We start from the raw sequence: 57,091 nt of genomic DNA, 5'->3' as shown, positions 1-57,091 counted from the left end.
CGGCGGTGGATTATTTCCTGATCGTTGGCGTGGGCCTGCTGGCTGGCGTTTGCGGCCCGCTGCTGATGTGGCTGATGGCGGCCAGCCACAGGCTGTTTCTGCGTCTCAAACTCTCACCGCCGTGGCAGCTGGCGCTGGGTGGTCTGATCGTCGGGCTGCTGTCGCTGCTGACGCCAAAAGTATGGGGGAATGGCTATAGCGTGGTTCAGGCGTTTTTGCAGTCGCCGCCGCTGCTGTCGGTGATTGCTGGCGTCTTTATTTGCAAGCTGCTGGCGGTACTGGCAAGCAGCGGGTCCGGCGCGCCGGGAGGCGTGTTCACGCCAACCTTGTTCGTTGGTATGGCAACGGGAATGCTGTTTGCGCAGATCTTTGCGCTGTGGTTTCCTGGCTCTGAGACGGCGATCCTGCTTGGGCTGGCGGGAATGGCGACGCTGCTCGCCGCCACAACGCATGCGCCAATCATGTCGGCCTTGATGGTCTGTGAGATGACCGGGCAGTATTTTTTACTTCCCGGTTTGCTGGTTGCCTGTGTTGTGGCATCGGTATTGTCGAGAACGCTACGCCACGACTCGATCTATGGCCAGCATACCGCCGAAAGCCGAGAGATCGATATAGTGCGCTAATTCGCGCTGCTCTGCGCGGGGCAGATAAGGCAGTTCGCCTACCAGCGGGCCAGGCAGCTTTTTGCTCAGCACGTCGATGATTTCAGCGTAGTGCGCAAGGCCCGGGTTAATACGATTCGCCACCCAACCAATCAGCGGCAGGCCGTCATTAGCGATAGCCTGCGCCGTCAGCAAGGCATGGTTGATGCACCCTTCCTGGATGCCCACGACCATAATCACCGGCAATTGCTCCTGTACCACCCATTCGGAAAGGGGACGTAAATCGTTCATCAGGCTGCGCCAGCCACCGGTCCCTTCAACGACAACGTGGTCAACCTTTTCACTCAGATTTGCCAGGCCATCAGAAAGCAGGCTGTAGTTGATAAGCCCACTGTGAGCGACGCTGCTTTCCTCTTCGCTTAACGCGATAGGATTGACGGCATCATAAGGCAGTTCCAGAGACGAGACGCTTTGCAGAACCAGGGCGTCCTTATTGCGCAGCCCTTCTGGCGTCTCTTTACTGCCTTTTGCAACCGGCTTGTATCCTGCAACGCGTTTACCGCTTGCCGCCAGGGCCTGGAGTAACGCGCGGGATACGACTGTCTTCCCGACAGACGTATCCGTACCAGTAATAAAGAAACGCTTAAGCATGACTCATTCCACCTCTTGGGTATGCTTCAAAATATAAACCAGGTAAATAATTCAGTGGGGAAAGTCTACGGGATGCGTGCGCTACCGGGCTTGAGATAGCGCAATTTTTCGTACATCTCTGGAAAAGAGTTAGCCCTGTAGCAAACGAATCAGTAACGAGCCGTTGTACATCGCATCTTTTACCAGCGCGGCGCCGGCCATGGTGCCCTGGTTGGAAAATTGCGTACTTTCGACCACGATGTTTTTACTGTACGCGGGAAGCGCCTGCTGATTGATGCAGGCGGAAATCGCCGGAAAGAGGATATCCGCCGCCTGGCTGAGCGGGGAGCCGATCAGTATTTTTTGCGGGTTAAACAGATTCACCATAATGGCCAGAATGCGCCCGACATTATTGCCCACGCCGGTAATAATGTCCTTCGCCAGCAGATCGCCCTGCCTTGCCGCAGCGCACAGTGCCTCGACGCTTAACGGTTGACCGTGCAGCGTGGAGCTCATCGACTGGCTGAGCCGCACTTGCGCCAGCTCCAGCACGCTTTCGACGCTGGCAATCGTCTCCAGACAGCCATGGTTACCGCAGTAGCAGCGTTTTCCGTACGGATCGACCTGCGTATGGCCGATCTCCACCAGGCTACTGCTGCCAGCATGCAACAGACGCCCGTCGGTAATCACACCAGCGCCAACGTTATGATCAATCACCACCTGAATCACGTCGCGCGCGCCCCGGGAAGCGCCAAACAACGCCTCCGCCATCGTCCAGGCGCTGATATCATGCTGAATGTAGACCGGTACACCGGTGTGGTTTTCCAGCACGTCGCCCAGCGGCATCTCTTTGACGTTTTCATAAAACGGCATGCGGTGCACAATGCCATTTTCGGTATCAATAATTCCCGGCAGGGTGATCGCAATCGCCGTTAAACGTTCAAGACGCTGCTGGTGACGAATAAAGAACTGGTCGATGTGGGTCAGAATGGCATCGAGAAGTGGTTGCTCTGCATTAAGCGGGAGTTCCAGCCGGTCTTCCACCACCAGCTTGCTGCTGAGGTCGCGCAGCGCGAGGAAGATTTCCCCGCGGCTAATCCGCAGCGACAGGTAGTGCCAGGCTTCCGTTTCCACCACAAGCCCTACCGCCGGACGGCCACGACTGCCCGGCTCCTGAATTTCTGTCTCCTGAACCAGATGGGCTTCCAGCATTTCGCGGACAATCTTGGTAATACTGGCGGGTGCCAGTTGTGCCAGGCGCGAAAGATCGATACGCGAAACCGGACCAAGCTGATCAATCAGGCGATAAACGGCGCCCGCGTTGGTCTGCTTGATCTGATCGATATGCCCTGGCTGACTATCAGCAACCACCTCGTACTCCCTTATTTTCGAGCTTCGAAATAAACTGAGGGCTATGGTGAAGCACTTCAATGGCTGACGTCAAATTTTTACTTAGCCATGTGATTTACTGCACATTTTCGCCCACTTTTCCCTATAAATAACGCCCGCGAGAAGCGGTAATTAATTGTTCTTTGAAACGCTGTGCCGCATGGCTCTGTTCATGATGTTTAGACCACACCAGCCACATCTCTGAGACTGCATCCTGCTCGGCTATCTTCACCCAGCGCATTTCCGGCAATTGTACCCGTTTAAACGAGGCCGGGAGAATCGACACGCCAAGCCCTGCGGCAACGAGACCAATGATCGTCATGGCTTCCCCCACCTCCTGCGCGATAGTCGGGACAAGGCCATATCGCCGCATCAAACCAAGAATATCGTCATACAACCCGGTTCCCACCTGTGGGTCAAAAAAGACAAATGGCTCTTTCGCCAGTTCAGCCAGCGTGACGCTGTGCTGCGCGGCGAGCGGATGATCCCGGGGGATCATCGCCATCAGCGGTTCGCGCAGGATCACCTGCCACGCCAGGGTATCAGGCAACTGCGTGTTACGCATCAGCCCCAGATCGAGCGATCCTTCGTTAAGCGGCGATATCTGCTCGCGAGTATTTATTTCGCGCGTCTGAATATGCACATCCGGAAAGTTACGGCGAAACGAAGATAGCGTTTGTGAAACAGCGCTGATAAAGGGGGCCGATGAGGTAAACCCGATGCGCAGCTCTCCCGTCTCCCCGAGATAAAGCCGTTCCGCTCTGGCGGCGGCGTCCTCCACCATACTCAGGATTTGTCGGCTATCGGCAAGAAACTGTTTTCCCGCCGCCGTCAGGCTCACGCTGCGGTTGGTTCGCGCCAGCAGACGCGCCCCGACCTGCTGCTCCAGGATCTGTATCTGCTGGCTTAGCGGTGGCTGAGAGATATTCAGCCTTGCCGCCGCACGACCAAAATGCAGCTCTTCGGCGACGGCGACAAAATAGCGTAGATGGCGCAGCTCGATATTCATATTTTTAAAGTATCATTTGAGATTATTAATATATTAGACAGAATATTTACATTTTCCTACCCTAATCTTGTGGTCATACCCGTCACCAGAAACCACGGGGATGTTTAAGCAAGGATTATGTGTGAGCCGTACAACGACCGTTGATATCGCGCCGGCCAGCGACATTGATGATTTACCCGCAGCACCGCAGCCGGTTCAGTTTATTAAACGTGGTACCCCCCAGTTTATGCGCGTCACGCTGGCGCTCTTCTCAGCGGGTCTCGCCACTTTCGCCCTGCTCTACTGCGTTCAGCCGATCCTGCCGGTCCTGTCGCATGAATTTGGCGTGTCGCCAGCCAGCAGCAGTATTTCGCTCTCCATTTCAACCGGGATGCTGGCGATCGGTCTGCTGTTCACCGGGCCACTTTCGGATGCCATCGGGCGTAAGCAGGTCATGGTAACGGCGTTAATGCTGGCCTCCGTGTGTACCTTGTTGTCCACCATGATGACCAGCTGGCACGGCATTCTGATCATGCGCGCGCTGATTGGGTTATCCCTGAGCGGCGTGGCGGCGGTCGGGATGACCTATCTCAGCGAGGAGATCCACCCGAGTTTCGTGGCCTTCTCCATGGGGCTGTACATTAGCGGGAACTCTATCGGCGGGATGAGCGGACGCCTGCTCAGCGGTGTGTTTACTGATTTCTTTAACTGGCGCATTGCGCTGGCCGTTATCGGCTGCTTCGCCCTCGCTTCGGCGCTGATGTTCTGGAAAATCCTGCCGGAATCGCGCCATTTCCGCCCGACCTCCCTGCGTCCGAAAACGTTATTTATCAACTTTCGCCTGCACTGGCGCGATCAAGGGCTGCCCCGTTTGTTCCTGACCGGTTTCCTGCTGATGGGCTCGTTCGTGACGCTGTTCAACTACATTGGCTATCGTCTGATGCTTTCACCGTGGCATCTTAGCCAGGCATTAGTGGGTTTGCTCTCTGTGGCATATCTCACCGGGACATGGAGTTCGCCAAAAGCGGGCGCCATGACCTCGCGCTTCGGCCGTGGTCCGGTGATGCTGGTATCCACCGCCGTGATGCTGTTCGGACTGCTGATGACGCTTTTCTCTTCCCTGTGGCTGATTTTTGCCGGAATGCTGCTCTTCTCTGCGGGCTTCTTTGCCGCGCATTCCGTTGCCAGCAGCTGGATTGGCCCACGCGCGCGCCGCGCTAAAGGTCAGGCTTCGTCACTGTATCTGTTCAGTTACTATCTTGGTTCCAGCATAGCCGGTACGCTCGGCGGGGTGTTCTGGCATAACTACGGCTGGAACGGCGTGGGCGGATTTATCGCGCTGATGCTGTGCGCGGCACTGCTGGTGGGCGCGAGCCTGCATAAACGACTGCATTAACATTCAGCCCTCTTCGTGTTTAAATCGAGCCGATGCTAATTTTTGTCATCGGCTGATTCAGACACGAGGACTTCATGAAAAACAATAACTATCAACAACTCACACGCACCTTCCAGCGCCTCTCCCGCTTCTCTCACCTCTCCTCCATCGCCAGCTGGGACATGTTCACCATGATGCCGCCAGGCGGCAGCGCCGCGCGCGGTGAAGCGCTGGCGGAGATGAGCGTCCTGCAACATCAGATCCTGACCGATAAAAAAGTGGGTGAATGGCTGGCGGCGGCGGCAGACGAAGATCTGAACGACGTTGAGCTGGCCAACCTGCGTGAAATGACGCGCCACTACCAGCAGGCAACTTTACTGCCGGAATCGCTGGTGGAGGCCAAATCGCTGGCGGGCAGCAGGTGTGAACACGCGTGGCGCACTCAGCGTCCGGCCAACGACTGGCAGGGCTTTTCAGCCAACCTGAAAGAGGTGGTGAAACTCAGTCGTGAAGAAGCCCGCCTGCGCGCTGAAGCTAAAGGCTGCACGCCTTACGACGCGCTGCTGGATATCTTTGAACCCGACATGACCAGCGCTCGCCTGGATGTGCTGTTCGGCGATCTGAAGTCCTGGCTACCGGAGTTGCTGGCAAAGGTTGTGGAAAAACAGGCTCAACGATCGTTCGTTCCGCCACAGGGTCCCTTCCCGACCGCCACCCAGCGCGAACTGGGCCTGGAAGCGATGAAAATGCTTGGCTTCGATTTTAACGGCGGTCGTCTGGACGTTAGCGCCCACCCGTTCTGCGGCGGCGTGCCGGAAGATGTGCGTATCACCACGCGTTACGATGAAGATGAACTGCTCAGCGCGCTTTTCGGCGTGATCCACGAAACCGGACATGCCCGCTACGAGCAAAACCTTCCGCGAGCATGGGCCGGTCAGCCCGTTGCGCTGGCGCGCTCTACGGCGATCCATGAATCCCAGAGCTTGTTCTTTGAAATGCAGCTAGGCCGCAGCGACGCTTTCCTGAAGCATCTGCTTCCGGCGGTTCATGCCCGTTTCGGTAGCCAGGCGGCATTCAGCGAAGAGAATTTTATTGCCTGGAACCAGCGCGTGAAGCCGGGCTACATCCGCGTTGATGCGGATGAAGTGAGCTATCCGGCGCATGTGGTGCTGCGCTATGAGATCGAGCGTGCGCTGATCAATGGCGAAATTGAAGTCGATGATATTCCCGCGTTATGGGATGAGAAAATGCAGGCCTGGCTTGGGTTATCCACCAAAGATAACTACCGCAACGGCTGTATGCAGGATATCCACTGGACCGACGGCGGTTTTGGCTACTTCCCGTCTTACACGCTGGGAGCAATGTATGCGGCACAGCTGTTCCATGCCGCCAAAACTGCGCTGCCCGGGTTGCAGGCATCCATCGCCGGGGGCGATTTCTCGGCGCTGTTTGACTGGCTGCGTCAGAATATCTGGCAGCACGGCAGCCGTTTCAGCACATCGCAGCTCATCACCCAGGCCACGGGTGAAGATCTGAATATCCGCTACTTCCGCGAACACCTGACATCCCGCTACCTATAACCGAATGCGCCGGGGATCTGCCCCGGCGTTGTACATACGGTTACACGCCGATACCAATCACTCACGGAAACCCCGAATTTACAGGGATATAGTTATTTCAACGGCCCCGCAGTGGGGTTAAATGAGAAACCAAATTCGAGGGTATGAAAATGAAAAAAGTATTAGCTCTGGTTGTTGCCGCTGCTATGGGTCTGTCTTCCGCTGCATTCGCGGCTGAAACTACCGCCACCGCAGCGCCTGCGGCTTCCACCGCTGCTCCGGCCAAAACGGTTCACCATAAAAAACATCACAAAGCGGCTAAACCAGCGGCAGAACAGAAAGCGCAGGCCGCTAAAAAGCACCACAAAAAAGCGGCAAAACCAGCGGTAGAGCAGAAAGCCCAGGCGGCTAAAAAGCATCACAAAAAAGCAGCAAAACACGAAGCGGCTAAACCTGCTGCACAGCCAGCAGCGTAAGAGTACAAGCTTAACCGTGCCCTTCGGGGCACGTTGGTAAACCGGCGCTGAACGGGTTTGCGGTCAGCGCCGTTTTTTTATCCGGAGGGCGTATGCTGCGGCGCTATCGGTTTGAGTTCATTCTTATCCTGCTAATTTTATGCGCGCTCATCGCCAGCCACTTTTATCTTTCCTGAATGTAGCACGCTGATTTTACTCCCACTTTCTCGCCGTCGCGTCTATAGTATTTTTATAGGGATCACTTTTAATAATCATAATTACCCCCCACCAGAGTGTGATATGCGTAAATCTGTTGTGTTGTTACTGGGAACGTTTAGCCTTTTTGCTGGCTTTTCACATGCGGATGATGGCGACGATGACGCCATTAGCGCCAAAGAGGTAAAGACGCTGTTTTTTGGTCATGACGATCGTACGCGTGTCACCGATCCTACCGAATCGCCCTGGGATGCCATCGGGCAACTGGAAACCGCCAGCGGCAATTTATGTACTGCAACCCTCATTACGCCACGCCTTGCGCTGACCGCGGGTCATTGCCTGTTAATGCCGCCTGAAGGCAAACCGGATAAAGCGATCGCCCTGCGCTTTGTGTCGCAAAAAGGAATATGGCGCTACGAAATTCACGGTATTGAGGGGCGGGTGGATCCGTCGCTTGGCAAACGCCTGAAACCGGATGGTGATGGCTGGATTGTGCCGCCCGGGGCGGCCTCCTGGGATTTCGGGCTGATCGTTTTACGTTATCCGCCGTCCGGGATCACCCCGCTGCCGCTCTTTGATGGCGATAAAGCCGCGCTCACCGCCGCCCTGAAAGCCGCCGATCGAAAAGTAACGCAGTCAGGCTACCCTGTTGATCACCTCGATTCGCTGTACACCCATACGGACTGCGTGGTGACGGGTTGGGCGCAAAACAGCGTGCTGTCGCATCAGTGCGATACGCTACCGGGTGATAGCGGATCGCCGCTGATGTTAAAAACCGATAACGGCTGGCAGCTGATTGGCGTTCAAAGTTCTGCGCCAGCGGCGAAAGACCGCTGGCGCGCCGATAACCGGGCGTTGTCGGTGACCGGTTTTCGCGACCGGCTGGAAGCCCTGGCGCAGCAGTAGGTCACTCAGGCCAGTTTAATCATGATCATGCCGGCGAGCAGTAATACCAGCCCTATCCAGCCTTTATTGTTTAAACGCTGCCCGAACATAATCCAGCCTGCCGCCAGGGTGGCGGCAATACCGAAGCCACCCCACAGCGCATAGGCCACGGACAGATCGATGCCTTTCACCGCCTGCGACAGGGCGCTAAACGCCCCCAGAACCGCGGCAATCGATAACAGGCCGTAGGCTTTGCGACGAAAACCGTCGGAGAACTTCAGAAAGACGTTCGCAATAATTTCCAGAACGATGGCGAAAGCCAGCCAGGCCGCGTGGATCCATTCAAACTGCTGCATGGGTCTGCTCCTTCTGCTGTTTTGCCGGTTTGCGTGTACCCGATTTAATCAGCACGATACCCGCGACCAGGGTCGTCAGCCCGGCAATTTTCATTGTCGTCAGGGTTTCATCAAATAACATGACGCTAAACAGCGTAATCAATAAAATACCAACACCTTCCCACAATGCGTATGCCACGCCCAGCGCGATTTTTTTAACCGCGAAAGAGAGGAAAATATAGGAAAGCGTAATCATGACCAGCATCAAAATAAAACCGGTGCTGCCATCACTCACGCTCGCCCATTTCATCGACAAGGTGCCGGTAATTTCAGCGACGATCGCCAGAGCTAATAAAATCCAGTAAAACATGTTTTTTCTCCTGCTTGAGAATATAATCCATCGAGGCTCACTGCGGACAGCAAACCAAAAAATTGGGAATTAAATCAGTTAGCTAAGCGCATAGCGCCAGCTCAGGCAGAAGACGTGACTATAGCGCGGAACGCCAGTGTTGCTCACCAGAAAGCAGGCAGAGGGAGGTTGAAAACAGAGCAGAGTTGTTTGAAAAATACGTCCTGAACAAATTGTCCATAAAATTACAATTATCCGCGGTGTTGCTTCTCGTCTTTGCGGATGAAAATTGTCCTCGGTAGTTGAACACGCCTGATTTGTATCATAAGCCAGGAATTTACTCAAAGCCTTTTCATTTCTTTACCCAGTCTGTTTGATTTTGGTTAGTTTTTTTAATCCGCTTTCCCCTCTATTATAAATAAAAAACTGTTCAGGAACGTCCATGGCCAAACCTATTATCACCCTCAACGGGCTTAAGATCGTCATCATGCTGGGCATGCTGGTGATCATTCTGACCGGCGTTCGTTTTGCGGCCGATATCATCGTGCCTTTTATCCTGGCGCTTTTTATCGCGGTGATCCTCAATCCACTGGTGCAGCGAATGGTGCGGCTGCGCATCCCGCGTGTGCTGGCGATAAGCCTGCTTATCAGTATTATTATCGTTGCGATGGTGCTGTTAGTCGCCTATCTGGGAACCTCCCTGAACGAGCTGGCGCGGACGCTACCGACATACCGCTCTTCCCTGGCGACCCCGCTGCTGCAAATTGAACCCTGGCTGCAACGCGCGGGTATCGAAGTCTCGGTTGAGGAACTGCTTAAATACATCGATCCGAATGCCGCCATGACGATTGTCACCAGCCTGCTGGCACAACTCTCCAACGCCATGACCTCAATTTTCCTGCTGTTCCTGACGGTTGTGTTTATGCTGCTGGAAGTTCCACAGCTGCCTGCAAAGCTCCAGCACATCATGGTGCGTCCGGTAGAGGGAATGGGCGCCATTCAGCGCGCGCTCGACAGCGTTTCACGCTATCTGGTGCTGAAAACGGCCATCAGCCTGGTGACGGGATTAGTGGTCTGGGGGATGCTCGCCGCGCTGGATGTGCGTTTTGCCTTCGTCTGGGGGCTGCTGGCCTTTGCGCTCAACTATATTCCTAACATCGGCTCCGTGCTGGCGGCGATCCCCCCTATCCTTCAGGTGCTGGTTTTCAGCGGTTTGTATGATGCCCTGATTCTGCTGGCAGGCTATCTGGTGATTAACCTTGTCTTCGGGAACATTCTTGAACCACGGATAATGGGACGCGGGCTGGGGCTTTCAACCCTTGTAGTGTTCCTGTCCCTGATTTTCTGGGGCTGGCTGCTCGGGCCTGTCGGCATGCTGCTCTCCGTTCCGCTGACAATTATTGTCAAAATTGGCCTCGAGCAGACCGCCGGTGGACAAAGTATCGCTGTACTGCTGAGCGACATGAGCCATAAGGCCGATTAATTGTCCATCGACAGCATGGGCTTGCCCGTTCTTCCCGCTTCGCGATAGTTGCCTACTGCCCGCTGCCATTCCGACAGCGGGTAGAGGGTGACATCGCTGCACTGACTGGCGCGCAGTTTAGGCCAGATGCGCCGAAACTCCGCCTGCCACGCCTCAGCGCTCAGCGCGTCCAGATAGTTACGAATGTGAAACCACGCCACGCGCGGCAACGGCCGCTGCTGCCGGAAGGTCTGCCCGGAGAGCAGCCCGTAGCAGACAAAGGTGCCGGTTTCGGGCATCACGCTCAGGATCGTCTCCGCCAGGCTGCCGCCCGTGGCGTCGTACACCACGTCTGCGCGCGCGGCGGCAGCGTTGACGGCGGCCATATCGTGTTGCGCAATCGGGACGATCCCCTTTTCAGCCAGACGTTGAGCGTGCACGGGCGAGCGATGGATCCCGTAAACCGCCTCTGCACCCGCCTGGCGTGCCCATTGCCCGAGCAGAACGGCGCAGTCAGAACCGGCAGCGGTGAGCAGCACCGTTTTCCCGACCGGAGGATAGCGGTCCAGCATCATCTGTGCGGCAAGCGGATTGATATACGCCCGCGCGGCAAGAAGCGAGTCGACGTCGTCCGGGACGGGAACCGCATACGCCGCCGGGCAGTCGACATAGCGCTGCCAGGTTCCCTGCCCCCGTAACGGCAGGACCCGCTTGCCCAGCAGCGCCGGATAAGCGGCGGGCGTTTCGGTCACTATTCCGACCCCTTCATAACCGGCTATCGCAGGCAGCGGCGTGCGATGGCGATATGCCCCGGTGATGGGGATGAGATCGGAGGCGTTCACCGGAGAAAAAAGCATGCGCACACGTATCTCTCCCGGCTGTCGCGGGGACAATGGTGTGGTTTCTGCTTGCAGTACCGATTCAGGCTCACCAAACCGGCGATACCAGAGGGCCAGATTACGCATTGCGATCGCGCCATCCCATTTCCGGTGCGACATGTTTCAGGATGGACTCGATCACATGTGCGTTGTATTCCACGCCCAGCTGATTCGGCACGGTAAGCAACAGCGTATCCGCTTCCGCGATCGCTTCATCCTTTTTCAACTGTTCAATCAGCTTGTCTGGCTCTGCGGCATAGCTGCGTCCGAAAATGGCCCGCGTTTTCTCATCCAGATAGCCCACGCTGTCGCTCTCATTGCGGCTTGAGCCGAAATACATCCGGTCGCGTTCGTCCATCAGGGCAAAAATACTGCGGCTGACCGAAACGCGTGGCTGACGGGTATGCCCTGCCTCAGCCCAGGCCTGTCGGTAGGCACGGATCTGTTTTGCCTGCTGAATATGGAACGGCTCGCCGGTTTCATCATCTTTCAGCGTTGAGCTTTGCAGGTTCATCCCCAGTTTTGCCGCCCATACTGCCGTTGCATTAGAGCCAGCCCCCCACCAGATACGATCGCGTAAGCCTTCTGAATGCGGCTCCAGACGCAACAATCCCGGCGGGTTTGGGAACATCGGCTGTGGGTTAGGCTTCGCAAACCCTTCACCGCGTAATACATCAAGCAGTACCTCAGTGTGGCGGCGCGCCATATCAGATTCGGTTTCCCCTTCCTGCGGCACGTAACCAAAATAACGCCAGCCATCAATCACCTGCTCCGGGGAACCCCGGCTGATACCAAGCTGTAATCGCCCGCCGGAGATGAGATCTGCCGCGCCAGCATCTTCCGCCATATACAGCGGATTTTCATACCGCATGTCGATCACGCCCGTCCCGATTTCGATACGTTTGGTTTTCGCGCCTATTGCCGCCAGCAAGGGGAATGGCGAACTGAGCTGGCGGGCAAAGTGGTGCACACGGAAATAAGCCCCGTCCGCGCCCAGCTCTTCGGCTGCGACCGCCAGATCGATGGACTGTAGCAGCGTGTCAGCCGCGGTTCGCGTGCCGGACTGGGGTGACGGCGTCCAGTGACCAAACGACAAAAATCCGATCTTTTTCATAGTGGAGTATCCTGATAAAGCATTGCGTTATCCCTACTCTACGCATTAACGGATGAGAATAAATGGTGATTATTTAACGGAATGCTTCAAATAAACTGACAGAAATACGCAAATCGCAGGCTGCCTTCCCGCAGAGGAGGCATTCTCCTGACATCTCATAATGGGATATAGTGTGAACTATTCTCTTTTTAACAGGTAACATCAGCAATGGCTCTGATCCCCAAAAACTACGCACGGCTGGAAAGCGGCTACCGTGAAAAAGCGCTAAAAATCTACCCCTGGGTTTGTGGACGCTGCTCGCGTGAGTTTGTTTATTCAAATCTTCGTGAACTCACGGTTCACCATATCGACCACGATCACACCAATAACCCGGAAGATGGCAGTAACTGGGAGCTGTTGTGCCTGTTTTGTCACGATCACGAACACTCAAAGTACACCGAAGCGGATCAGTATGGCACCACCGTTGTCGCGGGTGAGGATGCGCAAAAAGACGTGGGTGTCGCCACGTTTAACCCCTTTGCCGATCTCAAGGCGATGATGGACAAGAAGAAGTAATATCGACGGCTTCACTGCCCATACCTGCCGTATGGGCACTTATATTCCTTAAACATTTCATTAAATACCCTTTCCGCCAGATTTGCCTCGCCGCCATTCTGGACATAACCCTCGCCCTCCTGCACCCGTACGACGTCACTCCTCGTTCCCCCTTGATCTTTGCTATCAATATACAATACTGTATATAAATACAGTATTTATTAACGGTGATCATAATGCAGTTTTTCACCCCACCTGGCGATACCAGAGCGAGCTGACCATGTTTGCACTGTGTGATGTGAACGCTTTCTATGCTTCCTGTGAAACGGTTTTTCGCCCGGACCTGAAGGGACGACCGGTGGTCGTGTTGTCCAATAACGATGGGTGCGTCATCTCTCGCTCCGCTGAAGCCAAACCCTTTGTGAAAATGGGTGAACCGTACTTCAAACAGAAAGATCGCTTCAGGCATCATGGCGTGGTTTGTTTCAGCAGTAATTATGAACTTTACGCGGATATGTCCAACCGGGTAATGAACACGCTTGAAGAGATGTCGCCTCGTAGCGAAATATACTCCATTGATGAGATCTTTTGCGATCTTACCGGGGTACGTAATTGTCGCGATCTTTCCGATTTTGGGCATGAAATGAGAGCGACCGTACTGCAACGCACCCATCTGACCGTCCGGGTGGGCATCGCACCCACAAAGACGCTGGCGAAACTGGCAAATCACGCGGCAAAACGCTGGCAGCGCCAGACGGGAGGCGTTGTTGATTTATCCAATGTGGATCGTCAGAGAAAGCTGATGGCGGCGCTACCCGTCGAAGACGTTTGGGGTGTAGGACGTCGCATAGCGAAGAAGCTTGAGATGATGGGGATTAAGACCGTCCTGCAACTGGCAGACACCGATATCCGGTTCATAAGAAAACATTTCAATGTCGTGCTGGAGAGAACGGTGCGTGAATTACGGGGCGAACCGTGTCTTGAACTGGAAGAGTTTGCCCCGGTAAAGCAAGAAATCGTCTGTTCGCGCTCGTTTGGCGAACGCATCACCGAATATGACGATGTACGCCAGGCCATCTGTAGTTATGCCGCCCGGGCAGCAGAAAAACTTCGCAATGAGCATCAGCATTGCCGCTTTATCTCCGTATTTGTTAAAACCTCGCCCTTCGCGCTTAACGAGCCATATTATGGCAATAGCGCGTCGGTAAAACTGCTTACCCCAACCCAGGATAGCCGGGATATTATCGGCGCATCAGTTCGTTGTCTGGATGCGGTCTGGAAGAACGGCCATCGGTACCAGAAAGCCGGCGTGATGCTGGGAGATTTTTATAGCCAGGGCGTCGCGCAACTTAATCTGTTTGACGACAACGCACCCAGGAAAAACAGCCAAAAGTTAATGGATGTATTAGACCATCTGAATGCTGAAAATGGCCGTGGCACGCTTTACTTCGCGGGACAGGGTATTCAGCAGCCGTGGCAGATGAAACGGGAAATGCTTTCACCCCGCTACACAACCCGCTTTGCGGATCTCCTCACTGTTAAGTGATATTAACAATTGCTGCTAAGTTGTAATTTTCCCCTTGCTGGACCGGACAAATCGGTTATCGTGCCAGGCAACTTTCGCAGCAATAAAAGACAGTGGGATGCGCTATGGCGATTTTTGATGGTCACAATGACCTGTTGCTTAATTTATGGCTTCACCATCGCCAGGATCCGGTAACGGCCTTCTTCTCCGGCATTGAAAACGGACACCTCGATTATCCGCGCATGCAGCAAGGCGGATTTTCCGGCGGGCTGTTCGCGCTGTTCGTGCCGCCGCAGGAGTATATCGCCCGCATGGCGCCACAATACGCCTGCGAGCCGTGGCAGCCGGTCGACATTCTCTGGCAGCAGCTGACGATCCTTAAGCAGCTTGTCGCCCACTCCGACGGCCGGGCGCGATTGTGCCTGAGCGCGGCGGATATCGAACGCTGCCGTCAGGATAAGGTGCTGGCGATGGTAGCGCATATTGAGGGCGCGGGCGGTTTTGACGGCGAGGGAGGCGATCTACAGGCTTTCTATGCCGCCGGGGTGCGTAGCATTGGGCCTTTCTGGAACATTGCTAACCGTTTTGGCACCGGCGTTAACGGGGCGTTTCCCGGCAGCCCGGACAGCGGCCCAGGGCTTACCGCAGAGGGTATCGCCCTCATTAAGCACGCTAACGCCCTGAACATGCTGATTGACGTTTCGCATATGAATGAAAAGGCGTTCTGGGATACCGCTCGTCATTCCTCATCACCGCTGGTCGCCACCCACTCCAACGCCCATACGCTGTGCCCGCAACCGCGCAATCTGACCGATCGGCAGCTGCTGGCTATCCGCGACAGCGGCGGCGTGGCTGGCGTCAATTTCGGCAACGCGTTTCTGCGCGCCGACGGTAAACGCGATAGCGATACCCCGCTGAGCACGATTGTTCGCCATATCGACTATCTTATTAACATCATGGGTGACGATCATGTCGCGCTGGGCTCCGATTTTGACGGCATTACGTTGCCTGATGATTTACACGATGTGAGTGGTTTACCACGGCTAATCAGCGCGTTGCGTGACAGCGGCTATGATCAATTTGTGCTGAATAAGCTGCTGTGGGGTAACTGGCAAAAGGTATTGCAAAATGTTTGGCAACAATAGGTTACGTTGTAAACATTAAGTTAATTCCTTACATCTTTCGGGTTGAGCTTTGCCCTCCTGTGACGCATTATTTGATGACCATCACAAAACTGGCACAAACAATGGCGTTGGTGCTGCATTTTTAAAGAGGAAAAAACGATGTGGAAGAAACCTGCTTTTATTGATTTACGTCTTGGCCTGGAAGTGACCCTGTACATTTCCAACCGCTAATCGCTCTGCCCGCCATCCGTGCGGGCATTTTTGTTTGACTACCTGGCCCATCTTCATGTTTATAAAAGTCCTCGGTTCCGCCGCTGGCGGTGGTTTCCCCCAGTGGAACTGTAACTGCGCCAACTGTCAGGGTTTGCGCGACGGTACCCTTCAGGCGACCCCTCGCACCCAGTCGTCGATCATCGTCAGCGATAACGGCAAAGAGTGGGTGCTGTGTAACGCCTCCCCCGATATCAGCCAGCAGATTGCCCATACGCCAGAACTGAATAAGAAAGAGGTTCTGCGCGGCACGCATATTGGCGGCATTATTCTCACCGATAGCCAGATTGACCACACCACCGGGCTGCTCAGCCTGCGCGAGGGGTGCCCACATCAGGTATGGTGTACGCCGGAGGTGCATGAAGATCTTTCCAGCGGATTCCCGATTTTTACCATGCTCCGGCACTGGAACGGCGGCCTGATTCACCACCCGATCGCGCCGCTCACCGCCTTTAGCGTGGAAGCCTGCCCTGATTTGCAGTTTACCGCTGTCCCCATCGCCAGTAACGCACCGCCCTATTCGCCGTGGCGCGACCGCCCGCTGCCGGGGCATAACGTGGCGCTGTTTATCGAAAACCGCCGCAACGGTCAGACGCTGTTCTACGCGCCGGGTCTCGGTGAACCCGATGACGCTATCCTGCCGTGGCTCAAAAAGGCGGACTGTCTGCTGATTGACGGCACCGTCTGGCAGGACGATGAACTCCAGGCCACCGGCGTCGGGCGCAATACCGGCCGCGACATGGGCCATCTGGCGCTCGGCGATGAACACGGCATGATGGCGCTGCTGGCCTCGCTGCCGGCAAAGCGCAAGATTCTGATCCACATTAATAACACCAACCCGATCCTTAACGAGCAGTCGCCGCAGCGTCACGCCCTTGCGCAGCAGGGAATAGAAGTGAGCTGGGACGGGATGAACATCACGCTTCAGGACTAACTATGCACATTCGCGAAACGCTCTCGCCGCAAGAGTTTGAGCACGCCCTTCGGGCGAAAGGCGCCTACTATCATATTCACCATCCGTACCATATCGCGATGCATAACGGCGAGGCCAGCCGCGAGCAGATCCAGGGCTGGGTGGCGAACCGGTTTTACTACCAGACGACGATCCCACTGAAAGACGCGGCAATTATGGCGAACTGCCCGGATCCGAACACGCGTCGCAAATGGGTGCAGCGGATCCTCGATCACGACGGCAGCAACGGTCATGACGGCGGTATCGAAGCCTGGCTACAGCTGGGCGAAGCCGTGGGGCTCAGCCGCGAGGACTTAATCAGCGAACGCCACGTGCTGCCCGGCGTCCGTTTCGCCGTCGACGCTTACGTTAACTTCGCCCGCCGCGCCAACTGGCAGGAGGCTGCATGCAGTTCGCTCACCGAACTGTTCGCCCCGCAAATCCATCAGTCGCGTCTCGACAGCTGGCCACAGCACTACCCGTGGATCAAAGAGGAAGGCTATTTTTATTTCCGCAGCCGCCTCAGCCAGGCCAGCCGCGACGTTGAACACGGTCTGGAGCTGGCGAAGCGTTATTGCGATAGCGCAGAAAAGCAGAATCGGATGCTGGAGATCCTTCAGTTCAAACTCGATATCCTGTGGTCGATGCTCGACGCGATGACCATGGCCTACGCGCTACAGCGTCCGCCTTATCACACGGTCACCGACAAAGCGGCCTGGCACACCACCCGACTGGTATAAGCATGCAAAAAAACTCCATCGTCGCCTTTCGTCGCGGCTATCGCCTGCAATGGGAAGCCGCTCAGGACAGCCATGTCATCCTCTATCCGGAAGGCATGGCTAAACTCAATGAGACTGCGGCCGCAATCCTCGAACTGGTCGATGGCCAACGCGACGCGGCGGCTATCATTGCCATACTCAACGAACGGTTCCCGGAAGCCGGCGGCGTGGATGACGACGTCGTAGAATTCCTGCAAATCGCTTATCAACAGAAGTGGATTATTTTCCGTGAGCCAGAATAAACCTGCCGTCAATCCACCGCTGTGGCTGCTGGCGGAGCTAACCTATCGCTGTCCGCTACAGTGTCCTTACTGCTCTAACCCGCTGGACTTCGCCCGGCAGGATCAGGAGCTGACCACTGAACAGTGGATTGAGGTTTTCCGCCAGGCGCGGGCGATGGGCAGCGTGCAGATAGGTTTTTCCGGCGGCGAACCGTTGACGCGTAAGGATCTGCCGGAGCTGATCCGCGCCGCCCGCGATCTCGGTTTTTATACCAACCTGATCACCTCGGGAATTGGCCTGACGGAAAGCAAGCTCGACGCATTCAGCGAGGCCGGTCTGGACCATATCCAGATTAGCTTCCAGGCCAGCGATGAAGTGCTCAACGCTGCGCTGGCGGGGAATAAAAAAGCCTTCCAGCAGAAGCTGGCGATGGCCAAAGCGGTTAAAGCGCGCGATTACCCGATGGTGCTGAATTTCGTCCTGCACCGGCATAATATCGATCAGATCGATAAAATCATCGAACTGTGCATCGAGCTGGACGCCGACGACGTCGAACTTGCCACCTGCCAGTTCTACGGTTGGGCGTTCCTTAATCGTCAGGGGCTTCTGCCGACGCGGGAACAGATTGCCCGCGCGGAACGCGTGGTTGCCGAATATCGGCAAAAAATGGCCGCCAGCGGCAATCTGACCAACCTGCTGTTCGTCACCCCCGATTATTACGAAGAGCGGCCAAAAGGCTGCATGGGCGGCTGGGGGTCGATTTTCCTCAGCGTGACCCCGGAAGGCACGGCGCTGCCCTGCCACAGCGCGCGCCAGCTGCCGGTGGATTTCCCGTCGGTGCTTGAGCAGAGCCTGGAATCCATCTGGTATGACTCTTTCGGCTTCAACCGCTATCGCGGATTTGACTGGATGCCGGAGCCGTGCCGCTCCTGCGATGAAAAAGAGAAAGACTTCGGCGGCTGCCGCTGCCAGGCCTTTATGCTCACCGGGAATGCGGATAACGCCGATCCGGTGTGCAGCAAATCGCCGCATCATCATAAAATCCTCGAGGCGCGACGCGAAGCAGCCTGTAGTGATATGAAGATCGGTCAGCTTCAGTTTCGCAACCGAACCCGTTCTCAGCTTATCTATAAAACCCGGGAACTGTAACGATAATGACCATCCGCATCGTGGAACTGGCAGGCGATTTACGCGCAACGCTGGTGCATCAGCCGCAGGCGACACGCGCGGCGGCGCTGGCGCGCGTGAGTGCCGGAAGCCATCACGAGCCACCGCGATTCGCCGGTCTTGCGCATTTGCTTGAGCACCTGCTGTTCCGCGGTAGCCAGCGCTATCAGGGCGATGATCGACTCATGGCCTGGGTCCAGCGCCAGGGCGGCAACGTCAATGCCACCACGCTGGCTCGCCACAGCGCTTTTTTCTTCGACGTTGCCGCCGATAACCTGTCCGACGGCGTCGCGCGACTGCGGGATATGTTGCAGGCGCCGCTGCTTTCCCGGCAGGACATCCAGCGCGAAGTGGCGGTCATTGATGCGGAAAACCGGCTTATCCAGCAGCATGATGCCGCCCGGCGCGAAGCCGCGGCGCGCCACGCGATGGAACAACCGGAGGTTTTTCGCCGTTTTCAGGTGGGTAGCCATGATTCTCTGGGGCAAGACACGGGATCGCTGCACGCCGCGTTGCGCGACTTTCATCGCCGCTATTATGTGGCCGGACACCTGCAATTGTGGCTACAGGGACCGCAAACGCTGGATGCGTTAGCCGAGCTTGCCCATACGTTTTCGACAGGTTTTGCTTCAGGTGGCGTGCCTGAAGCCGCCCCCCCGTTACGCCTTAGCGCTGAAGCATATTATCAGCTGGCAGTGACGGAGCGACCCGCGCTGTGGCGCTGTCCGTTGATCCGAAAAAGTGACAACGTCACCTTGCTTCGGGAATTTTTGCTGGATGAGGCCCCCGGAAGCCTGATTGACGGGCTGCGGGCGCGCGGGCTGGCAGAAGAGGTATCACTGGACTGGCTTTATCAGGATGACGATTACGGCTGGCTGGCGCTAACGCTTGACGGCGAACGGCCCGAGGCCATAGACGCGCAAATCACGCGCTGGCTGCGGGCCCTACAGCAAACGACGCAAGAGCAACAGCGGCATTATTATCGGCTGGCACAGCAGCGCTTTAGCGCCCTGTCGGCCCTTGACCAGCTTCGCCAGCGGGCGTTTGGTTTTGCGCCCGGCGCGGCGCCGGTTGATTTTTCCGCCTTCTGTGCCGACTTACTGGCGGCGCCCACCTCATATCTGGCCTGCAAAAAAATGGAAGCCGCCGGGACAATTTCCAGCCAGGGATTTGCCCTGCCGCTTAGCCACTGGCGTCGCCAGCCGGTTGCGGATGAGAGCCCCATCGCGTTTTCCTTCTACCCGCAGGCTGCCCAATATTCTGCCCCAGCCCTGACGCCAGAAGCCGTTCCGCTGCTGCATTTACCGGCGCAGGCACAACCGCCGACGTTGATCCTCCGCAAGCCTTTTTATTCGCGCGTAAGCGAGTCACAGGGGGTGGCGATCGGCAAACAATTACGCCCTCTTCTGGCTGAAATGCGCCATATCGGCGGCAGCGGCGAGTGGCAAACGGTTGACGGTAGCTGGCAGCTAACCCTGCGGCTTCCTGACGCCGTGGTGATGGCGGAACCCATCATCGGGGCGATAATCGATCGCCTCTCCCGCCCCACACCGGCTATTACGCCTGCGCCAGATGGCATTGCGATCCGTCAGTTGCTTAAGCAATTGCCTGAACGACTGGCATCGGAACCGTCACGGAATGGCTGGCTGGCGGCGTTAGCTGGCGGCAGCGCCGGACACGCGCACGGGTTAGCCCGGCAGCTTGGCCTGCTCCGGGCGCCGGTTAACGCTAAGCCGTTGCCGTTAAGCGATTGTCCCGGCGGGGTCGAACACATTCCGCACGCCAGCGAGGATTCGGCGCTGCTGGTGTTTATTCCCCTGCCGCCGGGTGCGTCGCTCGCCGCGCTGCGGCTGCTGGCGTTATGCTGCGAACCGCGATTTTTCCAGCGCCTGCGCGTGGAACAGCAGATTGGCTACGTGGTCAGCTGTCGTTATCAGCGTATTGCCGATCGCGATGGCCTGCTGCTGGCGTTACAGTCGCCTGATCGTTCTCCCGTGAACCTGTTGGGTTGCTGCAAACGATTTTTGCGAGAGCTGACGCTGTGCGATGAATCCGAGTTCAGCCTATTGCGACAGCAGCTGGCGACGCAGATCCGCTCACCGATGGATGCCAGCGCCACGGCAGTGGCCGCCCTGCGCCAGCGCTATGGTTTGCCGGTGTTAACGCCGCAGGCTATTGATGCCCTGCAACCTGACGAGATAGTCGCGCTATGGCGCGAGATGACTCGCCGTCGCCGACGCTGGCGGGTGCTTTTCACAGGCTGACCGGAACCGCAGCTTTCTTCCTGTGCGTGGTTTTCAGTCAAAAAAAAGCCCCGTACTACGACGGGGCCAGGCTGTTTATTTCGCTGTTATTTATCCAGCGCGTAGGCAATCACGTAGTCACCACGATCCGGCGACTGGCGTGCACCGCCAGCAGAGATCAGAATGTACTGTTTGCCGGTTTTCGGTGATACATAGCTGATAGGTCCGCCCTGGCTACCCACCGGGAGACGCGCTTTCCACACTTCTTCCCCCGTAGAGGAATCAAAGGCGCGCAGGTAGTAATCCTGGGTTCCCGCAATGAAGACCAGACCGCCCTGCGTGGCCAGCGTACCGCCCAGCGTCGGCATACCGACAGGCATCTGCATACGCATTTTTACCCCAAACGGACCGGTATCCTGAACGGTACCGACCGGCACCTGCCAGACGATTTTCTGTGTTTTCAGGTCAATCGCAGAGAGAGAGCCAAACGGTGGTTTCTGGCACGGAATACCCAGCGGTGACATGAAACGGTTTTTGTTGACCGAATACGGCGTTCCTTTCATCGGAACAGCGCCCATACCGGCGTTCACGGCTTCACCGCCCGTGTTTGCCACTGCGCTTTGCGGATCTTGTTTAATCAGCTGGACCCACAGACCCAGACGCATGTCGTTGACGAAGATGTACTGGTTGTTCGGATCCGTGGACAGACTACCCCAGTTCATTCCCCCCAGCGAGCCCGGGAAGCTCAGGGAAATATCGGTCCCCGGCATCGTGTACAGACCGTCATAACGCATTGATTTGAAGCTGATACGACAGGCCAGCTGGTCAAACGGCGTCGCCCCCCACATATCCGATTCTTTCAGGGTTTCCGCGCCAATCTGCGGCATCCCCACAGAGCGCGGCTGCGTTGCCGGGTACTGTTCACGTGGAATATCCGCTGGTTTTACCGGAACCTCTTTCACTTCAGTGAGCGGTTTACCCGTCAGGCGATCAAGAACATAAATTTGCCCCGCTTTGGTGCCCACCACCACCGCGGGCTTGTTGCCCTCTTTTGTCGGGAAATCAACCAGGCTCGGCTGCATCGGGATATCGAAATCCCAGAGGTCGTTATGCACGGTCTGGTATACCCACTTCTCTTTCCCGGTAGTCGCATCCAGCGCGAGGATTGAGGTGGCGTATTTATGATCTTCCGGAATACGGTCAGCGCCCCACAGGTCGACGGAGGAACTCCCCATCGGGATAAACACGGTATTCATCGACGCATCCCAGGACATAGGGGCCCAGGAGTTTGCAGAGCTACGTTTGTAGTGTTCGCCCGGCTTCAGAACATAGTTCGGATCCGGATTACGCGGGTCGAACGCCCAGCGCAGCTGGCCGGTGATCACGTCATAACCACGTATAACACCTCCCGGCATATCGGTGCTGACGTTATCCGCAACGCGGCCACCAACGACAACCGTCGTACCCGCCAGCGTCGGGGCCGACGTCAGCACGTAGGTGGGATCTGACGCGTCGCCCATCCCTTCATGCAGGTTAACGCTGCCGTTAGTACCGAAGTCCGGGCAGAATTTGCCGTTATCGGCGTCTAACGCGATCAGCTTACCGTCAATGGTATTCATCAGGATACGGCGCTGGCATGCAGCGCCCGGTGCGACCTGCGCTGGCAGAACCGGCGTGGAGCCCGCTACCGTTGGCTGTGCCAGCGGTTTGGTGGCATCAAAGTATGCCAGGCCACGGCAGCGCATCCAGATTGCAGATTTGGCGTTGATTTCCGCTTTCCAGATCTCTTTCCCACTATCGGCATCCACGGCGATCACGTTGTTATGCGGCGTACAGAGGAAGACACGATCGCCAACCTGTAGCGGCGTTTGCTGATCTTCTGCGCCATTGCCGTCCGGACTTTCCGGTACGTCACCGGTATGGTAGGTCCAGACCGGTTTCAGGTTTTTCACGTTGTCACGGGTTATCTGGTCCAGCGCCACAAAGCGACTACCGCCGGCCGTATTACCGTAGTGATCCCAGTTCTGCTGTTTCGCATCATCTTTTACCGGTACCAGCGGACGTTTTTCACCGCTAAACGGCACGGTCGGATGGGGTTGAAACATCTGAACAAAGGTGACGCCCATGGCGATAATAAGGACCGCGCAGACCCCCAGGGCCCCTTTTGCGCAGGACGGTTTTCCTTCACGTTTACGCAATGCAGGCCAGGTGGCAGCTGCCAGCACCATCAGCCCGGCGGGTACCATTAAACGGGAAACCAGCGGCCAGAAGTCGAGCCCGGCATCGAAAAATGCCCAAATCAGGGTGCCAAGAAACACCAGGGCAAACAGCCCCACGGCAGAGGACTTGCGGCGGAAGAACTGAATCGCAGAGAGCAGAGTGATAACCCCGGCGATGAGAAAATACCAACTCCCCCCCAGGGAAACCAGTTTAAAACCGCCGATAGCAAAAAAGAGCCCCGTTACAAGAAGTATCACACCCACCAGCAGGCACCACGGGCCTAACCAGCCGGATGAGCGGGGATTATTGTCTGACATAAAAATGAATCTCCTGATTACTTTATAACAGCAGGGTTTTATTGACTGCCACGATGCTAAAACCCTGCGTAACATCAATTGTTCGTGTGCGAATCATAAATTAAAATTATAATGTAGACAAAATGTATTCTGTCGGAAGAAAAGAAAACTCACTAAAGTGCAGGAACATAACAAAATAAAAAAAATGGGATATCACTCTGTAATTCGCCAATACCAGAATATTTGACCAGTAAGTTCCGGCTTATGCGATGAATATCAGGTTTGCCGACAAGACAGCCCAGGTGCCGTAAGATTTTTGCATGATGAGAATTAACTTATTGCCTATTAATTAAGCTTCACAAACACGATCAGCTCGCGGATTTCACGATATACGTCACTACACCAAAGATATCGAGCGTATCGTCGCTGCCGACAATAATCGGTGAATAGGCGCTGTTCATGGGGTTGAGTTGAATATTGGGACGCAGCTGGAGGCGCTTCACGGTAAATTCGCCCTCTACCGCCGCAATCACGATATCGCCATGCTCAGGCTTGCGGGAACTGTCCACCACCAGCAAATCACCGTTATTGATCCCCCCTTCTATCATCGAGTCACCGGCGGCTTTGACAAAGTAAGTGGAGCTGGGATGGGCGACTAATAACTCGTTTAAATCGATACGCCGCTCTACATAATCCGCTGCCGGGCTGGGGAAGCCGCACTGTACTAAGTCGCTGAAAAGTGGAATAGCAACGATTTCACGCAACTCTGCGGGTCTGAAAAAGATCATGATAAACACCTCCATACTGTTTTTATATACAGTAGTTTTAACTGAGGTATCGATCAAGCCATGTCAGCGTAAGCGGCTGGCTACGCCTTAACCGCTTCGCTTATAACCCCCTATAGCAATGAAGATTATTTGTTTTGTAAATTTTTACGCACAGACAAGCGTAACGCGTCATAAAACTTCACTACGCAATGACTTTCACATGACTATAAAAACAAAACAAAGTAACCACAAATCACTCCACATACACTATACGTTGACTTTATATTTAGACTAGCGCATATTTTACAGCACAAATTAACAAGACAATTTTTGGAGGACGTTTTCTATGCCCGCCCGTGATTATCCCGATAAGCGTGTTGCTCGCGGTGTCGCAAAGGAGGCCGAACTCAGGATGTTAAGTGCGCGCATCGATCCTGCGCTGATGGAGTACATCCGCATTACTGCGTATGAAACACGGAAAAGTAAGCAGGAAATCGTGGCAGAAGCGTTAGCGCTTCACCGCCAAAGAAGTCAGATTGGATCATAAACAGCAAAAGCCCGAAAAATCCTCCGGGCTTTTGCTGGTATCGGGATTACCCCACCAGAGAATTTAACGTCTCCAGCGCCTCAGGCGGCAATACCAGATCGACTGCCGCCAGGTTTTCACGCAGATGCGCCACCGATGAGGTTCCCGGGATCAAGAGGATATTTGGCGAGCGTTGCAGCAGCCATGCCAGCGCCACCTGCATCGGCGTCGCGCCCAGTGAATCCGCCACCGCCTGTAGTCCGGAAGATTGCAGTGGCGTGAAACCACCCAGCGGGAAGAACGGCACCCAGGCAATCCCCTGCTGCGCCAGCGAATCAACCAGCGCATCGTCACCGCGATTCACAACGTTGTACATGTTCTGTACGCACACCACGGAAACCATCTTCTGCGCTTCAGCAACCTGCGAAGCGGTGACGTTGCTCAGCCCAATATGACGAACCAGCCCCTGCTGTTGCAGCTCCGCAAGGGTGCTCAGCGGCGCGGCAATCGAGCCTTCCGCCGGTCCGTGGGCGCTAAACATGATCCGCAGGTTAACCACGTCCAGCACATCCCGCTTCAGGTTACGCAGGTTATCATGCACCGCCTGCGTCAGCTCCTGCGCGGAAAACGCCGGCAGCCAGGAGGCATCCTCGCCGCGTCGGGCTCCGATCTTGGTCACAATCGTAAGGTCGTCCCGGTACGGATGAAGCGCCTCGCAGATAAGCTGGTTGGTCACATGAGGTCCGTAAAAATCGCTGGTATCAATGTGATTCACACCCAACGCCACCGCTTCACGCAGCACTGCCAGCGCCGCATTTTTATCTTTTGGCGGACCAAAAACGCCAGGCCCGGCAAGCTGCATCGCGCCATAGCCAAATCGTTTAACCGTACGCGTTCCGAGCGTGAACGTTCCGCTTTTATCTATGCTGCTCATGCTGACCTTCCTCATAAAAAATGATCCGGATTTACAACAGGTTCCGCAACGAAACCATTAGTTAAGCAATAGTAAAATTAAAGTTTAAATTCGCTACGACGATAGTATTGATGTAACCCTGCCTCTTCTCTTACGGATGACCGCCATGCTGAAAAATCTGCACGTGATTACCGGTATTATCTTTGCCCTCACCATATTCTGTCTGCTGCAAGTTGTCACGGGAGGGTTGTTCTACTCTGCCGTTAACAACGATCGTCACAACTTTCAGAACTCCGGGTTACTCAATGCCCAACAGGAAAGCCTGAGCGACAGCGTTAACACGCTGGTGAAAACGCGCGTTACCGTTACCCGCGTGGCGATCCGCTACCTGAAAAACCAGCGCGATCCGGCCTCTCTCGCGGCGATCAACACGCTGCTGGGCACCGCCAACGGTTCGCTGGCCAAAGCCGAAGACTATTACAAAATCTGGCTGGTTATTCCGCAGGTGAAGGGCCAGAATGCCGCGCTCACCGAAGAGATGCAGAAAGCCTGGAAGCAAATGCACGAGGTGATGCGCTTGTCCATTGAGTATCTGCGCGCAGATAACTATCAGGCCTATGGCGACCTGGACGCCCAGCAGGCGCAGGATGAGATGGAGGCGGTCTATACCCGCTGGCGCGCTGAAAACAACGTTCTGCTGAAAGCCGCCGCCGAAGAGAACCAGAGCAGCTTTACCCAGATGCAGTGGACGCTGGCGGCGATCTTCCTGACCGTGATCGCCGTGCTGGTGGTGATCTGGCAGGGTTTACAGCACCTGCTCCTGAAACCGCTCAACGCCATCATGAACCATATTCGCACCATCGCGAGCGGCGATCTGACGCAAAATGTCGCGATTACCGGGCGCAACGAGATGGGCCAGCTGGCTGCTGGTCTGCACGAGATGCAGCAGTCGCTGGTGAGCACCGTCAGCGCCGTGCGCGGCAGCACAGATTCTATCTACACGGGCGCAGGAGAAATTGCCGCCGGAAGTAACGACCTTTCCGCCCGAACCGAGCAGCAGGCAGCCTCGCTGGAAGAGACCGCCGCCAGCATGGAAGAGCTGACTGCCACGGTGAAACAGAACTCGGATAACGCCCGCCAGGCGACGCTGCTGGCGAAGAATGCGTCTGAAACCGCCGCACGCGGCGGTCAGGTGGTGGATAACGTGGTGCGTACCATGAATGACATTGCCGACAGTTCTCAGCAAATTGCGCATATCACCGGCGTTATCGATAGCATTGCCTTCCAGACCAATATTCTCGCGCTCAACGCGGCGGTTGAAGCCGCCCGTGCCGGGGAACAAGGTCGCGGCTTTGCGGTCGTGGCAGGTGAAGTACGGACGCTGGCCAGCCGCAGCGCGCAGGCGGCAAAAGAGATCAAAGGGCTTATCGAGAACTCTGTCAGCCGGGTGAATACCGGCTCGGAACAGGTGAGCGAGGCGGGTGCGACCATGAAAGAGATCGTCGCGGCCGTGACGCGCGTAACCGATATTATGGCTGAGATTTCCTCGGCGTCTGACGAGCAGAGCCGCGGTATAGAGCAGGTCAGCCTGGCAGTCTCGCAGATGGACAGCGTCACGCAGCAAAACGCCGCGCTGGTACAGGAGTCGGCAACGGCGGCGGCGGCGCTGGAAGATCAGTCTGAACAGCTGCGTCAGGCCGTGGCGGCATTCCGGCTGAACGCTCAGGCATCGCCGGCGGCTCGCCCTAAAAACGTGAAAACGCCCGTACTGCTGCGCCCGTCAGCGGCAGGCGCGAATACAGCTGACGCGAACTGGGAAACCTTCTGAGTGACAGGCGGGCATATCGCCCGCCTGCCTGATTAGCGGCTGCGCTTGGCGTGGCGTTCCCAGTTATCTCGCTTCGCATCCTCTGATTTACGCAACGAGACATAGCATGCTCCGCTGCCGCCGTGATGCGGCTGCGCTTCGCAAAAGGCCTGTACTTCGTCGAACTCGGTCAACCAGCGCGCAAGATAGCTGCGCACTACGTTAGGGTGCGACTGCTGTTCACGCCCTTTACCATGCACGATGATCAGGTTGCGTAGCCCGTCACGTCCGGCCTGGCGAATAAAGGAATAGACCAGCTGGCGGCATTGCTCCGCAGGCTGGCGTAACAGCGTTAAGCTGGCCTGACGGGAATATTTGCCGGAACGCAGCTTATCAAATACCCCCTGCTGTACCCCTTCGCGCTGGAACATCAGCGGCTCGTCAAGGGGCAACAGTTCCAGAAACCCCAGCGTCAGAAAGTTATCGAGCTGCTCAGTATCTATTTCCTGACGCGCCCGCGTGTTGCGGCTCTGCTGCCAGTGAATATCCGCGCAGCGTTTGAGCGGCTGGACATCCTCCATGGCGTCAAGAAAAAGTGATTTGTCGTCAGGGTTCATGGAAATCCTCCGGCTACATCTGAGTGATGTACTATACCTGCGCCCGTTGCGGGTCTCAATCACCCGGGCACGGGTACAAATAATGGCTTAAGGAACAGATAATCGCAGACGCAATAAATTTAATCTAACCTTAACTTAAATTTCAGCCGTAATTAATTAAATAAATACGTTAAAAAATCGTGAAATCAATCACTCAACGTCCTTCTCTTTTAAGAAAAAGCTGTTATAACTTAATAAACCTGCCCAATGGATAATGCATGTAGGATCCGCGAAAGGATGCACGACTGTGTGTTCTGTGGAGTCTGTCTGATGTCGGGCAGACTCTATTTTTTATTGTTGTTATTTTTATTAAATTAATTTCCTGGCCTCTCTTCGAAACTGCGTGATTAATGATTCGGCAAGCGGTGTCTGGCGAGAATCACGACGCTGAATTAAATAATATGCCGCTTTAGGCAGGGTTTCGACAACCGGCAGCATTATCAGACGGTGCGCCAGAAGCGGATCGCAGCCCAACTCCTGCGGTAAAATGCTGATGAAATCGCTTTGTGCGACGAGGCTAATACAGGAGGAAAAGGTCTCACAGACAACGCCAATTCGCGGTATTTGAGAGCGGTGATTAAAAGTATCCTGCAACTGCTTATAATAACTTCCCCGGGGCGTAGGCATCGTCCAGTTATATTGCAGAAGCTCATTAATTGAGGTCGCCCCTGTCGCCGGATGTCCTGCCCGACAAAATACGGCAAAAGGCTTTTCGAACAGCTTTTCAAACGTAAATTCGTGATCGTACGGCCCCTGATAATAGGTATTGATGGTAAAGTCCAGCTCACCCTGACGTAATTCATTTATCATCGACACCAGCTGGCCTTCCATAATCCGAACGTTGACCTGAGGATGCTGCGCATGAAAACGCGTAATGACGGCTGGCATCAGGCTGCGTGAAATGCTGGCTCCCATCCCAATATTGATCTGCCCGGCGAGTTCGCCCTGCCGCTGGCGGATGTCATCCTGCGCTGCACGCAGCTCTTCCAGAATCAAATTAGCGCGGTGATAAAACCCTTCCCCGCACTCGGTCAGCGCGACGCCTTTACTCCGGCGCACAAACAGCTGGGCCGCCATACCCTCCTCCAGCTCTTTAATGGATTTGGTCAGCGCGGGCTGCGAAAGATTAAGCGTCCGGCTGGCGCCGCGAATGCTGCCCTGACGCGCCACCTCGACAAACGCCCTGATTTGATGAAATTTAATCTGAAATGACATAACGAGACCGATAACCGTTGTTTATCAGAGTAAAGAAACTGTCATCTACTTTAATGGAAACGGATGTGCGAGGGTAATTCCTGAACGGTTAAAACTGTGAAAAAACGATTAGTGATAAGTAAAAACTATCACAGCGTGAAGCAGTTCACATATTTTAATGATGACAGGAAAAGATATGAACGCACTGGCGCAGTACATCCAGACATTAGCCCCACAAATGAGCGCATGGCGTCGCGATTTCCACCATTTCGCGGAATCCGGTTGGGTGGAGTTTCGCACTGCGGCAAAAGTGGCGGAGATCCTCGCCTCACTGGGTTACGAGCTGGCGATGGGTCGCGACGTGGTCGACGCTGAAAGCCGTATGGGACTGCCCGATGACGCCACCCTTTCGCGAGAGTTTGCCCGCGCCCGGGCGCAGGGCGCGCCGGAGAAATGGCTGGCGCCGTTTGAGGGCGGGTTCACCGGCATTGTCGCGACCCTGAATACCGGCCGCCCGGGCCCAACCCTTGCGTTTCGCGTGGACATGGACGCCCTTGATTTAAGCGAAGCGCTCGACGACAGCCATCGCCCGTTCCGCGACGGGTTTGCCTCCTGCAATCCGGGAATGATGCACGCCTGTGGCCACGACGGGCATACCACCATTGGTCTGGGGCTCGCGCAGGTGCTTAAGCAGTATGAAGCGCAGCTCAACGGCACCATCAAACTGATCTTCCAGCCTGCCGAAGAGGGTACGCGCGGCGCGCGCGCTATGGTCGCCGCAGGCGCGCTGGACGGCGTAGACTACTTTACCGCCATTCATATCGGAACCGGCGTTCCGGAAGGGACAGTGATCTGCGGCAGCGATAACTTCATGGCGACCACCAAATTTGACGTGCGCTTTACCGGAGTCGCCGCACACGCTGGCGGTAAACCGGAAGAGGGCCGTAACGCCCTGCTTGCTGCTGCCCAGGCCGCTATCGCGCTGCATGGCATCGCGCCACACAGCGAAGGCGCGTCCCGGGTTAACGTCGGGGTCATGCAGGCGGGCAGCGGACGCAACGTGGTTCCGGCTGATGCGTTACTTAAGGTTGAAACCCGCGGCGAAAGCGAGGCCATTAATCAGTATGTCTTTGAGCGCGCGCAGGCGGTAATTACCGGCGCGGCGGCGCTCTATGGCGTAACAGCCGGGATAAACCTGATGGGGGCGGCGACCTCCAGCGTCCCTTCCCCGGCCTGGGTCGATTATCTGCGCGAGCAGGCAAGCCAGGTGCCCGGTGTGACTCATGCCATTAATAAGGTCAAAGCGCCTGCGGGCTCCGAAGACGCCACGCTAATGATGGCCCGCGTGCAGCAGAACGGCGGCATGGCCTCGTATATGGTTTTCGGCACCCAGCTGAGCGCCGGACATCACAACGAAAAATTCGATTTTGATGAGCAGGTGATGAACGTTGCCATCGAAACGCTGGCGCGAACTGCGCTTAATTTCCCGTGGACGCGAGGTGTGTAATGCAGGAGAACTACGCTTTTATCGCTGATGCCATCGACACGCGATGTCAGACGTTTACCGATATTGCCGACGACATCTGGGATCATCCCGAAACGCGCTTTGAAGAGTTCTGGTCCGCCGAACGCCTCGCCAGCGCGCTGGAAGCCGAGGGCTTTACCCTGACGCGGGAAGCCGGAGGCATTCCCAACGCCTTTATTGCCAGCTACGGCAGCGGCAAGCCCGTTATCGCCCTTCTGGGCGAATACGATGCCCTGGCCGGGCTAAGCCAGCAGGCACACTGCGCGACGGCGCAATCCGCCACCCCGGGGGCGAACGGCCACGGCTGCGGGCATAACCTCTTAGGCACGGCTGCCTTTGCCGGGGCGGTGGCGGTGAAAAGCTGGCTGGAACAGCACGGCGGCAGCGGAACGGTGCGTTTTTACGGCTGTCCCGGCGAGGAAGGCGGCTCCGGTAAAACCTTTATGGTGCGTGAAGGATTATTTGACGACGTGGACGCTGCCGTGACATGGCACCCGGAAGCCTTTGCCGGGATGTTTAACGTCAGCACGCTGGCCAATATTCAGGCCGCCTGGCGGTTTAAGGGGATCGCCGCCCATGCCGCTAACTCCCCACATCTGGGACGCAGCGCGCTGGATGCCGTGACGTTGATGACCACCGGCACAAACTTCCTCAACGAACACATCATTGAAAAAGCGCGCGTTCATTACGCCATCACCGATACCGGCGGAATTTCGCCTAACGTGGTGCAGGCCCAGGCCGAGGTGCTGTACCTGATCCGCGCCCCGGAGATGGCCGATGCGCAGCAGATCTACGCGCGCATCGAGAAAATCGCCCAGGGCGCGGCGATGATGACCGAAACCACCGTCGAGTGCCGCTTTGATAAAGCCTGCTCCAGCTATCTGCCGAACCGAACGCTCGAAGCGGCGATGTACCGCGCATTGCAGCATTACGGCACGCCGGCCTGGACGGAAGAGGAACGCGAATTTGCCCGTAAAATCCGCGCTACGCTCACGGCAAACGACCTGCAAAACAGCCTGAAAAACATTGCCGCAACGGGGGCCGAAGAAGGAAAAGCGTTTGCCCGACGCCATCAGGAGACGCTGCTGGTGGATGAAGCTGCCCCTTACGCCATCACCGATAACGTACTGGCAGGCTCCACCGATGTGGGAGATGTCAGCTGGAAGATGCCTGTCGCACAGTGCTTTAGTCCCTGTTTTACCGTGGGCACCCCGCTGCATACCTGGCAATTAGTGGCGCAGGGGCGTACCTCTATTGCCCATAAAGGCATGTTGCTGGCCGGAAAAGTGATGGGCGCGACCGCGCTGCATCTGCTTCAGGATGCCGACCTGTTGCGAAAATGCCGGGAAGAGTTCGAACAACACATAACAGAAAAACCGTACGAGTGTCCGATCCCGCAGGGCGTGACACCGTCACCTTTAAAATAAAAAAACACAACACAACAACACAACAACAGTCCCGAGGAACGCCCATGAGTATGTCTTCCATACCTTCGCATTCCCCATCCGGTAAGCTCTATGGCTGGGTTGAAAGGATCGGCAATAAAGTGCCGCACCCTTTCCTGCTTTTTATCTATTTAATTGTCATCCTGATGGTCGCGACGGCCGTGCTGTCCGCCTTTGAGGTGAGCGTGCGCAGCCCGGCCGACGGCAGCATGGTGGCAGTGAAAAACCTGCTCAGCGTTGAAGGGTTGCACTGGTTTTTGCCGAACGTGATTAAAAACTTCAGCGGTTTTGCGCCGCTGGGCGCCATCCTGGCGCTGGTGTTAGGCGCGGGACTGGCCGAGCGCGTGGGTCTCCTGCCCGCGCTGATGGTCAAAATGGCCTCGCACGTCAGCGCGCGTTATGCCAGCTATATGGTGCTGTTTATTGCCTTCTTCAGCCATATCTCGTCCGACGCGGCACTGGTGATCATGCCGCCGATGGGGGCGCTGATTTTCCTCGCCGTTGGTCGTCATCCTGTTGCGGGCCTGCTGTCGGCGATTGCGGGCGTCGGCTGTGGGTTTACCGCTAACCTGCTTATCGTGACCACCGATGTGCTGCTCTCCGGCATCAGCACAGAGGCAGCCAGCACCATCGATGCGACCATGCACGTCAGCGTGATCGACAACTGGTACTTTATGGCCAGTTCAGTGATTGTCCTGACGATTGTCGGGGGTCTGATTACCGATAAAATCATTGAGCCGCGCCTGGGTAAATGGGAAGGCCGGAGCGATGAAAAGCTGGAGACGCTGAGCAAAGAGCAGCAGTTCGGCCTGCGCGTAGCCGGGATCGTCTCGCTGGCGTTCATTGCGGTGGTGGCGCTGATGGTGGTACCGGAAAATGGAGTGCTGCGCGATCCGATCAAACACACCGTACTGCCCTCGCCGTTTATTCAGGGCATTGTGCCGCTGATAATTCTCTTCTTCTTCGTCGTTTCGCTCGCGTACGGCATCGCCACCGGCAAAATCCGCCGTCAGGGAGATCTGCCGCACCTGATGATCGAGCCGATGAAGGAGATGGCGGGTTTTATCGTGATGGTGTTCCCGCTGGCGCAGTTTGTCGCCATGTTTAACTGGAGCAACATGGGCAAGTTTATGGCCGTGAGCCTGACGGACGCGCTGGAGGCGGCGGGGTTGAGCGGTGTTCCGGCGTTTGTCGGCCTGGCGCTGCTGTCGTCCCTGCTGTGCATGTTTATTGCCAGCGGGTCGGCCATCTGGTCGATTCTGGCGCCCATCTTTGTCCCCATGTTTATGATGCTCGGCTTCCATCCGGCGTTCGCCCAGATCCTGTTCCGTGTCGCCGATTCCTCGGTGATCCCGCTGGCGCCCGTGTCACCCTTCGTTCCGCTGTTTTTAGGCTTCCTGCAACGCTACAGACCGGAGGCTAAGCTGGGTACCTACTATTCGCTGGTTCTGCCCTATCCGCTTATCTTCTTAGGGGTATGGCTGGTGATGCTGGTGGCGTGGTATCTTGTCGGCCTGCCGATTGGACCGGGTGTTTACCCGAGGCTGAACTAAGGAGTACTGATGCTGAGATTACTCGAAGATAAGATTGCGACGCCGCTGGGGCCGCTGTGGGTTATCGCGGATGAAGCGTTCAATCTGCGCGCGGTTGAATGGGAAGAGCACAGCGACCGGATGGTTGAGCTGCTCAACATCCATTATCGCGCCGAGGGATACGAGCGTGTTACTGCCCGTAATCCTGGCGGGCTGAGCGATAAACTGACGGCCTACTTCGAGGGCGATCTCAGCATTATTAATACCCTGCCAACCGCCACGGCGGGCACCCCTTTCCAGCGCGAGGTGTGGCAGGCGCTGCGTAATATTCCCTGCGGGCAGGTGATGCACTACGGTCAGCTGGCAGAACAGCTTGGTCGTGCCGGCGCGGCGCGCGCGGTCGGTGCGGCAAATGGCTCTAACCCCGTCAGCATTGTGGTGCCTTGCCATCGCGTGATTGGGCGCAACGGCACCCTCACCGGCTATGCCGGGGGCGTACAGCGCAAAGAGTGGCTGCTGCGTCACGAAGGGTATTTTCTGCTGTAATTCCCAGGCTTTTTGTGCTTAATTTTCTTCCTGTTAGGTTCATAATCCTTAATCATTCTGTGGAATTTCAAGGATATGGCAACACGCTGCCGTCTCTTGTCTTTATTGGGGGTTTGCCAGACTTACGTCCTTACCAAAAAGATGTTAAAATTGACCAATATCAATTAAGGCTTGAGCAAACCTATGATCCCGGAAAAGCGAATTATACGACGCATTCAGTCTGGCGGTTGTGCTATCCATTGCCAGGATTGCAGCATCAGCCAGCTCTGTATCCCGTTTACTCTGAATGAGCACGAACTCGATCAGCTTGACAATATCATCGAGCGCAAAAAGCCTATTCAGAAAGGGCAGACGCTGTTTAAGGCGGGAGACGAACTGAAATCGCTCTATGCTATCCGTTCTGGCACCATCAAAAGCTACACCATTACCGAACAGGGCGACGAGCAGATCACCGGCTTCCATCTGGCAGGCGATTTAGTCGGCTTTGACGCCATCGGCAGTGGCCATCACCCGAGCTTTGCTCAGGCGCTGGAAACCTCTATGGTCTGCGAAATTCCGTTTGAGACGCTGGACGATCTGTCCGGTAAGATGCCGAACCTGCGTCAGCAGATGATGCGTCTGATGAGCGGTGAGATCAAAGGCGATCAGGATATGATCCTGCTGCTTTCTAAGAAGAATGCCGAAGAGCGTCTGGCCGCCTTTATCTATAACCTCTCCCGCCGTTTCGCGGAACGTGGCTTCTCCCCGCGTGAATTCCGTCTGACCATGACGCGCGGTGATATTGGTAACTATCTGGGCCTGACCGTGGAAACCATCAGCCGTCTGCTGGGTCGCTTCCAGAAGAGCGGAATGCTGGCGGTTAAAGGTAAGTATATCACCATCGAAAACGGTGAAGCTCTGGCCATTCTGGCGGGTCACTCACGTAACGTGGCATAACTCTCCCGGATATCTTATGCCAGGTCGATAAATTTTCATGATTATTGATCTGGCAAAAACTTCCCCCCTGTTTCATTCAAGATATATAGGTTACTCTTTTACTTACAGACTGTGGTGACAGTAGTAAGGAGACCTGTATGGCAAAGTATCAAAACATGCTGGTGGCTATCGATCCTAATCAGGACGATCAGCCGGCATTACGACGTGCTGTGTATTTACATCAACGGATTGGTGGCAAAATTAAAGCCTTTTTGCCGATTTATGACTTCTCATACGAGATGACCACCCTTCTGTCGCCTGACGAGCGCACCGCTATGCGTCAGGGAGTGATCAGCCAGCGTACCGCGTGGATCCGCGAGCAGGCGAAGTATTACCTGGAAGCGGGCGTACCGATTGATATTAAAGTAGTCTGGCACAACCGCCCCTTCGAAGCCATTATTCAGGAAGTGGTGGCCGGTGGGCATGACCTGCTGCTGAAAATGGCGCACCAGCATGACAAACTGGAATCCGTGATTTTCACTCCAACAGACTGGCACCTGCTGCGCAAATGCCCTTGTCCGGTATGGATGGTGAAAGATCAGCCGTGGCCTGAGGGCGGGAAAGCCGTCGTGGCGGTCAATCTGGCCAGCGAAGAGGATTATCACAATTCGCTGAACGAGAAACTGGTGAAGGAGACGCTTCAGCTTGCCGACCAGGTTAACCATACTGAAGTCCATCTGGTGGGCGCCTATCCGGTTACGCCAATCAATATCGCCATCGAGCTGCCTGAATTTGACCCGAGCGTGTATAACGACGCGATTCGCGGTCAGCATCTGCTGGCCATGAAAGCGCTGCGCCAGAAATTCAGTATCGATGAGAACATGACCCACGTAGAAAAAGGGTTACCGGAAGAGGTTATTCCGGATCTGGCGGAGCATTTGCAGGCCGGGATTGTGGTGCTGGGCACCATCGGCCGGACCGGTATTTCTGCCGCGTTCCTGGGAAATACCGCCGAGCAGGTGATCGACCATCTGCGCTGCGACCTTCTGGTCATCAAACCGGATCAATATCAGACGCCGGTTGAGCTGGACGATGAGGAAGACGATTGACCCCAAAATGAAAGCCCGCCGGTAACGGCGGGCTTTTTTTATTGCGCTTCGCTCAACCGTTGCGCAGATGCCTCGTCGCCGGCATTCATCCAGGGCGCGTGCAGAACCATGCTCGGTAGCGCCAGCTTGATCTCCTGCTGGTTCAGCCCCTCCAGGATACGAATATTGATCTCCTGCTGAATATCCATGTACTTGTTGTAATCCGCCGTATTAACAATATGAACCACCTCGAAGGTCAGGCGATCGCGATCGAAGCCCAGGAAATGGGCGCGGTCAAACTTCGTTTCCCCGACGTCGGTAATGATCTGTTTGACCATCTCACCCACTGAACGCAGTTTTTCCGGCGCCGTGTCGCTGGCGACCCCGAAGGTAAAAACAATCCGCCGCGTTTGCATCCGCTTGTAGTTATGCAGCGTCTGTTGCAGCAGGATGGCGTTCCCGCAGACAATCTGCTCCCCGCTCAGGCTGCGGATACGGGTGGTTTTCAGACCAATGTGCTCTACCGTCCCGGCGACATCGTTAAACACCACAAAATCGCCGATTTCGAACGGCTTATCAAAACCGATGGAGAGCGATGCAAACACGTCGCTCAGGATCGTTTGCACCGCGAGGGCGATAGCAATACCCCCTACCCCAAGGCTGGCAACCAGAGCAGTGATGTTGACGCCCGCGTTAGCAAGAATAGACAGCAGCATCACTGACCAGACAATGGCACGGAGGATAAGCCCCGTGATCACCAGCGTCACCGGGTTTTTATGGCTTCCCGGCGCCAGCATGACGTGACGAAGCCACGACACCACCCCCTGATCCATCCACAGCGCCACCTGGATAGCGAAGACCAGGAACCAGGCGTGGCTCACGGTACCAAAGAGATGATCCGGTAAGTCGACGAAACGCAGGCTGAACAACAGCGCCACGACAAAAAGCAGGACGCGGCTGGTGCGGTTAAGCATATCCGTCAGGATAAAGCGCATCCGGTTGGTGCTGGGGTGCTTGTCGCCCCAGGTGGTGATCCCTTTCTTAACGAAGGCGATCAGGCGCGTCAGCAGCCAGTACACCAGCAGAGTCACAAAGACCACCGTGGCGACGCCGATCCAGAAAGACGGCGTCATCATCAGCTCGATGATGTCGAAGCGGGACAAAAATCGCATTACACCTCCTCGTATTACACAAAGGGTAAAGTATAGACAGAGGAGAAAAGCTGGCCGCAGAAATAAGAAAACCGCCCCAGGGGGCGGTTTGTCAGGATGAAGCGAAATTACAGCGCTTTCAGGATCGCATCCACGCTGGCCTTGGCGTCGCCAAACAGCATGTGGGTGTTATCTTTAAAGAACAGCGGGTTCTGCACGCCAGCATAGCCGGTGTTCATAGAGCGTTTGAAGACAATAACGTTCTGCGCCTTCCACACTTCGAGAACAGGCATACCCGCAATCGGACTACGCGGATCGTCCTGCGCCGCCGGGTTAACGGTGTCGTTGGCGCCAATCACCAGCACGGTGTCGGTGTCGGCGAAATCATCGTTGATCTCGTCCATTTCCAGCACGATGTCGTAAGGCACCTTCGCTTCCGCCAGCAGCACGTTCATGTGGCCTGGCAGACGCCCCGCCACCGGGTGAATACCAAAGCGAACCTTGATACCGCGCGCGCGGAGTTTCTCGGTGATTTCCGCCACCGGATACTGCGCCTGCGCCACCGCCATGCCATAGCCTGGGGTGATGATGACGGAATGCGAGTTTTTCAGCATCTCTGCGGTGTCTTCCGCGCTGATTTCACGGTGTTCACCCACTTCCTCATCAGAACCGGTTGATGAACCGTCAGAACCGAAGCCACCCGCGATGACGCTGATAAACGAACGGTTCATCGCCTTACACATGATGTAAGACAGGATCGCACCGGAAGAACCGACCAGCGCACCGGTGACAATCAGCAGGTCGTTACTCAGCATAAAGCCTGCCGCCGCCGCCGCCCAACCGGAGTAGGAGTTCAGCATGGAAACGACTACCGGCATATCTGCTCCGCCGATAGACGCCACCAGATGCCAGCCGAACGCCAGCGCGATGATAGTCATCACCAGTAACGCCAGCACCTGCAAGCCTACGCTTTCGGTACGCACGAAGACCACCAGCAGCACAAAGGAAACGACCAGCGCCGCCAGATTCAGCTTGTGGCGGTTAGGCAGCATCAGCGGTTTGGAAGAGATCTTCCCGCGCAGCTTGCCGAACGCCACAATCGACCCGGTGAAGGTCACCGCACCGATGAAGATGCCGAGGAACACTTCGGTCAGATGGATGTTCACCAGAATCGGCTCCAGGCCCGGTTCGTGGTACAGGTAGCTGTTGAAGCCCACCAGCACCGCCGCCAGACCCACGAAGCTGTGCAGAATAGCAACCAGCTCCGGCATCTCGGTCATTTCAACGCGTTTCGCCAGACGAATACCAATCGCGCCGCCGATGATCATCGCCACCAGGATCCACGCCACGTTGCCGGTGTCCGGCCCAAAGATGGTGGCAATCAGCGCAATCGCCATACCGGCGATACCAAAGTTATTTCCCTGCTGAGACGTTTCGTGTTTGGAAAGCCCCGCCAGACTGAAAATAAACAGGATTGCAGCAACAATGTATGCGGCTGTAACTAATCCTCCAGACATATGCTACCCCTTAGCCTTTACGAAACATTTTCAGCATGCGCTGAGTCACGGTGAAACCACCGAAAATATTGATACTGGCGATCAGCACCGCAATGAAGCTCAGGAAGCTGATCCAGCCGCCATGACCAATTTGCAGCAATGCCCCGACCACGATAATCCCGGAGATGGCATTGGTGACCGACATCAGCGGGGTATGCAGCGCATGGGAAACGTTCCACACGACGTAGTAACCCACCACGCAGGAGAGCGCGAAGACGGTGAAGTGGCCAAGGAACTCTTTTGGCGCGACGTCCGCCAGCCAGCCAAACAGGATTATGACCAGCGCCATGATGGCGTATTTGCGCCACGGCGACGCAGGTTTTGCTGGCTCCGCGGGCTCTGGTGCCGCTTTCGGCGCAGCCTGAGGTTGAGCGGAAACCTGAATCGGCGGTGCAGGCCAGGTGATTTCCCCTTCACGCACCACGGTAACGCCACGCACCACCACATCATCAAAATCAACGGTAATGTTGCCGTCTTTCTCTTTGCAGAGCAGCTTCAGCAGGTTAACGAGGTTCGTACCGTACAGCTGAGAGGACTGGGTTGGCAGACGCCCTGGCAGGTCGGTATAACCGATCACCTTCACGCCGTTCGCGGTCGTCGTGACCTGATTTGGCACGGTATACTCACAGTTACCGCCGTTTTGCGCCGCCAGATCGACTATAACGCTGCCCGGCTGCATGGAATCCACCATCTCACGGGTGATCAGCTTCGGCGCCGGTTTACCCGGAATAAGCGCGGTGGTGACAATGATGTCTACCTCTTTTGCCTGCGCCGCAAAGAGCGCCATTTCCGCCTTGATAAAGGCTTCAGACATGACCTTCGCGTAACCATCACCGCTGCCCGCTTCTTCCTTGAAGTCCAGCTCAAGGAATTCGGCGCCCATACTCTGCACCTGCTCCTTCACTTCCGGCCGGGTATCAAACGCGCGAACAATAGCGCCCAGGCTGTTTGCGGCCCCGATAGCGGCAAGACCTGCCACACCGGCACCAATCACCATCACCTTCGCGGGTGGAACTTTACCTGCCGCCGTAATCTGACCGGTAAAGAAGCGACCAAACTCATGCGCAGCTTCGACAATGGCGCGATAGCCGGCAATGTTCGCCATGGAGCTCAGCGCATCCAGAGACTGCGCGCGCGAAATACGCGGCACGGAGTCCATCGCCATCACGGTGACACCGCGTGCCGCCAGCTTCTCCATCAACTCCGGGTTTTGGGCTGGCCAGACAAAGCTCACCAGCGTAGTGCCCGCGTTCAGCAGTTCAATTTCACTCTCTTCCGGTGCGTTTACCTTCAGAATGATGGGTGATTGCCAGACCTCAGCACCGTCCACGACGTCCGCGCCAGCCTGAGTAAAGGCCTCGTCATCGAAACTCGCCAGTGTGCCCGCGCCGCTTTCAATCGCGACGGTAAAACCCAGTTTAAGCAGTTGCTCCACCGTTTTTGGTGTTGCCGCTACGCGGGTTTCATTGGCTAACCGTTCTTTTGGTACCCCAATACGCATAGTTTTCCCTTCCATCGGTTTTTGATGATGGTTTGTCGATAATTGCCCGCGGTTTGTATCAATTTTCACCATCGCGATAACGACGGAGAATGATTAACCCCGGAAAATAAAACAGTAACAAACTTTCTATAACCTACTGAAAATAGCGCCCGTGATCTACCGCCAGAAAACACTATTTCTTACTTTATCTGTGAAAAATAAGCGATCGGGGTTACTGACAGAGATATTTACCTTAAATTCGCCTTCAGGACCGATAAATCGCGCAAGCGAAGCGGTAAAAACATGATATAGCGCCATAATAGAACAACTCATTAACATTAAATTAACTTGTAAAAGTCATATGCTTAATCAGTTTTTCTTGTGAAACGCCTGTTTTTTCCACATATCACAAAATGTTATCGAATCAGGTCCTTTGGTGAGCACAGGCTGTGAAAAATGCCGCAGACAGCGATGGGTGTTAAATGCCATAATCGGGACCGTCTCAAATTAACAACAACACCAGTACATGGTTTGCGCAAGGCGAAGGATTATTTTTATGAAGCTTAAGAACACACTCCTGGCGTCCGCACTTCTTTCCGCGACCGCCCTGTCTGCGAATGCCGCGACAGAGTTGACGCCGGAGCAAGCGGCAGCGTTAAAACCTTTTGACCATACGGTCATTGTGGGTCGCTATAACTCTATTGGCGATGCCGTCGCCGCCGCATCAAAAGCCGCCGATAAAAACGGCGCTGCCTCGTTTTACGTTGTTGACCAGTCCGATCAAGGCAACAGCGGCAACCAGCGCGTGACGATTGCGCTGTACAAAGAGAATGCCCCAAAAGCAGATGAACAGAAAAACCGCGTGATTAACGGCATTGTTGAACTGCCGAAAGATCAGGCTGTTCAGCTGGAACCGTATGACACCGTGACCGTTCAGGGCTTCTACCGCAGCCAGCCTGAAGTTAACGATGCCATCACCAAAGCCGCGAGAGAAAAAGGCGCTTACGCGTTCTATATCGTGCGTCAGGTCGATGCCAACCAGGGCGGAAACCAGCGCATCACCGCTTTCATCTATAAGCAAGATGCGAAAAAACGCGTAGTGCAAAGCCCGGATGCCATTCCAGCGGATTCAGATGCGGGACGTGCCGCGTTAGCGAAAGGCGGTGAAGAAGCGAAGAAAGTGGAAATTCCGGGCGTAGCAACGTCTGCGGCACCAAGCGCTGAAGTGGGCCGTTTCTTTGAAACCCAATCCACCAAAGGCGGTCGTTATACCGTTACGTTACCAGACGGCACGAAAATTGAAGAGCTGAACAAAGCCACTGCCGCGCAGATGGTGCCGTTCGACAGCATCAAGTTTACGGGCAACTATGGCAACATGACGGAAATCTCCTATCAGGTGGCGAAGCGTGCTGCGAAGAAAGGCGCGAAGTATTACCACATCACCCGGCAGTGGCAGGAACGTGGTAACAACCTGACCATCAGCGCCGATCTGTACAAGTAACAAAACGGTTTCATAAAGGCGGCGCAGTGCCGCCTTTTTTGTTACTTTTTTTCTGATTTCTGCCACACGTCATTGCATGCATCCTTCACACTCCGTAAAATCCCGCGCCTTAGCGTGATCCACCATTTTTATGCGCCTTAGCGAAATAATTATTCTGGATTTGGACTTTTCATAACAGGAAGCCAATGGAAAAGAAACTTGGCCTGAGTGCGTTAACTGCACTTGTATTGAGCTCAATGCTGGGCGCGGGCGTATTCAGTTTGCCGCAGAACATGGCGGCCGTCGCCAGCCCGGCCGCATTACTGATTGGCTGGGGCATTACCGGTGTTGGGATTTTGCTGCTGGCATTCGCCATGCTGCTGCTGACCCGTATCCGACCGGATCTGGACGGCGGAATATTCACTTACGCCCGGGAAGGTTTCGGCGAGCTGATCGGCTTCTGCTCCGCCTGGGGTTACTGGCTGTGCGCGGTGATCGCCAACGTCTCCTATCTGGTTATCGTCTTCTCAGCGCTCAGCTTCTTTACCGATACGCCCGAACTGCGCCTGTTTGGCGACGGTAATACCTGGCAGTCCATCGTCGGCGCCTCGGTACTGCTGTGGATTGTTCACTGGCTGATTTTGCGCGGCGTCCAGACCGCGGCCAGCATTAACCTCGTGGCAACGCTGGCCAAGCTGGTGCCGCTTGGCCTGTTCGTCGTGCTGGCCTTCCTCGCCTTCCGTCTCGATGTCTTTACGCTCGATTTCAGCGGCATTGCGCTGGGCGTTCCCGTCTGGGAACAGGTGAAAAATACCATGCTGATCACCCTGTGGGTGTTCATCGGCGTTGAAGGTGCCGTCGTGGTCTCTGCCCGCGCGCGTAACAAGCGCGATGTGGGACGCGCCACGCTGCTGGCCGTACTGGCGGCGCTGGGCGTTTATCTGCTGGTGACGCTGTTGTCGCTCGGCGTGGTGGCACGCCCTGAACTGGCGGAAATGCGTAACCCATCCATGGCCGGGCTGATGGTGAAAATGTTGGGTCCCTGGGGAGACGTGATTATCGCGGCGGGTCTGATTGTCTCCGTTTGCGGCGCCTATCTGAGCTGGACCATTATGGCAGCGGAAGTGCCGTTCCTGGCCGCCACGCATAAAGCGTTCCCGCGCCTGTTTGCCCGTCAGAACAAAAACAGTGCGCCATCGGCCTCTTTGTGGCTCACCAACATCAGCGTGCAGGTCTGTCTGGTGCTGATCTGGCTCACAGGATCGGACTATAACACGCTGCTGACCATCGCCTCCGAGATGATTCTGGTACCCTATTTCTTAGTGGGCGCATATCTGTTAAAAATTGCGACCCGCCCGGCACACTATGCGGTAGGTGTCGGCGCCTGTATTTACGGTCTATGGTTGTTGTATGCTTCCGGACCGATGCATCTGCTGCTGTCCGTGGTGCTCTACGCACCGGGCCTGCTGGTGTTTATCTACGCTCGCCGTACGCATCAGCTTGATAATGCCCTTAAGCGCCGCGAAATGGCGTTGATAGGTTTGCTGTTAGTCGCTGCCGTACCGGCAACGTGGATGTTAATGGGATAGCGTCGCCTGTCCCATTGTTGAACTGAAAAGGAGATTACGATGGGACACACGCAGCAACGCCCAATATTGATCACTGGCGCAGGCCGTCGCATCGGCCTCGCCCTCGCCCATCACTTTCTCAACCTTCGCCATCCGGTTATCGTCAGTTACCGCACGGAATATCCCTCCATTGAAGGTCTACGAAATGCCGGAGCAGTCTGCATTCAGGCGGATTTCTCCACGGATGAAGGTATACTCGCCTTCGCGGACAAAGTGAAATCGACCACCCACGGGCTGCGGGCGGTTATTCACAACGCCAGTACCTGGCTTCCCGAAAAAGCAGGACATTCGCTCAGCGAAACGCTCGCCTGCATGATGCAGATCCACGTTAATGCGCCTTATCTGCTCAACCATGCCCTACAGGATCTGCTGCGCGGACACGGTCATGCCGCAGGCGACATTATCCATTTCACCGATTACGTGGTAGAGCGAGGAAGCGACAAACACATCGCCTATGCGGCCAGCAAAGCCGCCCTGGATAATATGACCCGCTCTTTCGCACGCAAGCTGGCGCCCGAGGTAAAGGTCAACGCGATTGCTCCGGCGATGATTTTATTTAACGAAGGCGATGATGCCGAGTATCGTCAGCAGGCGCTCAACAAGTCGTTAATGAAAATTGCGCCCGGTGAGAAAGAGGTGATCGACCTGATCGATTATCTGCTGACCAGCTGTTACGTCACGGGCCGAACGTTTGCCGTGGACGGTGGCCGCCCGCTGCGCTAGTGAAAGCGGCTCCAGAAGAAGATAAGCACCCAGGCGCTGAGGCTCCAACAGACCACCGCCCCGCCCAGCGCCAGGGGCAGACGCAGAAAACCGGTGAAGTACCACAGCGACAGCAGATAGATAAAATACGGGATGATCGACCACATCCCGAACACAATGGTGGCGCGCAGCGCCTCAATACCCCGCTCAGAGGCCACAATATAGTGCGCGATTAACGCAAAGGTGGGAAACAGCGGGATCAGCCCGGCAATGTAGTAGTTCTTCGTTTTAGCCAGCACCCCAATCAGCAGCACGACCAGCGCACCCAGCGTGGCTTTTATCACCAGCCCCATTCTTTTCCCTTAACAATCAAATAACATTCCCGTGCAGGATAACGGAAGTCCGGCTAATTTTGAAAGATTAATGGAAGGTTAAGATTGCGCGGTGTATGTTGACGTTTTTTGCGATGACAGACGTTGTATGAATAAGATTGTTTATGTTGAAGATGAACCCGAGGTGGGGCAACTGATCGCCGCTTATCTGGGTAAACATGATATGGAAGTGGTTGTCGAGCCTCGTGGCGATCGCGCTGAAGACGTCGTGACCCGCGAAAATCCGGACCTGGTGTTGCTGGACATCATGCTGCCCGGAAAAGATGGTATGACGCTCTGCCGGGATCTGCGCACGAAGTGGGACGGTCCGATCGTGCTGCTGACCTCTCTCGACAGCGATATGAATCATATTCTGTCGCTTGAGATGGGCGCGAATGACTACATCCTGAAAACCACGCCGCCGGCAGTCCTGCTTGCCCGTTTGCGCCTCCATCTGCGTCAGCGTGCCAGCGGCGCGGAGCGTGAAGCGTCTGCCCCCTCTTTAACGCCGCACAAAGCGATGCGCTTCGGCACGCTTTCTATCGACCCGGTCAACCGACAGGTTATGCTTTCCGGGGAGCTGATTGCGCTCTCAACCGCAGATTTTGACCTGCTGTGGGAGCTGGCAACCCATGCCGGTCAAATTATGGACCGGGATGCATTACTGAAAAATCTGCGCGGCGTAAGTTACGACGGAATGGATCGTAGCGTTGATGTGGCGATTTCGCGTCTGCGTAAAAAACTGCTGGATAACGCCACGGAACCTTACCGCATTAAAACCGTACGCAATAAGGGCTATCTGTTTGCACCGCACGCCTGGGAAACCTGAAAAAAGGAACAAAACAGGAATATTCGAAAAATAACTCACGATGCATCGGAATTATTATCAGTACCCGTCGAAAGTTATCGATTATATGCATCGTCAGTTATAAAATATCCCTTGTTCACATTCCTTCCTTGTATGCTATTTCGTTGGGCATTTTTCGCCTAAACAAAAGTATTCCTAATGTATTTCAGTGCTGTAGTACAATATATATTCAGCAGTGCAGGCGCCATCATCGATCAAAAATCCGTCACTTAAAAGCACATTGGGCTAAAAATAATCTTTACAATTGCTTTAATCATTATCTTATCCTTTTGAAAACAAAGGGGATACTGGCAAACGTATAAATAATATCGATCTTTTTCAATAGCTTACGTGTTTGCAGAGATCTAATTCTCATGCTAAACCTTATACTCTCTCAATTATTTAATGAAAGAGGTATAGCAATGTCATGGAGAGTCATTAGCTCGGTAATTTGTCCTAACACGGGAATCGTTTATTCAAGCATCTTGGGCCTCAAGTTCTTGAAACTCATTATTTGGTATGAAAGCGATGTCTATTTGTACCCCGGTGACAGAATATATCCGACAAAAAATGGCGTCTTCATTAATGGTGTGTTCAAGCCTATATCGATATATAACATATCACCTTATAACGAGATGTTGTGGAGTGAAATTAAAAACAAGATGGCATGCCCATACAACCGAAACCAGCAAGAAGAGATATGCACATACGCGGTGCATTGCAACGCGCGGAAATGCCCGCATGGGTTTACCACGAATCCACTGATTGTCAGCACAGCTAAATCCAGACATTAACGAAGATCGATAATGCTCAGGTTACAACGCTAATTATTTCTGTCGCACCGTTTGTGCCGGATCCCTCTCGCTGGTTAACGCCATTAAATAAAGCCACCCGCAGGTGGCCTTTGTCATTGTTATTACGGATCAATAATACGCAATCGTAAATAAACTCGTTTAACTGAAACGTAAACGGATTTTCCGGGCATTGATGGAATAAAGCGATGCCGCGCTGAAATACCTCTCGACAATTACCCTTTTCAACTCATCATGCCTGACTTGCGCCCATGGCGACCCTGCTGGTAAAAGACGTGTAGTGAAGCCCCTGTTTCGGTGAGATTAATGAAAAAGCTGTTTGTGCAGTTTTACCTTCTGCTGTTTGTCTGCTTTCTGGTGATGACCATGCTGGTCGGGCTGGTCTACAAATTCACCGCAGAGCGCGCGGGCAGACAATCCCTCGACGATCTGATGAAAAGCTCGCTCTACCTGATGCGTAGCGAGTTGCGAGAAATACCACCTCATGACTGGGCGCGCACGTTAAAAGAGCTGGATCTGAATCTGTCGTTTGATCTGCGTATCGAACCCATGAAGGATTTTGACTTAGCGCCGCCTGCGATGCAGCGTCTGCGCGATGGAGACATCGTCGCGCTGGACGAGAAATATACCTTCATTCAGCGTATTCCGCGCAGCCATTATGTCCTGGCCGTCGGGCCGGTGCCCTATCTCTATTACCTGCACCAGATGCGCCTGCTGGATCTCGCCCTGCTGGGCTTTATTGCCATCTCGCTCGCTTTCCCTGTATTCATCTGGATGCGACCGCACTGGCAGGACATGCTGAAACTGGAATCCGCCGCACAGCGTTTTGGGGAGGGTCATTTAACTGAACGCATACATTTCGACAGTGGTTCCAGTTTTGACCGGCTCGGTATTGCCTTTAACCAGATGGCCGATAACATCAACGCCCTGATTGCCAGCAAGAAGCAGCTGATCGATGGCATTGCGCATGAACTGCGCACTCCGCTGGTACGCCTGCGTTATCGCCTGGAGATGAGCGAGAACCTCACCGGGGCGGAATCGCAGGCGCTCAATCGGGATATTGGCCAGCTTGAAGCGCTAATTGAAGAGCTGCTGGCCTATGCCCGCCTCGATCGGCCTCAGACGGAGTTGCACCTCAGTACACCGGATCTCCCCGTCTGGCTACAGACGCATATTAACGATGTGCAGAGCGTTAACCCTCAGCGAAAACTGCTGACAGCCATTACCCCCGGCGCGTACGGCGCACTGGACATGCGCCTGATGGAACGCGTGCTGGATAATCTGATGAACAACGCCATGCGCTACAGCGAAACGACGCTGCGCATAGGTTTAGATTTGCAGGGAAGCCAGGCGATTCTGTGTGTGGAAGACGATGGCCCCGGCATTGAACCGGCGGAGCGTGAAAAAGTTTTTGAGCCGTTTGTGCGCCTCGATCCCAGCCGCGACCGGGCTACCGGCGGCTGTGGTCTGGGGCTGGCTATTGTCCGTTCTATTGCCCAGGCGATGGGCGGTTCGGTTCGCTGCGAAGCGAGCGAGCTGGGTGGGGCCCGGTTCGTCTTTAGCTGGCCGATCTATCACAACATTCCCCTTCCCGTACCTGCCTGACCTAAACCGCACGCTGGCCTGACCCGGCGTGTTGTGCTATATCAATAGTATGTTGTAACTAATTAAGGGCTGCCATGACAACTTACGATCTCATCGAAAGGCTTAACACCACATTTCGGGAAATAGAGCAGGCGTTACTGACCCTCACGGGGCAACTTCAGGACTGCCGCCTGCTGGCCGCCCGCGTCTTTTCCCTGCCCGAGGTGGCAAAAGGCGCAGAGCACGACCCGCTGAACACCATTGAGGTGACGCAGCATGTTGGCAAGGCGGCGCTGGAAATGACGTTGCAGCACTATCGTCGCCTTTTCATCCAGCAGCAGTCCGAAAATCGCAGCAGTAAGGCCGCCGTTCGCCTGCCCGGCGTCATCTGCCTGCAAACGGATGCCGCAACGCGTGAAGGAATTGAGGCGCAGATTACGCATATCAATACGCTAAAAGCCGCCTTTGAGAAGATTGTAACCGTTGAGTCCGGGCTGGCACCGGCTGCCCGTTTTGAATGGGTGCATCGCCAGCTTCCGGGGCTGATCACCCTGAATGCCTACCGCACGCTGACGGTACTGCGCCATCCCGCCACGCTGCGCTTCGGCTGGGCCAACAAGCACATCATTAAAAATTTCGCGCGGGACGAGATCCTGGCGCAGCTGGAAAAAAGCCTGAAATCGCCGCGAACGGTCGCCCCGTGGTCGCGGGAACAGTGGATTGAACGGCTGGAGCAGGAGTACCACAGCATTGCCTCCCTGCCAGCTGATACCCGTCTTAAAATAAAGCGTCCGGTGAAGGTGCAGCCTATCGCCCGTGTCTGGTATGCCGGTCAACAAAAGCAGGTGCAATACGCCTGCCCGACGCCGCTGATTGCGCTCTATGATGCCGATCAGGGTGCGGTGGTGCCGGATATCGGGGAACTGCTGAACTACGATGCTGAAAACGTTCAGCATCGATATAAACCCCAGGCGCAGCCGCTACAGCTGATTATTCCGCGGCTGCACCTGTATGTGGCGCAGTGATTATCTGAGGCTGCCCACCATCGCTTCCGGTCGGACCCAGGCATCAAACTCGGCGTCCGTCAGGTAGCCCAGCGCCAGCGCAGAGGCTTTCAGGGTAAGCCCCTCTTTGTGCGCTTTTTTAGCGATTTCGGCCGCTTTGTCATAACCAATATGGGTGTTCAGCGCCGTTACCAGCATCAGAGACTCATTCAGCAGCTGGCTGATTCGCTCGCGATTAGGCTCAATGCCCACCGCGCAGTGCTCGTTAAAGCTCTCCATGCCATCGGCCAGCAGACGAATCGATTGCAGTACGTTGTGGATCACCATCGGTCGATAGACGTTAAGCTCGAAGTTACCCGACGCGCCGCCCATGTTAACCGCCACGTCATTACCCATCACCTGACAGCACAGCATGGTCATGGCTTCGCACTGGGTCGGGTTCACTTTACCCGGCATAATGGAGCTGCCCGGCTCGTTTTCCGGAATGCTGATTTCGCCGATGCCGCAGCGCGGGCCGGAGGCCAGCCAGCGCACGTCGTTGGCAATTTTCATCAGCGAGGCCGCCAGCCCTTTCAGCGCGCCATGGGTATGCACCAGGGCATCACAGGTCGCCAGCGCTTCGAATTTATTCGGAGCGGTAACAAACGGCTGCCCGGTAATCTTCGCCAGCTCTTCGGCCACGCGCACCGCGTACTCGGGATGGGTGTTTAACCCAGTGCCCACCGCCGTTCCGCCGAGCGCCAGCTCCGCCAGATGCGGCAGGCTGTTGTCGATATGCTTAAGGTTGTGCTCCAGCATCGCCACCCAGCCGGAGATCTCCTGGCCGAGCGTCAGCGGCGTGGCGTCCTGAAGGTGCGTACGACCAATTTTAACAATGTCGCGGAAGGCCTGCGCTTTCTCGTTAAGCGTAGATTTAAGCACGTTGAGCTGCGGGATAAGCTGCTCGCGGATTGCGATGACGGCCGCCACGTGCATGGCCGTCGGAAACACGTCGTTGGAACTCTGGCTTTTGTTCACGTCATCGTTCGGGTGTATCTTGCGCTCCATGCCGCGTACGCCGCCAAGCAACTCGCTTGCGCGGTTCGCCAGCACCTCGTTCATGTTCATGTTGCTCTGGGTGCCTGAGCCGGTCTGCCAGATGGCAAGGGGGAATTCGTCGGGATGTTTGCCCGCCAGCACTTCGTCGGCGGCATTGATGATGGCGGTGGCTTTATCGGCATCCAGCAGGCCCAGATCCTGATTGACTTTGGCGGCAGCGCGTTTGGTCAACGCCAGCGCCTGGATTAGCGAGACGGGCATTTTCTCTGTCGAAATGCGGAAATGCTCCAGCGAACGCTGGGTTTGTGCGCCCCATAGCTTGTCGGCCGGGACGTCGATGGCGCCCATGGAGTCTTTCTCGCGGCGATGCATTGTCATTACTTACTCCTTGATAACAAAGATGGGATTGCTCACATGCTTAAGAGATAAGTATTGATGACTTCTGAGAAACGTTATGGCGCTTTGTGCGCTCTTTTTGATGTCGGGTGGCGGTTGCGCCTTACCCGACCTACGAGAATGTAGGCCGGGTAAGCGTCAGCGCCACCCGGCAATTTACAGAATTACTTCACACACGCCGAACACTGGGAAGACTGGATCTGTTTGAAGAAGTCGTTACCTTTGTCATCCACGAGGATGAACGCCGGGAAGTCTTCCACTTCAATTTTCCAGATCGCTTCCATACCCAGTTCCGGGTACTCCACGCACTCAAGGCTCTTGATACTGCCCTGCGCCAGCACCGCCGCCGGGCCACCGATGCTACCGAGGTAGAAGCCGCCGTGCTTGTGGCACGCGTCCGTCACCTGCTGGCTGCGGTTGCCTTTCGCCAGCATGATCATGCTGCCGCCGTTGGCCTGCAACTGGTCGACGTAGGAGTCCATACGGCCCGCCGTGGTTGGGCCTAACGAGCCGGAAGCATATCCATCAGGCGTTTTTGCCGGACCTGCGTAGTAGATCGGGTGATCTTTAATGTACTGCGGCAGCCCTTCGCCGTTGTCCAGGCGCTCTTTCAGCTTCGCATGGGCGATGTCGCGGCCCACGATAATCGTCCCGTTCAGGGAAAGGCGCGTCGAGACCGGATACTGCGAAAGCTGCGCCAGAATCTCTTTCATCGGACGATTCAGGTCCACGCGAACCGCTTCCCCCTCGCCCGCTTTACGCAGTTCTTCAGGGATGTATTTGCCCGGGTTGTTCTCCAGCTTCTCGATCCAGATGCCGTCGCGGTTGATCTTCGCTTTGATGTTACGGTCCGCTGAACAGGAAACGCCCATCCCCACCGGACAGGAAGCACCGTGGCGCGGCAGGCGGATCACGCGAATGTCATGCGCGAAGTATTTGCCGCCAAACTGCGCGCCCAGCCCCAGGTTCTGCGCTTCGGCCAGCAGTTCCTGCTCAAGCTGCACGTCGCGGAACGCCTGACCATGTTCGTTACCTTCCGTTGGCAGGCCATCGTAGTATTTGGTTGAGGCCAGCTTAACGGTTTTCAGGGTGCTTTCGGCAGACGTACCGCCAATCACAAATGCGATATGGTACGGCGGGCAGGCCGCGGTGCCGAGGGTACGCATCTTCTCGACCAGGTAGTTCTTCAGCTTGCCCGGGGTAAGCAGCGCTTTGGTTTCCTGGTAAAGATAGGTTTTGTTGGCTGAACCGCCGCCTTTGGCGATGCAGAGGAATTTGTACTCGTCACCGTCGACGCTGTAGAGGTCAATCTGCGCAGGCAGGTTAGTGCCGGTGTTCACCTCTTTGTACATATCCAGCGCCGCGTTTTGCGAATAGCGCAGGTTGTCTTCGGTGTAGGTATTGTAAACGCCGCGCGCCAGCGCCGCTTCGTCACCGCCGCCGGTCCAGACGCGCTGGCCTTTTTTACCGGTGATAATCGCCGTGCCGGTGTCCTGGCAGGTCGGCAGAATGCCTTTCGCCGCGATATCAGAGTTACGCAGGAATTGCAGGGCAACGTACTTATCGTTCTCGCTGGCTTCCGGGTCGCTCAGGATATCAGCAACCTGCTGCTGATGCGCCGGACGGAGCATAAAGGAAGCATCATGGAAGGCTTGCTGCGCCAGCAACGTCAGCGCCTGCGGGTCAACTTTGAGGATCTCCTGCCCTTCAAACTCAGAGACAGTAACGTAATCGCGGGTTAACAGATAATACTCGGTCTGATCCTGACTGAGGGGGAAAGGATCCTGATAATGGAAGGGTTTATTCGACATTGTTCTCTCACTTACTGCTTCGGTCTGTTTATTCAGGGCAGATGTTCCGCTGCCCGGCTTAAAAGCGAGTCAGCTTATCCTACACAATTTTTTAACAAAAACTGAGACTAGTACGACTTTTTACATCCGCAGGTTACTTCCATTCGGTTTATTGCTTTAATACGCGGAGTTAATTCCACATATGAATCAGGGCTTGATAATGCAAAAACTCATCAACTCAGTGCAAAACTACGCCTGGGGAAGTAAAACTGCGTTAACGGATCTCTACGGTATCGCCAACCCGGACAACCTGCCGATGGCAGAGCTGTGGATGGGCGCGCACCCGAAGAGCAGCTCAAAAATTGAAGATGCCAGCGGTCAGGTTCGCAGCCTGCGTGACGTCATCGACGCCGACAAAGCCGCACTGCTCGGCGATAAAGTGGCGAATCGTTTTGGTGAGCTGCCGTTTCTGTTCAAGGTATTGTGCGCCGACCAGCCGCTCTCCATTCAGGTTCACCCGAACAAAAAAGCCTCTGAGCTGGGCTTTGCCAAAGAAAATGCCGCCGGTATTCCGTTAGACGCCGCAGAGCGTAACTACAAAGATCCTAACCACAAGCCGGAACTGGTTTTCGCCCTCACCCCTTTTCTGGCGATGAATGCCTTCCGCGAGTTTTCCGAGATCATCTCCCTGCTGCAACCGGTCGCCGGGGCTCACAACGCGATCGCCCACTTCCTGGAAAACCCGAACGCAGAAGCCTTGAGCGAGCTGTTTGCCAGCCTGCTGAATATGCAGGCCGAGGAAAAGTCCCACGCGCTGGCGGTGCTGAAAGCCGCGCTCAACAGCCAGCAGGGTGAGCCATGGGACACCATTCGCGTAATTTCCGCGTTTTATCCGGACGACAGCGGCCTCTTCTCTCCGCTGCTGCTGAACGTGGTGAAGCTCAACCCGGGCGAAGCGATGTTCCTGTTCGCTGAAACCCCGCACGCCTACCTCAACGGCGTGGCACTGGAGGTGATGGCTAACTCCGATAACGTACTGCGCGCGGGCCTGACGCCAAAATACATCGACATCCCTGAGCTGGTTGCCAACGTGAAGTTTGTGGCGAAACCTGCTGCGGAGCTGCTTACTCAGCCGGTGAAAAACGGCGCAGAGCTGGACTTCCCGATTCCGGTTGACGATTTTGCCTTCTCCCTGCACGACCTCAGCGCAGACGAAACCGCCATTGCACAGGAGAGCGCCGCGATCCTGTTCTGTGTGGAAGGCGAAGCGACGTTGCACAAAGATAGCGAGCGTCTGGTGCTCAAACCGGGTGAATCCGCCTTTGTCGCAGCAAACGAGTCGCCTGTCCGGGTGAGCGGCACCGGTCGCCTGGCGCGTGTTTTTAATAAGCTTTAGGGACTTACTGAATTTTTTAACAACTCTTGCTAAGCTAGTAACAGGCGTTGTAACACCAGGCGGTTTTAACCGCCTGGTTTCATTTTAGGGATAATCGCAATGAAAAAATCGGTCGTAGCGGTAGGAGTGATTGTTGCTTTAGGCGTGATCTGGACGGGTGCTTCCTGGTATACCGGGAAACAGCTGGAAAGCCGTCTGGCAGAGATGATGACGCAGGCAAACAGCGAGATTAAGCGCAGCGCGCCTGAAGCAGGTCTGGAGCTGAGCTATCAGAACTACCAGCGTGGCGTGTTTACCAGCCATATGCAGGTGGTGGTGAAGCCGGTTGCGGGTAATCAGAACGCCTGGCTGAAACCGGGCCAGAGCGTGGTGCTGGATGAAGTGGTCAGCCACGGTCCGTTCCCGCTGGCGCAGTTGAAAAAGTTTAACCTGATCCCCTCTATGGCATCCGCCAGAACCGTACTGGTGAATAACGAGGTGACGAAGCCGATTTTCGATATGGCGAAAAATGAGTCGCCGTTTGAGATCAATACCCGCATCAGCTATGCCGGTGATACGCATTCCGACATCGACCTGAAAGCCCTGAATTACGAACAAGGCACTGATAAAGTCGCCTTCAGCGGCGGTAATTTCCAGCTTGATGCCGATCGCGACGGCAAGAATGTCTCCCTGACCGGCGATGCCGCCAGCGGCCTGGTGAATTCAGTCAATGAATATAACCAGAAGGTGCAGCTTACCTTCAACAACCTGAAAGCCAGCGGCAATAGCCGTATGACTGATTTTGATGAGCGTATCGGCGACCAAAAACTGAGCCTCGATAAGATCGCCATTGCGATCGAAGGCAAAGAGATGGCGGTGCTTGAAGGCATGGATCTGGACGGTAAGTCTGACGTGTCCAAAGACGGTAAAAGCATCAACACCCAGCTGGATTACAGCTTGAAAAGCCTGAAAGTACAGAATCAGGATCTGGGTACCGGTAAGTTGTCCCTGAAAATCGGCAACATTGACGGCCAGGCGTGGCACGAATTCAGTCAGAAATACAGTAAAGAGAGCCAGGCTCTGCTGACCGATGCCGCCCTGCAACAGAACCCACAGGCTTACCAGCAGCAGGCGATGACGGTGCTGTTTAATAACCTGCCGATCCTGCTGAAGGGCGAGCCGGTGATTACCGTTGCGCCACTGAGCTGGAAAAACGGCAAAGGCGAAACCAACTTCAACCTGTCGCTGTTCCTGAAGGATCCGGCAGCCACGACCAGCGAGCCGCAGACCCTCGCGCAGGAAGTTGACCGCAGCGTGAAATCGCTCGACAGCAAGCTGACCATCCCGATGGATATGGCAACCGAGTTCATGACGCAGATTGCGAAACTCGAAGGGTATGGTGAAGAAGATGCAGGTAAACTGGCAAACCAACAGGTGAAAGGCCTGGCGGCGATGGGCCAGATGTTCCGCATCACGAAGGTGGAAGACAACACCATTTCCACCAGCCTGCAATATGCTAATGGCCAGGTGACGCTCAACGGCGACAAAATGCCGCTGGAAGAGTTTGTCGGTATGTTTGGTATGCCGACGCTGGGCATGCCTGAACCGGCTGAACCGGCTGCGCCGCCGGCAGTACCGCAGCAGTAAACGAAAAACCCCTCGCATGAGGGGTTTTTTATTGCCGGGTGGCGCTGACGCTTGCCCGGCCTCCGATCCTGAGCCGTTGTAGGCCCGTGCATGCAAAGCGGTTACTTCACCGTCACTAAGCGCGCAGCCACAATCTGATGCCCGGCCTGCACGTCCGTATTTTCAATGCGCTGCATAATTCGTTCTGCCAGGGTGTACCCCATTTCACGAGCCGGCGTCGTCGCCCAGACGATGGGGAGATCGTCTAACGCATTTTCACCGACATCTGCAAACGCCCCCAGCGCCACCTGATGGCCGAAGAACGTTTCTACCCCGCCCTCACCGCTCTGGCGTCCGGCGCGGATCAAACCGAACCACGCCCCCATCGCAATAACGTCGTTATAGCAAATCACCGCGCTGATCGTCGGGCTGTTGCGAAGCAGCGTGCCGATGGCTTCCGCGGCTTTTTTCTGGCTGGATTCACACTCCACCACCCATTCGCTGTGAAACGGCAGGCCATATTTGATGAGCGTGGAGCAGTAACCGCCCACCCGCTCGGCACGCGTCAGGGACGAGCTTTTACCGCCGAGCCAGGCGATGCGCTGATGGCCGCGATGAATAAGATGCTCGGTCAGCATTTGCGCGGCCTGCATGTTATCTGGCCGAAGGGTATCGGCTTCGTCGAGATAGCTGGCGCGCGACGCAAACACCAGCGGTACGCCTTTCTGCGCCGCGCGCTCACACAATTCACTGCCCACGCCGGACGCGCCGGCCACGATCACCCCATCCACCCCTTGCGTCAGCAGCAAATCCAGCCTGGAGAGCAGTTGCTCCGGTTCGCGCCCACCGTGGAGCAGGAAAACCATTCGCCCCTGCGCTTCAAGCGCCTCGGTCAGCCCGGCGGTCAGTTCTGCATAAAACGGCGACGCGAGATCGCGAACGATCAGCCCTATCACCCCGCTTTGCCCACCGCGCAGCGCCGACGCCTGGCGATTACGCACAAAGCCCAACTGCTCAACGGCCTCGTTGACGCGCTGACCCGTTGCAGGAGAGATGCGCCCCTTCCCGCTTAATACCAGCGAAACGGTGCTGACGGAAACCCCCGCCGCCAGCGCGACATCGTTGATGGTGATCTTTTTCGCTACAGCCATGTGGTGGCGTGACTCCTTGATAATGAGATCGCTAAAACGTTTTATCAATACGTTATCTTTATACTACCAGTAAAAGCCTGAGAATGTGATTTAGCGCGCACTAAAGTTTGATAAAACGTTTTATCTTTTCGCCCCATCGAGGTCGTTAAATCTCTTTCTACCCTTTAAGGAGTCGTTTTATGACGACGAAAGCAGCACAAAAAATATCGCTGTGGGAGTTTTTCCAGCAACTGGGTAAAACCTTTATGCTGCCCGTGGCGCTTCTCTCTTTTTGCGGGATTATGCTGGGGATCGGCAGCTCGTTAAGCAGTCATGACGTCATTACCCTGATCCCTTTCCTGGGAAATCCGGTACTTCAGGCGATCTTCATCTGGATGAGCAAGGTCGGATCGTTTGCCTTTAGCTTCCTGCCGGTAATGTTCTGTATCGCCATTCCTCTGGGTCTGGCGCGCGAAAACAAAGGCGTGGCGGCGTTTGCGGGCTTCGTTGGCTATGCGGTCATGAACCTTGCGGTTAACTTCTGGCTGACCGCCAAAGGGATCCTGCCGACGACCGACGCGGCGGTACTGAAAGCCAATAACATTCAGAGCGTGATTGGTATTCAGTCCATCGATACC

Annotated in this window: 54 protein-coding genes (2 of these 54 running past the window's edge); 34 read left to right on the top strand and 20 right to left on the bottom strand. The window is 55.5% G+C overall.

All coding sequences use genetic code 11. The features are described from left to right. Positions 1–623: the 3' end of a voltage-gated ClC-type chloride channel ClcB gene (gene clcB / locus ACOTZD_RS20150; protein ID WP_421636362.1), read on the top strand. It extends 688 nt beyond the left edge of the window; the window shows 623 of its 1,311 coding nt (coding positions 689–1,311); its start codon lies off the left edge, out of view; its stop codon occupies positions 621–623. On the opposite strand, the gene bioD is transcribed toward clcB, so the two are convergent. The 3 genes from bioD to ACOTZD_RS20135 form a co-directional block, all read right to left on the bottom strand. Next, the gene (gene bioD / locus ACOTZD_RS20145) at positions 558–1,253 is read right to left on the bottom strand and encodes a dethiobiotin synthase (protein ID WP_022651051.1); all 696 of its coding nucleotides are present in this window, start codon (positions 1,251–1,253) and stop codon (positions 558–560) included. The genes clcB and bioD overlap by 66 nt on opposite strands. A 129-nt stretch (positions 1,254–1,382) precedes the next feature. Beyond that, positions 1,383–2,603 carry a sugar metabolism global transcriptional regulator Mlc gene (mlc, locus tag ACOTZD_RS20140; RefSeq protein ID WP_003857451.1) on the bottom strand — a complete coding sequence of 407 codons (1,221 nt, stop codon included), beginning with the start codon at positions 2,601–2,603 and terminating at the stop codon, positions 1,383–1,385. A 121-nt stretch (positions 2,604–2,724) separates the two neighbouring features. After that, on the bottom strand, positions 2,725–3,630 hold the full coding sequence (locus tag ACOTZD_RS20135; RefSeq protein ID WP_003857454.1) for a LysR family transcriptional regulator: 906 nt from the start codon (positions 3,628–3,630) through the stop codon (positions 2,725–2,727). 121 nt (positions 3,631–3,751) lie between these two features. Between ACOTZD_RS20135 and ACOTZD_RS20130 the strand changes: the two genes are divergently transcribed. The 5 genes from ACOTZD_RS20130 (at position 3,752) to ACOTZD_RS20110 (ending at position 8,120) form a co-directional block, all read left to right on the top strand. Next, positions 3,752–5,005: an MFS transporter gene (locus tag ACOTZD_RS20130; RefSeq protein WP_174402260.1), complete on the top strand. Its 1,254-nt coding sequence runs from the start codon at positions 3,752–3,754 to the stop codon at positions 5,003–5,005. 74 nt (positions 5,006–5,079) lie between these two features. Beyond that, a complete protein-coding gene (locus tag ACOTZD_RS20125) occupies positions 5,080–6,564 on the top strand; it encodes a carboxypeptidase M32 (RefSeq protein WP_170851326.1) in 1,485 nt (494 codons plus the stop codon). Between the two features lie 149 nt (positions 6,565–6,713). Then, positions 6,714–7,019 carry an acid resistance repetitive basic protein Asr gene (gene asr / locus ACOTZD_RS20120; RefSeq protein ID WP_003857459.1) on the top strand — a complete coding sequence of 102 codons (306 nt, stop codon included), beginning with the start codon at positions 6,714–6,716 and terminating at the stop codon, positions 7,017–7,019. A gap of 92 nt (positions 7,020–7,111) precedes the next feature. Then, positions 7,112–7,195 (top strand): hypothetical protein, encoded by an 84-nt coding sequence (locus ACOTZD_RS20115; RefSeq protein WP_057979992.1) that lies wholly within the window; start codon positions 7,112–7,114, stop codon positions 7,193–7,195. Between the two features lie 103 nt (positions 7,196–7,298). Next, positions 7,299–8,120 (top strand): trypsin-like serine peptidase, encoded by an 822-nt coding sequence (locus ACOTZD_RS20110; protein ID WP_003857461.1) that lies wholly within the window; start codon positions 7,299–7,301, stop codon positions 8,118–8,120. Between the two features lie 5 nt (positions 8,121–8,125). Here ACOTZD_RS20110 and mdtI read toward each other — a convergent pair whose 3' ends face one another. The 3 genes from mdtI to ACOTZD_RS20095 form a co-directional block, all read right to left on the bottom strand. Beyond that, a complete protein-coding gene (gene mdtI / locus ACOTZD_RS20105) occupies positions 8,126–8,455 on the bottom strand; it encodes a multidrug/spermidine efflux SMR transporter subunit MdtI (protein ID WP_003857463.1) in 330 nt (109 codons plus the stop codon). Then, positions 8,442–8,804, bottom strand: coding sequence for a multidrug/spermidine efflux SMR transporter subunit MdtJ (gene mdtJ, locus ACOTZD_RS20100; RefSeq protein WP_003857465.1), 363 nt, complete (start codon positions 8,802–8,804; stop codon positions 8,442–8,444). Before mdtJ ends, mdtI begins: the two co-directional genes overlap by 14 nt. 118 nt (positions 8,805–8,922) lie before the next feature. After that, positions 8,923–9,093: a hypothetical protein gene (locus ACOTZD_RS20095; RefSeq protein ID WP_006808891.1), complete on the bottom strand. Its 171-nt coding sequence runs from the start codon at positions 9,091–9,093 to the stop codon at positions 8,923–8,925. 132 nt (positions 9,094–9,225) lie between these two features. Between ACOTZD_RS20095 and ACOTZD_RS20090 the strand changes: the two genes are divergently transcribed. Continuing rightward, positions 9,226–10,266: an AI-2E family transporter gene (locus tag ACOTZD_RS20090; RefSeq protein ID WP_003857467.1), complete on the top strand. Its 1,041-nt coding sequence runs from the start codon at positions 9,226–9,228 to the stop codon at positions 10,264–10,266. Here the strand turns inward: ACOTZD_RS20090 and ACOTZD_RS20085 are convergent. Together ACOTZD_RS20085 and ACOTZD_RS20080 are read right to left on the bottom strand one after the other, a co-directional pair. Next, positions 10,263–11,210: a zinc-dependent alcohol dehydrogenase family protein gene (locus tag ACOTZD_RS20085; protein WP_045337356.1), complete on the bottom strand. Its 948-nt coding sequence runs from the start codon at positions 11,208–11,210 to the stop codon at positions 10,263–10,265. The two genes, ACOTZD_RS20090 and ACOTZD_RS20085, sit on opposite strands and share 4 nt — an antisense overlap. Next, positions 11,203–12,237, bottom strand: coding sequence for an LLM class flavin-dependent oxidoreductase (locus tag ACOTZD_RS20080; RefSeq protein ID WP_003857470.1), 1,035 nt, complete (start codon positions 12,235–12,237; stop codon positions 11,203–11,205). Before ACOTZD_RS20080 ends, ACOTZD_RS20085 begins: the two co-directional genes overlap by 8 nt. 207 nt (positions 12,238–12,444) lie before the next feature. Here ACOTZD_RS20080 and yajD point away from each other — a divergent pair, with 207 nt between their 5' ends. The 9 genes from yajD to pqqF all read left to right on the top strand — a co-directional run bounded on the left by yajD (position 12,445) and on the right by pqqF (position 21,074). Further along, entirely contained in the window at positions 12,445–12,792 is a 348-nt protein-coding gene (gene yajD, locus ACOTZD_RS20075) for an HNH nuclease YajD (protein ID WP_003857471.1), read from the top strand. 259 nt (positions 12,793–13,051) lie between these two features. Further along, complete coding sequence (locus ACOTZD_RS20070) at positions 13,052–14,317, top strand: Y-family DNA polymerase (protein ID WP_421636361.1); 1,266 nt, start codon at positions 13,052–13,054, stop codon at positions 14,315–14,317. A gap of 104 nt (positions 14,318–14,421) precedes the next feature. Further along, entirely contained in the window at positions 14,422–15,441 is a 1,020-nt protein-coding gene (locus ACOTZD_RS20065) for a dipeptidase (RefSeq protein ID WP_003857474.1), read from the top strand. A gap of 138 nt (positions 15,442–15,579) precedes the next feature. Then, positions 15,580–15,651, top strand: coding sequence for a pyrroloquinoline quinone precursor peptide PqqA (gene pqqA, locus ACOTZD_RS20060; RefSeq protein WP_002905689.1), 72 nt, complete (start codon positions 15,580–15,582; stop codon positions 15,649–15,651). 55 nt (positions 15,652–15,706) lie between these two features. Next, positions 15,707–16,624 (top strand): pyrroloquinoline quinone biosynthesis protein PqqB, encoded by a 918-nt coding sequence (gene pqqB / locus ACOTZD_RS20055; RefSeq protein WP_003857504.1) that lies wholly within the window; start codon positions 15,707–15,709, stop codon positions 16,622–16,624. Positions 16,625–16,626: 2 nt separating this feature from the next. Further along, complete coding sequence (gene pqqC, locus ACOTZD_RS20050; protein ID WP_045894570.1) at positions 16,627–17,382, top strand: pyrroloquinoline-quinone synthase PqqC; 756 nt, start codon at positions 16,627–16,629, stop codon at positions 17,380–17,382. Between the two features lie 2 nt (positions 17,383–17,384). After that, entirely contained in the window at positions 17,385–17,663 is a 279-nt protein-coding gene (pqqD, locus tag ACOTZD_RS20045) for a pyrroloquinoline quinone biosynthesis peptide chaperone PqqD (RefSeq protein WP_003857508.1), read from the top strand. Next, the gene (gene pqqE / locus ACOTZD_RS20040; RefSeq protein WP_022651046.1) at positions 17,650–18,792 is read left to right on the top strand and encodes a pyrroloquinoline quinone biosynthesis protein PqqE; all 1,143 of its coding nucleotides are present in this window, start codon (positions 17,650–17,652) and stop codon (positions 18,790–18,792) included. Before pqqD ends, pqqE begins: the two co-directional genes overlap by 14 nt. Positions 18,793–18,797: 5 nt before the next feature. Beyond that, entirely contained in the window at positions 18,798–21,074 is a 2,277-nt protein-coding gene (pqqF, locus tag ACOTZD_RS20035) for a pyrroloquinoline quinone biosynthesis protein PqqF (RefSeq protein ID WP_174402259.1), read from the top strand. Positions 21,075–21,160: 86 nt separating this feature from the next. On the opposite strand, the gene ACOTZD_RS20030 is transcribed toward pqqF, so the two are convergent. Together ACOTZD_RS20030 and ACOTZD_RS20025 are read right to left on the bottom strand one after the other, a co-directional pair. Further along, the gene (locus tag ACOTZD_RS20030; protein WP_003857512.1) at positions 21,161–23,590 is read right to left on the bottom strand and encodes a glucose/quinate/shikimate family membrane-bound PQQ-dependent dehydrogenase; all 2,430 of its coding nucleotides are present in this window, start codon (positions 23,588–23,590) and stop codon (positions 21,161–21,163) included. Positions 23,591–23,937: 347 nt separating this feature from the next. After that, entirely contained in the window at positions 23,938–24,357 is a 420-nt protein-coding gene (locus ACOTZD_RS20025; RefSeq protein ID WP_003857514.1) for a translesion error-prone DNA polymerase V autoproteolytic subunit, read from the bottom strand. A gap of 325 nt (positions 24,358–24,682) precedes the next feature. Between ACOTZD_RS20025 and ACOTZD_RS20020 the strand changes: the two genes are divergently transcribed. Beyond that, positions 24,683–24,883, top strand: coding sequence for a hypothetical protein (locus tag ACOTZD_RS20020; RefSeq protein ID WP_003857516.1), 201 nt, complete (start codon positions 24,683–24,685; stop codon positions 24,881–24,883). Positions 24,884–24,929: 46 nt separating this feature from the next. Here the strand turns inward: ACOTZD_RS20020 and ACOTZD_RS20015 are convergent, their stop codons facing one another. Continuing rightward, positions 24,930–25,796 carry an aldo/keto reductase family oxidoreductase gene (locus tag ACOTZD_RS20015; RefSeq protein WP_022651043.1) on the bottom strand — a complete coding sequence of 289 codons (867 nt, stop codon included), beginning with the start codon at positions 25,794–25,796 and terminating at the stop codon, positions 24,930–24,932. Between the two features lie 145 nt (positions 25,797–25,941). Here ACOTZD_RS20015 and tcp point away from each other — a divergent pair, with 145 nt between their 5' ends. Further along, positions 25,942–27,603 (top strand): methyl-accepting chemotaxis citrate transducer, encoded by a 1,662-nt coding sequence (tcp, locus tag ACOTZD_RS20010; protein WP_174402257.1) that lies wholly within the window; start codon positions 25,942–25,944, stop codon positions 27,601–27,603. Between the two features lie 32 nt (positions 27,604–27,635). Here tcp and smrA read toward each other — a convergent pair whose 3' ends face one another. Beyond that, complete coding sequence (gene smrA, locus ACOTZD_RS20005) at positions 27,636–28,199, bottom strand: DNA endonuclease SmrA (RefSeq protein ID WP_003857522.1); 564 nt, start codon at positions 28,197–28,199, stop codon at positions 27,636–27,638. Positions 28,200–28,547: 348 nt separating this feature from the next. Then, the gene (locus ACOTZD_RS20000; protein WP_003857524.1) at positions 28,548–29,453 is read right to left on the bottom strand and encodes a LysR family transcriptional regulator; all 906 of its coding nucleotides are present in this window, start codon (positions 29,451–29,453) and stop codon (positions 28,548–28,550) included. Positions 29,454–29,628: 175 nt separating this feature from the next. On the opposite strand from ACOTZD_RS20000, the gene ACOTZD_RS19995 reads away from it, so the two are divergent. From ACOTZD_RS19995 to uspE, 6 genes are all read left to right on the top strand, one after another. Further along, positions 29,629–30,939, top strand: coding sequence for a M20 family metallo-hydrolase (locus tag ACOTZD_RS19995; RefSeq protein ID WP_063401213.1), 1,311 nt, complete (start codon positions 29,629–29,631; stop codon positions 30,937–30,939). After that, complete coding sequence (locus ACOTZD_RS19990) at positions 30,939–32,384, top strand: M20 family metallopeptidase (RefSeq protein ID WP_174402256.1); 1,446 nt, start codon at positions 30,939–30,941, stop codon at positions 32,382–32,384. Before ACOTZD_RS19995 ends, ACOTZD_RS19990 begins: the two co-directional genes overlap by 1 nt. Before the next feature lie 44 nt (positions 32,385–32,428). Then, on the top strand, positions 32,429–33,955 hold the full coding sequence (abgT, locus tag ACOTZD_RS19985; protein ID WP_022651040.1) for a p-aminobenzoyl-glutamate transporter: 1,527 nt from the start codon (positions 32,429–32,431) through the stop codon (positions 33,953–33,955). Positions 33,956–33,964: 9 nt separating this feature from the next. Beyond that, the gene (gene ogt, locus ACOTZD_RS19980) at positions 33,965–34,480 is read left to right on the top strand and encodes a methylated-DNA--[protein]-cysteine S-methyltransferase (protein ID WP_003857532.1); all 516 of its coding nucleotides are present in this window, start codon (positions 33,965–33,967) and stop codon (positions 34,478–34,480) included. Between the two features lie 183 nt (positions 34,481–34,663). Further along, positions 34,664–35,416, top strand: a complete 753-nt coding sequence (gene fnr / locus ACOTZD_RS19975) for a fumarate/nitrate reduction transcriptional regulator Fnr (protein ID WP_000611906.1) — start codon at positions 34,664–34,666, stop codon at positions 35,414–35,416. 137 nt (positions 35,417–35,553) lie between these two features. Further along, the gene (uspE, locus tag ACOTZD_RS19970) at positions 35,554–36,504 is read left to right on the top strand and encodes a universal stress protein UspE (protein WP_003857535.1); all 951 of its coding nucleotides are present in this window, start codon (positions 35,554–35,556) and stop codon (positions 36,502–36,504) included. Between the two features lie 38 nt (positions 36,505–36,542). Here the strand turns inward: uspE and ACOTZD_RS19965 are convergent, their stop codons facing one another. The 3 genes from ACOTZD_RS19965 to pntA all read right to left on the bottom strand — a co-directional run bounded on the left by ACOTZD_RS19965 (position 36,543) and on the right by pntA (position 40,691). Next, the gene (locus ACOTZD_RS19965; RefSeq protein ID WP_003857538.1) at positions 36,543–37,655 is read right to left on the bottom strand and encodes a mechanosensitive ion channel family protein; all 1,113 of its coding nucleotides are present in this window, start codon (positions 37,653–37,655) and stop codon (positions 36,543–36,545) included. A gap of 107 nt (positions 37,656–37,762) precedes the next feature. Further along, complete coding sequence (gene pntB / locus ACOTZD_RS19960; RefSeq protein WP_003857541.1) at positions 37,763–39,151, bottom strand: Re/Si-specific NAD(P)(+) transhydrogenase subunit beta; 1,389 nt, start codon at positions 39,149–39,151, stop codon at positions 37,763–37,765. Between the two features lie 10 nt (positions 39,152–39,161). Next, positions 39,162–40,691, bottom strand: a complete 1,530-nt coding sequence (gene pntA, locus ACOTZD_RS19955; protein ID WP_003857543.1) for a Re/Si-specific NAD(P)(+) transhydrogenase subunit alpha — start codon at positions 40,689–40,691, stop codon at positions 39,162–39,164. A gap of 535 nt (positions 40,692–41,226) precedes the next feature. On the opposite strand from pntA, the gene ydgH reads away from it, so the two are divergent. The 3 genes from ydgH to folM all read left to right on the top strand — a co-directional run bounded on the left by ydgH (position 41,227) and on the right by folM (position 44,501). Continuing rightward, a complete protein-coding gene (gene ydgH, locus ACOTZD_RS19950; RefSeq protein ID WP_000769339.1) occupies positions 41,227–42,171 on the top strand; it encodes a DUF1471 family protein YdgH in 945 nt (314 codons plus the stop codon). 185 nt (positions 42,172–42,356) lie between these two features. Further along, positions 42,357–43,739, top strand: a complete 1,383-nt coding sequence (locus ACOTZD_RS19945) for an amino acid permease (RefSeq protein ID WP_003857548.1) — start codon at positions 42,357–42,359, stop codon at positions 43,737–43,739. Between the two features lie 39 nt (positions 43,740–43,778). Next, positions 43,779–44,501, top strand: coding sequence for a dihydromonapterin reductase (gene folM, locus ACOTZD_RS19940; RefSeq protein WP_003857550.1), 723 nt, complete (start codon positions 43,779–43,781; stop codon positions 44,499–44,501). On the opposite strand, the gene ACOTZD_RS19935 is transcribed toward folM, so the two are convergent. Further along, positions 44,498–44,833, bottom strand: coding sequence for a GlpM family protein (locus tag ACOTZD_RS19935; protein ID WP_003857551.1), 336 nt, complete (start codon positions 44,831–44,833; stop codon positions 44,498–44,500). The two genes, folM and ACOTZD_RS19935, sit on opposite strands and share 4 nt — an antisense overlap. A gap of 127 nt (positions 44,834–44,960) precedes the next feature. Between ACOTZD_RS19935 and rstA the strand changes: the two genes are divergently transcribed. From rstA to tus, 4 genes are all read left to right on the top strand, one after another. Further along, positions 44,961–45,680, top strand: a complete 720-nt coding sequence (rstA, locus tag ACOTZD_RS19930; protein WP_003857553.1) for a two-component system response regulator RstA — start codon at positions 44,961–44,963, stop codon at positions 45,678–45,680. Between the two features lie 392 nt (positions 45,681–46,072). Further along, entirely contained in the window at positions 46,073–46,492 is a 420-nt protein-coding gene (gene iraM / locus ACOTZD_RS19925; protein WP_058659747.1) for an anti-adapter protein IraM, read from the top strand. 324 nt (positions 46,493–46,816) lie between these two features. Then, complete coding sequence (gene rstB, locus ACOTZD_RS19920; RefSeq protein WP_060580366.1) at positions 46,817–48,115, top strand: two-component system sensor histidine kinase RstB; 1,299 nt, start codon at positions 46,817–46,819, stop codon at positions 48,113–48,115. Positions 48,116–48,189: 74 nt separating this feature from the next. Beyond that, positions 48,190–49,119 (top strand): DNA replication terminus site-binding protein, encoded by a 930-nt coding sequence (gene tus / locus ACOTZD_RS19915; protein ID WP_023314048.1) that lies wholly within the window; start codon positions 48,190–48,192, stop codon positions 49,117–49,119. On the opposite strand, the gene fumC is transcribed toward tus, so the two are convergent. Continuing rightward, positions 49,120–50,514 carry a class II fumarate hydratase gene (gene fumC, locus ACOTZD_RS19910; RefSeq protein WP_045332164.1) on the bottom strand — a complete coding sequence of 465 codons (1,395 nt, stop codon included), beginning with the start codon at positions 50,512–50,514 and terminating at the stop codon, positions 49,120–49,122. A gap of 182 nt (positions 50,515–50,696) precedes the next feature. Further along, on the bottom strand, positions 50,697–52,343 hold the full coding sequence (gene fumA, locus ACOTZD_RS19905; RefSeq protein ID WP_023314046.1) for a class I fumarate hydratase FumA: 1,647 nt from the start codon (positions 52,341–52,343) through the stop codon (positions 50,697–50,699). 199 nt (positions 52,344–52,542) lie between these two features. Here fumA and manA point away from each other — a divergent pair, with 199 nt between their 5' ends. Continuing rightward, positions 52,543–53,718, top strand: a complete 1,176-nt coding sequence (gene manA / locus ACOTZD_RS19900; RefSeq protein ID WP_048240903.1) for a mannose-6-phosphate isomerase — start codon at positions 52,543–52,545, stop codon at positions 53,716–53,718. 99 nt (positions 53,719–53,817) lie between these two features. After that, on the top strand, positions 53,818–55,344 hold the full coding sequence (locus tag ACOTZD_RS19895; protein ID WP_032609071.1) for a YdgA family protein: 1,527 nt from the start codon (positions 53,818–53,820) through the stop codon (positions 55,342–55,344). 101 nt (positions 55,345–55,445) lie between these two features. On the opposite strand, the gene ACOTZD_RS19890 is transcribed toward ACOTZD_RS19895, so the two are convergent. Further along, a complete protein-coding gene (locus ACOTZD_RS19890; RefSeq protein ID WP_003857568.1) occupies positions 55,446–56,474 on the bottom strand; it encodes a Mal regulon transcriptional regulator MalI in 1,029 nt (342 codons plus the stop codon). Between the two features lie 179 nt (positions 56,475–56,653). Between ACOTZD_RS19890 and malX the strand changes: the two genes are divergently transcribed. Next, positions 56,654–57,091 carry the start of a maltose/glucose-specific PTS transporter subunit IIBC gene (gene malX / locus ACOTZD_RS19885; RefSeq protein WP_032658247.1) on the top strand. The gene runs 1,155 nt beyond the window's last position, so the window shows 438 of its 1,593 coding nt (coding positions 1–438); its start codon is at positions 56,654–56,656; its stop codon lies beyond the right edge, outside the window.

This window comes from Enterobacter cloacae complex sp. SHL022 (genome assembly GCF_049237785.1).
GTDB lineage: Bacteria > Pseudomonadota > Gammaproteobacteria > Enterobacterales > Enterobacteriaceae > Enterobacter > Enterobacter hormaechei_C.
Note: the sequence above shows the minus strand (reverse complement) of the source record. Positions and strands in the feature narration are given on the sequence as shown.

What these genes read in the sequence shown, in the direction of transcription:
- bioD (WP_022651051.1), bottom strand. Translation starts at nt 1,253, where the DNA reads ATGCTTAAGCGTTTCTTTATTACTGGTACGGATACGTCTGTCGGGAAG.
- ACOTZD_RS20135 (WP_003857454.1), bottom strand. Translation starts at nt 3,630, where the DNA reads ATGAATATCGAGCTGCGCCATCTACGCTATTTTGTCGCCGTCGCCGAA.
- ACOTZD_RS20125 (WP_170851326.1), top strand. Translation starts at nt 5,080, where the DNA reads ATGAAAAACAATAACTATCAACAACTCACACGCACCTTCCAGCGCCTC.
- asr (WP_003857459.1), top strand. Translation starts at nt 6,714, where the DNA reads ATGAAAAAAGTATTAGCTCTGGTTGTTGCCGCTGCTATGGGTCTGTCT.
- ACOTZD_RS20115 (WP_057979992.1), top strand. Translation starts at nt 7,112, where the DNA reads ATGCTGCGGCGCTATCGGTTTGAGTTCATTCTTATCCTGCTAATTTTA.
- ACOTZD_RS20110 (WP_003857461.1), top strand. Translation starts at nt 7,299, where the DNA reads ATGCGTAAATCTGTTGTGTTGTTACTGGGAACGTTTAGCCTTTTTGCT.
- mdtI (WP_003857463.1), bottom strand. Translation starts at nt 8,455, where the DNA reads ATGCAGCAGTTTGAATGGATCCACGCGGCCTGGCTGGCTTTCGCCATC.
- mdtJ (WP_003857465.1), bottom strand. Translation starts at nt 8,804, where the DNA reads ATGTTTTACTGGATTTTATTAGCTCTGGCGATCGTCGCTGAAATTACC.
- ACOTZD_RS20090 (WP_003857467.1), top strand. Translation starts at nt 9,226, where the DNA reads ATGGCCAAACCTATTATCACCCTCAACGGGCTTAAGATCGTCATCATG.
- ACOTZD_RS20085 (WP_045337356.1), bottom strand. Translation starts at nt 11,210, where the DNA reads ATGCGTAATCTGGCCCTCTGGTATCGCCGGTTTGGTGAGCCTGAATCG.
- ACOTZD_RS20080 (WP_003857470.1), bottom strand. Translation starts at nt 12,237, where the DNA reads ATGAAAAAGATCGGATTTTTGTCGTTTGGTCACTGGACGCCGTCACCC.
- yajD (WP_003857471.1), top strand. Translation starts at nt 12,445, where the DNA reads ATGGCTCTGATCCCCAAAAACTACGCACGGCTGGAAAGCGGCTACCGT.
- ACOTZD_RS20070 (WP_421636361.1), top strand. Translation starts at nt 13,052, where the DNA reads ATGTTTGCACTGTGTGATGTGAACGCTTTCTATGCTTCCTGTGAAACG.
- ACOTZD_RS20065 (WP_003857474.1), top strand. Translation starts at nt 14,422, where the DNA reads ATGGCGATTTTTGATGGTCACAATGACCTGTTGCTTAATTTATGGCTT.
- pqqB (WP_003857504.1), top strand. Translation starts at nt 15,707, where the DNA reads ATGTTTATAAAAGTCCTCGGTTCCGCCGCTGGCGGTGGTTTCCCCCAG.
- pqqC (WP_045894570.1), top strand. Translation starts at nt 16,627, where the DNA reads ATGCACATTCGCGAAACGCTCTCGCCGCAAGAGTTTGAGCACGCCCTT.
- pqqD (WP_003857508.1), top strand. Translation starts at nt 17,385, where the DNA reads ATGCAAAAAAACTCCATCGTCGCCTTTCGTCGCGGCTATCGCCTGCAA.
- pqqF (WP_174402259.1), top strand. Translation starts at nt 18,798, where the DNA reads ATGACCATCCGCATCGTGGAACTGGCAGGCGATTTACGCGCAACGCTG.
- ACOTZD_RS20030 (WP_003857512.1), bottom strand. Translation starts at nt 23,590, where the DNA reads ATGTCAGACAATAATCCCCGCTCATCCGGCTGGTTAGGCCCGTGGTGC.
- ACOTZD_RS20025 (WP_003857514.1), bottom strand. Translation starts at nt 24,357, where the DNA reads ATGATCTTTTTCAGACCCGCAGAGTTGCGTGAAATCGTTGCTATTCCA.
- ACOTZD_RS20020 (WP_003857516.1), top strand. Translation starts at nt 24,683, where the DNA reads ATGCCCGCCCGTGATTATCCCGATAAGCGTGTTGCTCGCGGTGTCGCA.
- ACOTZD_RS20015 (WP_022651043.1), bottom strand. Translation starts at nt 25,796, where the DNA reads ATGAGCAGCATAGATAAAAGCGGAACGTTCACGCTCGGAACGCGTACG.
- tcp (WP_174402257.1), top strand. Translation starts at nt 25,942, where the DNA reads ATGCTGAAAAATCTGCACGTGATTACCGGTATTATCTTTGCCCTCACC.
- smrA (WP_003857522.1), bottom strand. Translation starts at nt 28,199, where the DNA reads ATGAACCCTGACGACAAATCACTTTTTCTTGACGCCATGGAGGATGTC.
- ACOTZD_RS20000 (WP_003857524.1), bottom strand. Translation starts at nt 29,453, where the DNA reads ATGTCATTTCAGATTAAATTTCATCAAATCAGGGCGTTTGTCGAGGTG.
- ACOTZD_RS19995 (WP_063401213.1), top strand. Translation starts at nt 29,629, where the DNA reads ATGAACGCACTGGCGCAGTACATCCAGACATTAGCCCCACAAATGAGC.
- ACOTZD_RS19990 (WP_174402256.1), top strand. Translation starts at nt 30,939, where the DNA reads ATGCAGGAGAACTACGCTTTTATCGCTGATGCCATCGACACGCGATGT.
- abgT (WP_022651040.1), top strand. Translation starts at nt 32,429, where the DNA reads ATGAGTATGTCTTCCATACCTTCGCATTCCCCATCCGGTAAGCTCTAT.
- ogt (WP_003857532.1), top strand. Translation starts at nt 33,965, where the DNA reads ATGCTGAGATTACTCGAAGATAAGATTGCGACGCCGCTGGGGCCGCTG.
- fnr (WP_000611906.1), top strand. Translation starts at nt 34,664, where the DNA reads ATGATCCCGGAAAAGCGAATTATACGACGCATTCAGTCTGGCGGTTGT.
- uspE (WP_003857535.1), top strand. Translation starts at nt 35,554, where the DNA reads ATGGCAAAGTATCAAAACATGCTGGTGGCTATCGATCCTAATCAGGAC.
- ACOTZD_RS19965 (WP_003857538.1), bottom strand. Translation starts at nt 37,655, where the DNA reads ATGCGATTTTTGTCCCGCTTCGACATCATCGAGCTGATGATGACGCCG.
- pntB (WP_003857541.1), bottom strand. Translation starts at nt 39,151, where the DNA reads ATGTCTGGAGGATTAGTTACAGCCGCATACATTGTTGCTGCAATCCTG.
- pntA (WP_003857543.1), bottom strand. Translation starts at nt 40,691, where the DNA reads ATGCGTATTGGGGTACCAAAAGAACGGTTAGCCAATGAAACCCGCGTA.
- ydgH (WP_000769339.1), top strand. Translation starts at nt 41,227, where the DNA reads ATGAAGCTTAAGAACACACTCCTGGCGTCCGCACTTCTTTCCGCGACC.
- ACOTZD_RS19945 (WP_003857548.1), top strand. Translation starts at nt 42,357, where the DNA reads ATGGAAAAGAAACTTGGCCTGAGTGCGTTAACTGCACTTGTATTGAGC.
- folM (WP_003857550.1), top strand. Translation starts at nt 43,779, where the DNA reads ATGGGACACACGCAGCAACGCCCAATATTGATCACTGGCGCAGGCCGT.
- ACOTZD_RS19935 (WP_003857551.1), bottom strand. Translation starts at nt 44,833, where the DNA reads ATGGGGCTGGTGATAAAAGCCACGCTGGGTGCGCTGGTCGTGCTGCTG.
- rstA (WP_003857553.1), top strand. Translation starts at nt 44,961, where the DNA reads ATGAATAAGATTGTTTATGTTGAAGATGAACCCGAGGTGGGGCAACTG.
- iraM (WP_058659747.1), top strand. Translation starts at nt 46,073, where the DNA reads ATGCTAAACCTTATACTCTCTCAATTATTTAATGAAAGAGGTATAGCA.
- rstB (WP_060580366.1), top strand. Translation starts at nt 46,817, where the DNA reads ATGAAAAAGCTGTTTGTGCAGTTTTACCTTCTGCTGTTTGTCTGCTTT.
- tus (WP_023314048.1), top strand. Translation starts at nt 48,190, where the DNA reads ATGACAACTTACGATCTCATCGAAAGGCTTAACACCACATTTCGGGAA.
- fumC (WP_045332164.1), bottom strand. Translation starts at nt 50,514, where the DNA reads ATGACAATGCATCGCCGCGAGAAAGACTCCATGGGCGCCATCGACGTC.
- fumA (WP_023314046.1), bottom strand. Translation starts at nt 52,343, where the DNA reads ATGTCGAATAAACCCTTCCATTATCAGGATCCTTTCCCCCTCAGTCAG.
- manA (WP_048240903.1), top strand. Translation starts at nt 52,543, where the DNA reads ATGCAAAAACTCATCAACTCAGTGCAAAACTACGCCTGGGGAAGTAAA.
- ACOTZD_RS19895 (WP_032609071.1), top strand. Translation starts at nt 53,818, where the DNA reads ATGAAAAAATCGGTCGTAGCGGTAGGAGTGATTGTTGCTTTAGGCGTG.
- ACOTZD_RS19890 (WP_003857568.1), bottom strand. Translation starts at nt 56,474, where the DNA reads ATGGCTGTAGCGAAAAAGATCACCATCAACGATGTCGCGCTGGCGGCG.